Origin of the sequence: Janthinobacterium glycogeni, assembly GCF_051380725.1 — a bacterium.
Classification (GTDB): domain Bacteria; phylum Pseudomonadota; class Gammaproteobacteria; order Burkholderiales; family Burkholderiaceae_D; genus Janthinobacterium.
On record NZ_JBNYXP010000003.1, the window covers coordinates 1 to 55,472 of the forward strand.

At 65.8% G+C, this 55,472-nt stretch carries 56 protein-coding genes; 32 read left to right on the top strand and 24 right to left on the bottom strand.

Annotated elements, in window-relative coordinates; translation table 11 throughout:
* Positions 1-711: IS3 family transposase (locus ACQ4W4_RS08270; protein WP_436541552.1), on the top strand; the 711-nt coding region annotated here is incomplete at its 5' end.
* Between the two features lie 62 nt (positions 712-773).
* On the opposite strand, the gene ACQ4W4_RS08275 is transcribed toward ACQ4W4_RS08270, so the two are convergent.
* Positions 774-2,138, bottom strand: coding sequence for an amino acid permease (locus ACQ4W4_RS08275; protein ID WP_436541553.1), 1,365 nt, complete (start codon positions 2,136-2,138; stop codon positions 774-776).
* 152 nt (positions 2,139-2,290) lie between these two features.
* Complete coding sequence (locus ACQ4W4_RS08280) at positions 2,291-2,731, bottom strand: acyl-CoA thioesterase (RefSeq protein ID WP_436541554.1); 441 nt, start codon at positions 2,729-2,731, stop codon at positions 2,291-2,293.
* Between the two features lie 136 nt (positions 2,732-2,867).
* Here ACQ4W4_RS08280 and ACQ4W4_RS08285 point away from each other — a divergent pair, with 136 nt between their 5' ends.
* From ACQ4W4_RS08285 to ACQ4W4_RS08295, 3 genes are read left to right on the top strand one after another with little or no spacing between them, the layout of a single operon-like run.
* Entirely contained in the window at positions 2,868-3,596 is a 729-nt protein-coding gene (locus tag ACQ4W4_RS08285; RefSeq protein ID WP_436541555.1) for a GntR family transcriptional regulator, read from the top strand.
* On the top strand, positions 3,571-4,338 hold the full coding sequence (locus ACQ4W4_RS08290; protein WP_083293625.1) for an SDR family NAD(P)-dependent oxidoreductase: 768 nt from the start codon (positions 3,571-3,573) through the stop codon (positions 4,336-4,338). The genes ACQ4W4_RS08285 and ACQ4W4_RS08290 overlap by 26 nt, the downstream gene beginning before the upstream one ends.
* Positions 4,339-4,353: 15 nt before the next feature.
* Entirely contained in the window at positions 4,354-5,046 is a 693-nt protein-coding gene (locus ACQ4W4_RS08295; RefSeq protein WP_436541556.1) for an aspartate/glutamate racemase family protein, read from the top strand.
* Here the strand turns inward: ACQ4W4_RS08295 and ACQ4W4_RS08300 are convergent, their stop codons facing one another.
* Positions 5,047-5,529, bottom strand: a complete 483-nt coding sequence (locus ACQ4W4_RS08300; protein ID WP_436541557.1) for a heme-degrading domain-containing protein — start codon at positions 5,527-5,529, stop codon at positions 5,047-5,049.
* A gap of 83 nt (positions 5,530-5,612) precedes the next feature.
* Here ACQ4W4_RS08300 and alkB point away from each other — a divergent pair, with 83 nt between their 5' ends.
* Complete coding sequence (alkB, locus tag ACQ4W4_RS08305; RefSeq protein WP_436541558.1) at positions 5,613-6,275, top strand: DNA oxidative demethylase AlkB; 663 nt, start codon at positions 5,613-5,615, stop codon at positions 6,273-6,275.
* Here alkB and ACQ4W4_RS08310 read toward each other — a convergent pair.
* From ACQ4W4_RS08310 to ACQ4W4_RS08320, 3 genes are read right to left on the bottom strand one after another with little or no spacing between them, the layout of a single operon-like run.
* Entirely contained in the window at positions 6,247-6,678 is a 432-nt protein-coding gene (locus ACQ4W4_RS08310) for a hypothetical protein (RefSeq protein ID WP_436541559.1), read from the bottom strand. The genes alkB and ACQ4W4_RS08310 overlap by 29 nt on opposite strands.
* Before the next feature lie 37 nt (positions 6,679-6,715).
* A complete protein-coding gene (locus ACQ4W4_RS08315) occupies positions 6,716-6,973 on the bottom strand; it encodes a hypothetical protein (protein ID WP_436541560.1) in 258 nt (85 codons plus the stop codon).
* A 21-nt stretch (positions 6,974-6,994) separates the two neighbouring features.
* Positions 6,995-7,324 carry an ArsR/SmtB family transcription factor gene (locus ACQ4W4_RS08320; protein ID WP_436541561.1) on the bottom strand — a complete coding sequence of 110 codons (330 nt, stop codon included), beginning with the start codon at positions 7,322-7,324 and terminating at the stop codon, positions 6,995-6,997.
* A 122-nt stretch (positions 7,325-7,446) separates the two neighbouring features.
* Between ACQ4W4_RS08320 and folE2 the strand changes: the two genes are divergently transcribed.
* From folE2 to ACQ4W4_RS08350, 6 genes are all read left to right on the top strand, one after another.
* Positions 7,447-8,367, top strand: a complete 921-nt coding sequence (gene folE2, locus ACQ4W4_RS08325; protein WP_436541562.1) for a GTP cyclohydrolase FolE2 — start codon at positions 7,447-7,449, stop codon at positions 8,365-8,367.
* A 33-nt stretch (positions 8,368-8,400) separates the two neighbouring features.
* A complete protein-coding gene (locus ACQ4W4_RS08330) occupies positions 8,401-8,568 on the top strand; it encodes a hypothetical protein (protein ID WP_175445233.1) in 168 nt (55 codons plus the stop codon).
* Between the two features lie 86 nt (positions 8,569-8,654).
* Positions 8,655-9,473: a class D beta-lactamase gene (gene blaOXA / locus ACQ4W4_RS08335; protein ID WP_436541563.1), complete on the top strand. Its 819-nt coding sequence runs from the start codon at positions 8,655-8,657 to the stop codon at positions 9,471-9,473.
* Positions 9,470-9,865, top strand: coding sequence for a hypothetical protein (locus tag ACQ4W4_RS08340; protein WP_436541564.1), 396 nt, complete (start codon positions 9,470-9,472; stop codon positions 9,863-9,865). The genes blaOXA and ACQ4W4_RS08340 overlap by 4 nt, the downstream gene beginning before the upstream one ends.
* A 74-nt stretch (positions 9,866-9,939) precedes the next feature.
* Positions 9,940-12,390, top strand: coding sequence for a penicillin-binding protein 1A (locus tag ACQ4W4_RS08345; RefSeq protein WP_436541565.1), 2,451 nt, complete (start codon positions 9,940-9,942; stop codon positions 12,388-12,390).
* A 28-nt stretch (positions 12,391-12,418) separates the two neighbouring features.
* A complete protein-coding gene (locus ACQ4W4_RS08350; protein WP_436541566.1) occupies positions 12,419-13,960 on the top strand; it encodes a cryptochrome/photolyase family protein in 1,542 nt (513 codons plus the stop codon).
* Between the two features lie 22 nt (positions 13,961-13,982).
* Here the strand turns inward: ACQ4W4_RS08350 and ACQ4W4_RS08355 are convergent, their stop codons facing one another.
* From ACQ4W4_RS08355 to ACQ4W4_RS08370, 4 genes are all read right to left on the bottom strand, one after another.
* On the bottom strand, positions 13,983-14,717 hold the full coding sequence (locus tag ACQ4W4_RS08355; protein ID WP_436541567.1) for a hypothetical protein: 735 nt from the start codon (positions 14,715-14,717) through the stop codon (positions 13,983-13,985).
* Positions 14,714-15,286, bottom strand: coding sequence for a hypothetical protein (locus ACQ4W4_RS08360; protein WP_436541568.1), 573 nt, complete (start codon positions 15,284-15,286; stop codon positions 14,714-14,716). Before ACQ4W4_RS08360 ends, ACQ4W4_RS08355 begins: the two co-directional genes overlap by 4 nt.
* A 66-nt stretch (positions 15,287-15,352) precedes the next feature.
* Positions 15,353-15,640, bottom strand: coding sequence for a putative quinol monooxygenase (locus tag ACQ4W4_RS08365; protein ID WP_436541569.1), 288 nt, complete (start codon positions 15,638-15,640; stop codon positions 15,353-15,355).
* Between the two features lie 121 nt (positions 15,641-15,761).
* On the bottom strand, positions 15,762-16,334 hold the full coding sequence (locus ACQ4W4_RS08370) for an FMN-dependent NADH-azoreductase (protein WP_436541570.1): 573 nt from the start codon (positions 16,332-16,334) through the stop codon (positions 15,762-15,764).
* A gap of 161 nt (positions 16,335-16,495) precedes the next feature.
* Here ACQ4W4_RS08370 and ACQ4W4_RS08375 point away from each other — a divergent pair, with 161 nt between their 5' ends.
* Positions 16,496-16,891, top strand: a complete 396-nt coding sequence (locus tag ACQ4W4_RS08375; protein WP_436542010.1) for a winged helix-turn-helix transcriptional regulator — start codon at positions 16,496-16,498, stop codon at positions 16,889-16,891.
* Here the strand turns inward: ACQ4W4_RS08375 and ACQ4W4_RS08380 are convergent.
* Entirely contained in the window at positions 16,888-17,343 is a 456-nt protein-coding gene (locus ACQ4W4_RS08380) for a GNAT family N-acetyltransferase (RefSeq protein WP_436541571.1), read from the bottom strand. The two genes, ACQ4W4_RS08375 and ACQ4W4_RS08380, sit on opposite strands and share 4 nt — an antisense overlap.
* 135 nt (positions 17,344-17,478) lie before the next feature.
* Positions 17,479-18,957 carry an efflux transporter outer membrane subunit gene (locus ACQ4W4_RS08385; RefSeq protein ID WP_436541572.1) on the bottom strand — a complete coding sequence of 493 codons (1,479 nt, stop codon included), beginning with the start codon at positions 18,955-18,957 and terminating at the stop codon, positions 17,479-17,481.
* A 94-nt stretch (positions 18,958-19,051) separates the two neighbouring features.
* On the opposite strand from ACQ4W4_RS08385, the gene ACQ4W4_RS08390 reads away from it, so the two are divergent.
* The 3 genes from ACQ4W4_RS08390 to ACQ4W4_RS08400 all read left to right on the top strand — a co-directional run bounded on the left by ACQ4W4_RS08390 (position 19,052) and on the right by ACQ4W4_RS08400 (position 23,936).
* Positions 19,052-19,672, top strand: a complete 621-nt coding sequence (locus ACQ4W4_RS08390; protein ID WP_436541573.1) for a TetR/AcrR family transcriptional regulator — start codon at positions 19,052-19,054, stop codon at positions 19,670-19,672.
* Between the two features lie 83 nt (positions 19,673-19,755).
* On the top strand, positions 19,756-20,862 hold the full coding sequence (locus tag ACQ4W4_RS08395) for an efflux RND transporter periplasmic adaptor subunit (RefSeq protein ID WP_436541574.1): 1,107 nt from the start codon (positions 19,756-19,758) through the stop codon (positions 20,860-20,862).
* On the top strand, positions 20,859-23,936 hold the full coding sequence (locus tag ACQ4W4_RS08400) for an efflux RND transporter permease subunit (RefSeq protein WP_436541575.1): 3,078 nt from the start codon (positions 20,859-20,861) through the stop codon (positions 23,934-23,936). Before ACQ4W4_RS08395 ends, ACQ4W4_RS08400 begins: the two co-directional genes overlap by 4 nt.
* A 215-nt stretch (positions 23,937-24,151) precedes the next feature.
* Here the strand turns inward: ACQ4W4_RS08400 and ACQ4W4_RS08405 are convergent, their stop codons facing one another.
* A complete protein-coding gene (locus tag ACQ4W4_RS08405; RefSeq protein WP_436541576.1) occupies positions 24,152-25,189 on the bottom strand; it encodes a helix-turn-helix transcriptional regulator in 1,038 nt (345 codons plus the stop codon).
* A gap of 217 nt (positions 25,190-25,406) precedes the next feature.
* Between ACQ4W4_RS08405 and ACQ4W4_RS08410 the strand changes: the two genes are divergently transcribed.
* Positions 25,407-27,416 carry a glycoside hydrolase family 3 protein gene (locus ACQ4W4_RS08410; protein ID WP_436541577.1) on the top strand — a complete coding sequence of 670 codons (2,010 nt, stop codon included), beginning with the start codon at positions 25,407-25,409 and terminating at the stop codon, positions 27,414-27,416.
* A gap of 13 nt (positions 27,417-27,429) precedes the next feature.
* Here the strand turns inward: ACQ4W4_RS08410 and ACQ4W4_RS08415 are convergent, their stop codons facing one another.
* Complete coding sequence (locus ACQ4W4_RS08415) at positions 27,430-28,548, bottom strand: Gfo/Idh/MocA family protein (protein WP_436541578.1); 1,119 nt, start codon at positions 28,546-28,548, stop codon at positions 27,430-27,432.
* 41 nt (positions 28,549-28,589) lie between these two features.
* A complete protein-coding gene (locus ACQ4W4_RS08420; RefSeq protein ID WP_436541579.1) occupies positions 28,590-29,777 on the bottom strand; it encodes a phytanoyl-CoA dioxygenase family protein in 1,188 nt (395 codons plus the stop codon).
* Between the two features lie 104 nt (positions 29,778-29,881).
* Between ACQ4W4_RS08420 and ACQ4W4_RS08425 the strand changes: the two genes are divergently transcribed.
* The 10 genes from ACQ4W4_RS08425 to ACQ4W4_RS08470 all read left to right on the top strand — a co-directional run bounded on the left by ACQ4W4_RS08425 (position 29,882) and on the right by ACQ4W4_RS08470 (position 40,900).
* Positions 29,882-30,931 (top strand): LacI family DNA-binding transcriptional regulator, encoded by a 1,050-nt coding sequence (locus ACQ4W4_RS08425; protein WP_436541580.1) that lies wholly within the window; start codon positions 29,882-29,884, stop codon positions 30,929-30,931.
* Between the two features lie 73 nt (positions 30,932-31,004).
* A complete protein-coding gene (locus ACQ4W4_RS08430; protein WP_436541581.1) occupies positions 31,005-32,822 on the top strand; it encodes a DUF885 domain-containing protein in 1,818 nt (605 codons plus the stop codon).
* A 60-nt stretch (positions 32,823-32,882) separates the two neighbouring features.
* Positions 32,883-33,842: a DMT family transporter gene (locus ACQ4W4_RS08435; RefSeq protein ID WP_436541582.1), complete on the top strand. Its 960-nt coding sequence runs from the start codon at positions 32,883-32,885 to the stop codon at positions 33,840-33,842.
* 86 nt (positions 33,843-33,928) lie between these two features.
* Positions 33,929-34,384: a homoprotocatechuate degradation operon regulator HpaR gene (gene hpaR, locus ACQ4W4_RS08440; RefSeq protein ID WP_230492117.1), complete on the top strand. Its 456-nt coding sequence runs from the start codon at positions 33,929-33,931 to the stop codon at positions 34,382-34,384.
* Between the two features lie 325 nt (positions 34,385-34,709).
* Positions 34,710-35,876 (top strand): porin, encoded by a 1,167-nt coding sequence (locus ACQ4W4_RS08445; protein ID WP_436541583.1) that lies wholly within the window; start codon positions 34,710-34,712, stop codon positions 35,874-35,876.
* 28 nt (positions 35,877-35,904) lie between these two features.
* On the top strand, positions 35,905-36,429 hold the full coding sequence (locus tag ACQ4W4_RS08450; RefSeq protein ID WP_226939755.1) for a sorbitol dehydrogenase family protein: 525 nt from the start codon (positions 35,905-35,907) through the stop codon (positions 36,427-36,429).
* 9 nt (positions 36,430-36,438) lie between these two features.
* Positions 36,439-38,049 (top strand): GMC family oxidoreductase, encoded by a 1,611-nt coding sequence (locus ACQ4W4_RS08455; RefSeq protein ID WP_436541584.1) that lies wholly within the window; start codon positions 36,439-36,441, stop codon positions 38,047-38,049.
* On the top strand, positions 38,046-39,443 hold the full coding sequence (locus tag ACQ4W4_RS08460) for a c-type cytochrome (RefSeq protein ID WP_436541585.1): 1,398 nt from the start codon (positions 38,046-38,048) through the stop codon (positions 39,441-39,443). Before ACQ4W4_RS08455 ends, ACQ4W4_RS08460 begins: the two co-directional genes overlap by 4 nt.
* Before the next feature lie 109 nt (positions 39,444-39,552).
* Positions 39,553-40,005, top strand: coding sequence for an RrF2 family transcriptional regulator (locus tag ACQ4W4_RS08465; RefSeq protein ID WP_326458356.1), 453 nt, complete (start codon positions 39,553-39,555; stop codon positions 40,003-40,005).
* Positions 39,992-40,900, top strand: a complete 909-nt coding sequence (locus ACQ4W4_RS08470) for an NAD(P)/FAD-dependent oxidoreductase (protein ID WP_436541586.1) — start codon at positions 39,992-39,994, stop codon at positions 40,898-40,900. The genes ACQ4W4_RS08465 and ACQ4W4_RS08470 overlap by 14 nt, the downstream gene beginning before the upstream one ends.
* A 27-nt stretch (positions 40,901-40,927) precedes the next feature.
* Here ACQ4W4_RS08470 and ACQ4W4_RS08475 read toward each other — a convergent pair whose 3' ends face one another.
* Positions 40,928-41,695, bottom strand: coding sequence for an SDR family oxidoreductase (locus ACQ4W4_RS08475; protein ID WP_436541587.1), 768 nt, complete (start codon positions 41,693-41,695; stop codon positions 40,928-40,930).
* A gap of 123 nt (positions 41,696-41,818) precedes the next feature.
* Here ACQ4W4_RS08475 and ACQ4W4_RS08480 point away from each other — a divergent pair, with 123 nt between their 5' ends.
* Entirely contained in the window at positions 41,819-42,742 is a 924-nt protein-coding gene (locus tag ACQ4W4_RS08480) for a LysR family transcriptional regulator (protein ID WP_436541588.1), read from the top strand.
* Positions 42,743-42,758: 16 nt separating this feature from the next.
* A complete protein-coding gene (locus tag ACQ4W4_RS08485; RefSeq protein ID WP_436541589.1) occupies positions 42,759-43,511 on the top strand; it encodes a DUF4303 domain-containing protein in 753 nt (250 codons plus the stop codon).
* A gap of 3 nt (positions 43,512-43,514) precedes the next feature.
* On the opposite strand, the gene ACQ4W4_RS08490 is transcribed toward ACQ4W4_RS08485, so the two are convergent.
* From ACQ4W4_RS08490 to ACQ4W4_RS08520, 7 genes are all read right to left on the bottom strand, one after another.
* Positions 43,515-44,636: a metallophosphoesterase gene (locus tag ACQ4W4_RS08490; protein ID WP_436541590.1), complete on the bottom strand. Its 1,122-nt coding sequence runs from the start codon at positions 44,634-44,636 to the stop codon at positions 43,515-43,517.
* Between the two features lie 118 nt (positions 44,637-44,754).
* Complete coding sequence (locus tag ACQ4W4_RS08495) at positions 44,755-46,272, bottom strand: ATP-binding response regulator (RefSeq protein ID WP_436541591.1); 1,518 nt, start codon at positions 46,270-46,272, stop codon at positions 44,755-44,757.
* Positions 46,259-48,082: an ATP-binding protein gene (locus ACQ4W4_RS08500; protein WP_436541592.1), complete on the bottom strand. Its 1,824-nt coding sequence runs from the start codon at positions 48,080-48,082 to the stop codon at positions 46,259-46,261. The genes ACQ4W4_RS08495 and ACQ4W4_RS08500 overlap by 14 nt, the downstream gene beginning before the upstream one ends.
* Positions 48,079-49,173: an ATP-binding SpoIIE family protein phosphatase gene (locus ACQ4W4_RS08505; protein WP_436541593.1), complete on the bottom strand. Its 1,095-nt coding sequence runs from the start codon at positions 49,171-49,173 to the stop codon at positions 48,079-48,081. Before ACQ4W4_RS08505 ends, ACQ4W4_RS08500 begins: the two co-directional genes overlap by 4 nt.
* Positions 49,170-49,607 (bottom strand): ATP-binding protein, encoded by a 438-nt coding sequence (locus tag ACQ4W4_RS08510; RefSeq protein WP_436541594.1) that lies wholly within the window; start codon positions 49,605-49,607, stop codon positions 49,170-49,172. The genes ACQ4W4_RS08505 and ACQ4W4_RS08510 overlap by 4 nt, the downstream gene beginning before the upstream one ends.
* 10 nt (positions 49,608-49,617) lie before the next feature.
* Positions 49,618-49,980, bottom strand: a complete 363-nt coding sequence (locus ACQ4W4_RS08515) for an STAS domain-containing protein (protein WP_034785745.1) — start codon at positions 49,978-49,980, stop codon at positions 49,618-49,620.
* Between the two features lie 7 nt (positions 49,981-49,987).
* Positions 49,988-50,866 (bottom strand): STAS domain-containing protein, encoded by an 879-nt coding sequence (locus ACQ4W4_RS08520; protein ID WP_436541595.1) that lies wholly within the window; start codon positions 50,864-50,866, stop codon positions 49,988-49,990.
* A gap of 227 nt (positions 50,867-51,093) precedes the next feature.
* Here ACQ4W4_RS08520 and ACQ4W4_RS08525 point away from each other — a divergent pair, with 227 nt between their 5' ends.
* The 4 genes from ACQ4W4_RS08525 (at position 51,094) to ACQ4W4_RS08540 (ending at position 54,845) form a co-directional block, all read left to right on the top strand.
* Positions 51,094-51,507: a hemerythrin domain-containing protein gene (locus ACQ4W4_RS08525; RefSeq protein WP_436541596.1), complete on the top strand. Its 414-nt coding sequence runs from the start codon at positions 51,094-51,096 to the stop codon at positions 51,505-51,507.
* A 31-nt stretch (positions 51,508-51,538) separates the two neighbouring features.
* Positions 51,539-52,720 carry an NO-inducible flavohemoprotein gene (hmpA, locus tag ACQ4W4_RS08530; RefSeq protein ID WP_436541597.1) on the top strand — a complete coding sequence of 394 codons (1,182 nt, stop codon included), beginning with the start codon at positions 51,539-51,541 and terminating at the stop codon, positions 52,718-52,720.
* Between the two features lie 125 nt (positions 52,721-52,845).
* On the top strand, positions 52,846-53,154 hold the full coding sequence (locus ACQ4W4_RS08535; protein ID WP_436541598.1) for a DUF485 domain-containing protein: 309 nt from the start codon (positions 52,846-52,848) through the stop codon (positions 53,152-53,154).
* A complete protein-coding gene (locus ACQ4W4_RS08540) occupies positions 53,151-54,845 on the top strand; it encodes a cation acetate symporter (RefSeq protein ID WP_436541599.1) in 1,695 nt (564 codons plus the stop codon). The genes ACQ4W4_RS08535 and ACQ4W4_RS08540 overlap by 4 nt, the downstream gene beginning before the upstream one ends.
* 76 nt (positions 54,846-54,921) lie before the next feature.
* Here ACQ4W4_RS08540 and ACQ4W4_RS08545 read toward each other — a convergent pair whose 3' ends face one another.
* Positions 54,922-55,377 (bottom strand): RrF2 family transcriptional regulator, encoded by a 456-nt coding sequence (locus ACQ4W4_RS08545; RefSeq protein WP_099667764.1) that lies wholly within the window; start codon positions 55,375-55,377, stop codon positions 54,922-54,924.
* Positions 55,378-55,472: the final 95 nt, after the last annotated feature.

Here is a 55,472-nt window from a genome sequence, read left to right on the forward strand (position 1 = left end):
CTGCGCCAGCCACGCATCGGCACGCGCAAGCTGCACAGCATGCTCGGCGCAGCCTTTTCCGGTGCAAAAATCAAATTGGGACGCGATGGACTCTTTGACATCTTGCGCCAGGAGCGGTTGCTGGTGCAACCACAGCGGGCCTATCATAAGACCACGAATAGCCATCACCGCTTCCGACGCCATCCCAACTTGCTCAAGGAGGGGCCGGGACAAGTGCGCGCCACGCGGCCGGAGCAGGTGTGGGTAGCCGATATCACGTATCTCCCGACTGCCGGAAAATTCGTCTATCTGAGTTTGGTAACGGATGCGTATTCGCGCAAGATCGTGGGCTATCACGTGCACGCAAGCCTGCAAACCGAAGAGGTCAGCGAGGCCTTGAAGATGGCCCTGCGAGCACGACAGCGCAAGACGCCGCTGATCCATCATTCAGACAGGGGCATCCAGTACTGCTCGACTTACTATCAGGAAATTCATCGTCGTCATGGACTGACTTGCTCCATGACAGACGGTTATGACTGCTATCAGAATGCGCTGGCTGAACGCATCAACGGCATTCTGAAAGGCGAGTTCCTGTTGAATCGGCCGGCGGACCTGAAACAGGCGAGCAAAATGGTGGCGCAATCGGTGCGGATATACAACCAGGAACGACCACATACAGCCCTGAAGTACAAAACGCCCGATGCGGTGCATCGGGCGTTTGTGCAGCAATAAATACTGTCAACCTATTTTAGGACTGGACACTTGTTGCTTGGCTGGATGCGGTGTAAAACTGCCTATGCCCTGGCCTTGCTTTGCTTGATCCAGTAGCCGATGCCCAGCGCACACAGCCACACGGGAATCAGGTAGACGGAGATGCGCAGGCCCGGCGTCAGGTACATGATCACGAGGATGCCGGCCAGGAAGACCAGGCACAGGTAGTTGGTGAGCGGGTAGCCCAGGCTCTGGAACAGCGTGGTCTTGCCCTCGGCCTTCTTTTGCGCGCGGAAGCGCAAATGGATCCAGCTGATCATGGCCCAGTTGATGATCAGCGCCGAGACCACCAGTCCCATCAATACCTGGAATGCTTTGCCCGGCATAAGGTAATTGACCACCACGCAGGCGCCCGTCGCCAGGGCGGAGACGCCCAGGGCCGCCAGCGGCACGCCGCGGCGGTTCAGCTGCAGCAGCGCGCGCGGGGCGTTGCCCTGCTTGGCCAGGCCGAACAGCATGCGCGTGTTGCAGTACACGCCGCTGTTGTAGACGGAGAGTGCCGCCGTCAGTACTACCACGTTCAGTGCCGTGGCCACCAGGTTGCTGTCGAGCGCATGGAAGATCAGGACAAAAGGGCTGCCGCCGGTGACGACGTTTTGCCATGGGTACAGGGACAGCAGAATGCCCAGCGCGCCGATGTAAAAGATCAGGATGCGGTAGATGGCCTGGTTGGTGGCGCGGGGAATCGTCGTGCTCGGATCGTCCGCTTCGGCCGCCGTGATGCCCACCAGTTCCAGGCCGCCGAACGAAAACATGATGACGGCCATGGCCATCACCAGCCCCTGCCAGCCATTCGGGAAAAAGCCGCCGTGCTGCCACAGGTTGGCCACCGACGCCTGCGGTCCGGCATCGCCGGAAGCGAGCAGATACGCGCCGAAGACGATCATGCCGATGATGGCGACCACCTTGATGATGGAGAACCAGAATTCCATCTCGCCAAATGCCTTCACGTTCAGCAGGCTGATGGCGTTGATGACGCAAAAGAACACCAGCGCCGAGACCCAGGTCGGCACGCCCGGCCACCAGTACTGCACGTAGATGCCGACGGCCGTCAGTTCGACCATGCTGACGAGCACATACAGCACCCAGTAATTCCAGCCCGACAGGAAGCCGGGCAGGTGGCCGCAGTATTTGTCGGCGAAATAGCTGAAGGAGCCGGCGACGGGTTCGTCGACCACCATCTCGCCCAGCTGGCGCATGATCAAAAAGGCGATGACGCCGGCAATGCCATAGCCGAGCAGCACGGAAGGGCCGGCCATCTTGATGGTTTGCGCGATGCCCAGAAACAGGCCGGTGCCGATGGCGCCGCCCAGGGCGATGAGCTGGATGTGGCGGCTTTTCAGGCCGCGTTTGAGCTCTTGTGGTTCGGTATTCCCGACTGCCGTCATATGTTTTATCCTGTTTTTACGGGGCTGAGGTCGCTGATTCTAAAGCATGCACGGGCAAAGCAGGAGCGAAATGCATGTTGCACTGCGGAGGCGCAAGAAAAGCCCCGCATCTTCGCCGAACGGCGCGCAACACGGCGGCCCCGGCGACGCTTTCAGGCGCCGGCCGCGACGATGGCAGATTCGTACACGGCCAGGAACTCGGGCGGCAGGCGGCGCGCGCGGCCGCTGCTCAATTCGATGCAGATCAAGTCCCAGCGTCCGCGCACGACGGTGGCGCCGTCGCTGTCGCGGACCAGCTGGAAGCGCCGTTCCATGCTGGAGCGCCCATCGCTGGCGCACAGCCAGGTGGCCAGGGTCAGCGCTTCACCGGCCCGCGTCGGCAGCAGGTAGTCGTATTCGCCGCGGCGTATCGCCATGGCCCGGTCCAGGCGCCGGTAATCGTCGAGGTCCAGCCCCAGGTTGGCCGAGTGGTGCCAGGCGATGTGCTCGCACCAGCGCACGTAGACGGCGTTGTTGGTGTGCTGCAAACCGTCGATGTCGCCCGGTTCGGGCGTGACGGGCAGGGTGTGGGCGTGCGGATAATCCCAGTTCAAGAGCAATCCTTTCGAGACGGTGGCGGCTGATTGTACGTGCTGACGGCGCTTCCTGTCTGCGGCGCGCGCCTGGAAAAACACTGTTTTTCACCTTGATGTATGATGCATCATAATTTGACACCGTTGAAGAACATCCATGAACCATCCCCTGGACAGCCTGGCGCACGTCAATCTGGGCAAGTCTGTGTACGCGATGCTGCGCGAGGCGCTGGCGGCCGGGCGCTACCAGCCAAACGACCGGCTGCGCATCCGCGAGCTGGCGCTGCAGCTCGGTACCAGCGTCACGCCCGTGCGCGACGCCATGCTGCAGCTGGTGCAGGAAGAAGCGCTGGTGCTGCGCTCGCCGCGCGACTTCCGCGTGCCCGTGCTGAGCGTGGCGCGCTATCTGGAAATCCGCGCGCTGCGTCTGGAACTGGAAGGCCTGGGCGCGGCGGAGGCGGCGCAGCGCATCGACGCCGCCACCCTGGCCGACCTGGAACGCCTGCTGCAGGCGAACGAAGAGGCCATCGCGCGGCACGACCTGGCGGCGGCCCTGCAATGCAACCAGGCGTTTCACCTGGGCCTGGCGCAGGCGGCCGGCATGCCGACATTAAAACGTTTCGTCGACCACCTGTGGATGCAGACGGCGCCCCTGATCGCCGCCGGCTACGCCAGCTTTTCGCCCGACATGCGCGTCGGCCACCACCACGCCATCCTAGCCGCGCTGCGCCAGCGCGACAGTGTGGCCGCGCGGCGCGCCATCGAACAGGACATTCTCGACGGCGGCACGCAGATGCTGGCCTATGTGATGCGCCAGGAGCGCATCCATGCCGGCGCAACCCAACAAGACAAGGACGCACATGACGCAGAACACGCACAAGACTGAACAGAAAATCGAACAGAAAACGGCCATTGTCACGGGCGCCAGCCGCGGCATCGGCCACGCCGTGGCCGAGCGCTTCCGCAGCCTGGGCTGGCGGGTCATCACCGTCTCGCGCAGCCCGATACCAGGCGGCTGCCCGCGCAGCCAGGAGCACAACACGCATGTGTGCATGGATTTGTCGGACCTGAGCCAGATCGGGCAGATGGTCGACACGCTGCGCCCCATGCTAGGCGACGCGAAATTGCACGCGCTGGTCAACAATGCGGGCGTGTCGCCGAAGGGACCGGGCGGCTCGCGCGTCAATTCGCTGACGACCGACATGCAGACGTGGCAGGAAATGTACAACACGAATTTCTTCGCGCCGCTGGCCCTGACGCGCGGCTTTGCGCAGGAATTGTCGAATGCGCACGGCGCCGTCGTGAACCTGTGTTCGATCGCCGGCTACCGCGTGCATCCGTTCGCCGGCTCCGCCTACGCCAGTTCGAAGGCGGCGCTGGCGTCGCTGACGCGCGAGATGGCCAATGACATGGCGCCGCTGAACGTGCGAGTGAACGCCATCGCGCCGGGCGAGATCGACACGGCCATCCTGTCGCCCGGCACCTCGCACATCGTCGACACGCAAATCCCCCTGCGCCGGCTGGGCACGACGGCCGAAGTGGCGGATCTGGTGGAATTTTTATGCAGCGAGCGCGCCTCATACATCACGGGCGCGGAAATTCCCATCGACGGCGGCCAGCGCATTTAATCCAGGAGGAGGATCATGAGCAAACATATCGGTATCGTCGGCTGTTCGGCCGAAGGCGCGGCCCTGTGCTACCGCACGATTTGCGAAGAGGGCGCGCATGCGCTGGGGGCGTATGAACATCCGGAAGTGACGCTGCACACGCCGCCGCTGGCGCGCTATGTGGCGTGCCTAGACGCGGGCGACCTGGCCGGTGTGGCCGAACTGATGCTGGCGTCGGCGCGCAAGCTGGCCGCCGCCGGCGCCGATTTCCTGATCTGCCCCGACAACACCATCCACCAGGCATTCGAGCTGATGGCGCCCCGTTCGCCGCTGCCCTGGCTGCATATCGCCGACGTCGTGGCCGCCGAAGCGGCCGCTCGCGCTTACCAACGCGTCGGCCTGACGGGCACGCGCTGGCTGGTCGACAGCGCCGTGTACCCGGACAGGCTGGCCGCGCGCGGCATCGATTGCGTGCGCCCAGGCGAGGACGAGCGCGGCGAAATCAACCGCATCATCATGGAAGAACTGGTGCCGGGCGTGGTCAAGCCGGACAGCGTGGCGCGCTTCCAGGCCATCATCGCCGGCCTGCGCGAGCAGGGCTGCGACGCCGTCATTCTCGGCTGCACGGAAATCCCGCTGATCATCAGCGACGCCAATTCGCCGCTGCCAACGCTCGATTCCACGCGCTTGCTGGCGCGCGCCGCCTTGCGCCAGGCGCTGGCCGCCTGACTATTTACTTAGCTGCGTGTCCAATTGCGCCTGCAAGGCGGCCACCACCAGCGCGTGGTCGTCCGCCTGCGCCAGGCCGGACACGGTGACCGTGCCGACCAGTCCCACGCCGCGTATCAGCAGCGGGAAGGCGCCGCCATGGCCCGCGTATTCGACGTCATCGAGGTATTTCACGTCTTCGAAGGTGCTGCCGCGGCTTTTATACGAGATGCCCATGTAGTAGGAGCTGCGGCAAAAGCGCTGCACCGTGGCGTTCTTGCGGCGTATCCAGTCCGCCTGGTCGGCCGTGGCGCCCGTCATGGCGTGATGGAACAGGACCTGGCCGTTGCGCGTGATGTTGACGGTGACGGCTTTGCCCCGCTTGCGCACTTCCTCGACGATCCACAGGCCCACGGCCAGCGCCGCATCGTTGTCGAAGCGTTCGAATTGCAGGGATTCTTCCTGTTGCGCGAGGGTGTGCAGCAAATCGGCGTAATGATCCATCGTGGAGGCGGGTGGTGGTGGCTGGAAGCGCTACTGTAGCGCACCATGGGGGCTTTTTGTGTATTGCGGCTAAAATAGGCGACATGAACCTGACCCTGTTTGCCGATGAGGACGACGTCCCGGCCGGACCGGCGCCACTGGTGCCCGGCTCGTCCGCGTCGGTCCTGCTGCGCCGTTTTGCGCTGCCATATTTGCCCGAGCTGTTGCCGGCGCTGGACGCCATCATGCTGGCCGCGCCGCTGCGCCACATGGCCACGCCGGGCGGTTTGCGCATGTCGGTCGCCATGAGCAATTGCGGCCCCCTGGGCTGGGTCACGGATGGGCGCGGCTATCGCTATGCGCGGCTCGATCCCGCCAGCGGCTTGCCCTGGCCACCCATGCCGCCCGTGTTCCTGCGCCTGGCGCAGGAGGCGGCGCTGGCGGCCGGCTATCCGGGCTTCACGCCCGACGCCTGCCTGGTCAACCGCTATGCGCCCGGCGCGCGCATGGCCCTGCACCAGGACCGCGACGAATGCGATTTCAGCGCGCCCATCGTCTCCGTCTCGCTGGGCTTGCCCGCCATCTTCCTGTTCGGCGGCGCCGAGCGGGCCGACAAGGCGGCCCGCATCGCGCTGCTGCACGGCGACGTGGTGGTGTGGGGCGGCGCCGACCGCCTGCGCTTTCACGGCGTGGCGCCGCTGAAGGAGGGCGAACACGCGCTGCTGGGCGCGCAGCGCATCAATTTGACGTTTCGCAAGGCTGCCTGAGCTGGCGCCAGGGCGTGGCCGGCTTCAGAACATACTGCGCATGGACGTGGCGCCACGGGATGGCCAGGTAGACCAGCACGACGAGCGAACATTCAAACGCGGTGGCCGTGGTGGCGGGATCGATGCTGCCATTGAGCCATTGCGGCAGCGGCACGAGCAGCAGCCAGATGGTCTTCCACAGCGCTTCCCACAGCAGCACGGGCAGCATCTGCAGCGGATAGCGCAAGCCCAGCAAACATAGCAGCGAAAACGCGGCCAGCATGCAGTTCACCGTGCCGCGCGCCAGTTCCCACGGCGCGTGCGGCGTGACGATGCCGGGCCACAGCACGCTGCCGAGGCCCACGACAACCAGCAGATACATGGCGCGCAGCGCATACAGACGGGCGGTCGATACGGTATTCATGGTGCGGTCTCCTGGTCGTGGGTGGCTATGAAAGGGTTTACTCGACTTCTTTGAGTATCGTTTCCAGGCTGCCCAGGCGCGCCTGGATCTGCGCCACGGAGGCGCTCAATGCCGCCAGCGACGTTGCCGTTTCCATCTGCGCGGCGGCCATGGACCTGGCCAGCTCCTGGTAGGCGCCGTCCTGCGCCAGCCGGGCGCGCGCCTGCACGATGCCGGACGTATATTTGAGGGCGAAGATGATGACGGCGGCCGTGCAGGGGAAGAAGAAGGCGGCGAAAAATATATTCTCAGACATGATGACCTCTACAGTTCAGGATTAGTCGGGGTTGGGGGTGAGCGAGGACGCCGCCGCCGCGATGCTGGCCGGCGTCAGCAGCAATTCAAATGGGCTGGCTTCGAAGTAATTAAGGGCCTTGCCGTCATGCGACAGTTCCAGCTGGCTGGTGACCAGTCCGGCGTGTTCCAGCTTTTGCAGGTGCAAATGCAGCAGGGGCCGGCTGATGCCCAGGTCGCGCGCCAGCTGGCTGATGTAGTTGCGCCCGCCGCTGGCCAGCGCCGCGATGATGCGCAGCCGGTGCGGATTGTCGAGCGCCGCCAGCATGGCCAGCAAGCGGTCGCCAGTCGGTGGTGTATGTATGTCTGTCATGTGTCAACATTATCTGACATGTGTTAGCGCGTCAAGAAAAATCATAGCCAACATTTAATGCAAGACACTTGCAAATGCGGCGGTTCTTCTCCATGATATGCAACTTGTTTGCATATGGAGCCATGACCATGAAGCGCGATTCCCCCCTTTCCTCGCCCCTGCCCGACGTGGCGGCCGGCCCCCATCTGGGCCACCCCTTGCCGCTCGAGTGGGTGGGCATGCAGGGTATCGCCTTGCCGCTGTGGCTGGAAGAGGGCGGGCAGGCGCAGCAAGTGCATGCCTGGGCCGACGTGCAGGTCGACTTGCCCGATCCGGGCATCAAGGGCATCCACATGTCGCGCCTGTATCTGCTGCTCGACGCGTTTGGGGCCGCGCCGCCGCTCGATGCGGGCGCGCTGGCCGCCGTGCTGCGCCGCATGGTGGGCAGTCACGCCGATTGCGGCAGCACGCAGGCGCGCATTACGCTGGCGTTCCCCGTGCTGCGGCGCCAGCCGGCGCTGCTGACGGAGGGATTGTCTGGCTGGAAATCGTATCCCGTGCGCCTGCAGGCCAGTGTTTCGCCGCAGGGTTTTGCCCTGTCCCTGACGGTGGAGATCGGCTATTCGTCGACCTGTCCGTGTTCGGCGGCGCTGGCGCGGCAATTGCTGGCCGACGCATTTGCGGCGCAGTTCGGCAATGGCGGCATTGACGGCGCGGCCGCGCGCGACTGGCTGCGGGAACACGCGAGCCTGGCCACGCCGCACAGCCAGCGCAGCACGGCGACGGTCGCCGTGTCTTTGACGGAGCAGGCGGAGCTGGACTTGTTTCCCCTGATCGACCGGGTGGAAGCGGCGCTGGCGACGCCCTTGCAGACGGCCGTGAAACGGGCCGACGAACAGGCGTTCGCGCGCCTCAATGGTGCTAATCTGATGTATGTGGAAGACGCGGCCCGCCGTGTGCAGGCGGCGCTGGCGCCGCATTATGCGCAGGCGCGTGTTACCGTACGGCATATGGAAAGCCTGCATCCGCACGACGCCGTGGCGCAGGCGGGTCAGCTTGCCTGAGCTTTTCACTCAACCACCGTGGAGGAAGACCGCATGCCGGAGAACATCACGCAGGAGCCTGGCGAAGACAGCCTGGAAGAGGAACTGGAGCGCGAGCGGCGCGAGCATGCGCTGATCGACGAGGAAAAGCTGGGAATGGACGAGCTGGAAGAGGAGCACTTGAAGCGGGAACGCCAGCCAGGCGCGCCGGCGGGGCGCTAATGCGCATGCACTGCATCAGCGCTGGCATCGCGCCGCGCCGCCCGGTACAATTTCGCTTTGTCATTCTCCCTCAGCCCCGGAGGCCCATGAAATATCGCGCATTGTTCCAGTTTATCTTCGGCCTGACAGGCGCCGTCCTGGCCGCCTCGCAAGCCCATTCCGTCACCATCTGCACCGCCATGGCGGACGCCAAAACGGGCGCCGTCCTGCTGCAGGAGGGCAATTGCATCGACCGCGTGACGCCTGCGTCCACGTTCAAGATCGCCCTCAGCCTGATGGGCTATGACGCCGGCTTCCTCAAGGACGAGCACAAGCCCAGCCTGCCATTCCGCCAGGGCTATGTGGACTGGGGCGGCGACGCGTGGCGCCAGGATACGGACCCGGCGCGCTGGATGCAGTATTCCGTCGTCTGGTATTCGCAGCAGATCACGCAGGCGCTGGGCGTCGAGCGCTTCCAGAAATATGCCAAGGCTTTGCGCTTTGGCAATGCGGACGTGTCGGGCGACCCGGGCAAGGACAACAGCCTGGAGCGCTCGTGGATCAGCTCTTCGCTGAAAATCTCTCCGCTGGAACAGCTGGGCTTTTTGCGCAAGCTGGTCAACGATCAATTACCCGTCAGCAAACAGGCGATGGAGCAGACGCGCCGTCTGACGCGCCTGGCGGACGTGGGCGGCTGGCAAGTGCATGGCAAGACGGGCGCGGCTTTCCCGCGCAAGCCTGACGGCAGCTTCGACGAGGCGCATGGCTACGGCTGGTTCGTGGGCTGGGCCAGCAAGGGCGGGCGCAGCATCGTCTTTGCGCGCCTGGTGCAGGATGAGCAAAAGGGAGAGCAATCGGCTGGCATCCGCACGCGTGCAGCCATGCTGAAGGAATTGCCGGCCCTGCTGGAGCAGGCGCAGAAGTGACGGCCCGCATCGTTGCCGCCACCTTCCTCGCCTCCGATGGCGAGTACCTGGAAGCCGTCATCGAGGTGGGCGGTCAGCGTCTGCACGTGATGGACGAGTTCGGCGGCGGGCAACTGGCCGCCGGCACGCAAGTCCAGCTCGAACTGTGGCCCATGGCCAGCGAGCTGGACGACTGGGACGCGATGTTCACCGCCAATCCCGGCCGGGAAAAGCGCCTGGTGCGCCTCGATGGCTGGCGCTATCTGGCGCTGGGCGTCGTCACCCAGGTCGATCCCGTCGTCTGCGATTGCGGCCTGCTGCAACTGGAAAACCCGTTTACGACGCATGACGGGCGCTGCGTGGGCGCCTATGTGGGCGTTACGCTGGTGCGTATCGATGCTTGCCTGGCGTAAATTCCAGCCCGCTTTGTTGCCCGCCCTATATACTTGCTGAAACGGATTTCCCGGCATCAGACAAGGTTACAAGCATGGCATCAGGCATGGAGCAGTTTCAGGAAAAAGCAAGACAGGCATTCATACAGGCGCGCGCGCAGCTCGTTCGCGTGGCGGCTGCGGCGTGGGCAAGGGGCGTGGCGCTGTACCGGCGCGGCCACGCGCACTTGATGACCTTGCCGCCCGTGCGGCGCGCGCTGGTGCTGGCCTTATGGTCGTTCCTGGCCGTGCTGGCGCTGATGACGGTCTACATGCTGCTGCTGATTCCTTTGACGCCGAGCATTCACGACCTGCGCCAGGCGCGCGCTGCCGCACCGAGCACCATGGTCAGCGCCGACGGCAAGGAACTGGCCCGCTTCGACCAGGGCTTGCAGGAACGGGTCACGTTGAAGCAGATTTCGCCGAACGTGATCAGCGCGCTGATCTCGACGGAAGACCACCGTTTCTACGAACACCATGGCATCGACTTCACGCGCACGGCCGGCGCCATCCTGCATACGGCAGGGGGCAATCCGCAGGGCGGTTCCACCATCACGCAGCAGCTGGCGCGCAATATGTTCCCCGAGGAGATAGGCCGCTCGCGCAACCTGAACCGCAAGCTCAAGGAACTGATCACGGCCCTGAAAATCGAGGCCACCTACAGCAAGACGGAAATCCTGGAAGCCTACCTGAACACCGTGCCCTTCCTGTACAACACCTACGGCATCGAAATGGCGGCCCGCACGTATTTTGACAAGCCAGCGTCGCGCCTCGACATCCTGGAAAGCGCCACCCTGGTCGGCATGCTCAAGGGCACGAATTACTACAATCCCGTCGGCAATCCCGAACGCTCCCTGCAGCGGCGCAACGTGGTGCTGGGCCAGATGCGCAAGCACGACGTCATCGACGAGGCGCGCTACCGGCAACTGCTGAAACGCCCGCTGCGCCTGCATTTCGAGCGGCAGAGCGAGCGGGCGCAGTCGGACAGCCATTTCACGGCCTATGTGCGCAAGTGGCTGATCGACTGGGCCGACGAGAACGATTACAACCTCGAACTCGACGCGCTGGTGGTGCACACGACGCTCGACCACGATTTGCAGCAGGCGGCCGAGCGCGCCGTCGAGCGTCAGGCGAATGCCTTGCAGGCGATCGCCGACGTGGAATGGAGCCGCGCCGGCGTGCCGTCGTCCACCTCGACGGGCATGTACGCGGGCATGCAGGGCGGCAGCGTGGCCTTCGATTACTTCTGGAAGTCGCATCCGGCCCTGCTCGACGCCTTCGTGCGCGAGTCGGGCGACTACCGCAAGCTGACGGCCGCCGGCGGCACGCCCGAGGCGGCGCTGGCGCAGCTGAAGGGCGACCGCGACTTCATGGCCGCCCTGCGCAAGTCGAAGACACGGCTGGAAGCGGGCTTCGCGGCCATGGACCCGGCCACGGGCGCCGTGCGCGCCTGGGTGGGCAGCCGCGACTTTGCGCGCGAACAATTCGACCACGTCTCGCAGGCGGCGCGCCAGCCAGGTTCCACTTTTAAACCCATCGTGTATGGCGCGGCGCTGGAAAAGGGTCTCAGCCCCGACCACGTCTACCGCGACGCCGTGATGGATATCAAGGCGGCCGACGGCACCAAATGGCGCCCGACGGACATGAGCGGCACGACGGGACGCGACATGACCATGCGCGACGGTCTCGTCTATTCGAAAAACACGATCACGGCGCAAGTGATGCAGGACGTCGGCTTGCCGCCGATCATCAAGCTGGCGCGCGCGCTGGGCATCCGCGACAGCAAGCTGGAAAAAGTGCCGTCGCTGGCGCTGGGCACCAGCCCCGTCACCTTGCTGGAAATGGTCAACGCCTACGCCAGCATCGCGGCCCAGGGCGAGGCGCGTTTGCCCTTCGTCGTCACGCACATCACGGACCGCGAAGGCAAGGTCATCGCCCGTTTCGGCGAAGACAAGCCCAAGCGCGCCATGCAGGCCGAATCGGCCGCCACCCTGACGGACATGATGCGCGGCGTCATCGACCGCGGCACGGGCACGGCCATCCGCAGCCGCTTCGGCATCCGCTCCGACGTGGCCGGCAAGAGCGGCACCACGCAAAACAATGCGGACGGCTGGTTTATCCTGATGCACCCGCAACTGGTGGGCGGCGCCTGGGTCGGTTTCAATGACGCGCGCGTGACCATGCGCAGCAATTACTGGGGCCAGGGCGGCCACAACGCCGTGCTCGTGGTGGGCGACTTCTTCAAGACGGCGCTCGATACGGGCAAGCTGTCGCGCGACGCCATCTTCCCCGGCGGCAAGCCACCGCCGCCGCTGCGCCATGTGGAGCCTGTCGAGGAGCCGCAGGACGAGCCGGTGGAAGAGCCGGGCGATCTGCTGCAGGAAGGCGCGCCGCCGGCGCCGCTGGCCGTACCGGTGGAAGAGGGCGGACAGGAATCGCATGGCAAGGCGGTGCCGGAGCCGGCTCCCGCGCCTGTCCCGGCGCCGCAGCCAATGCCGCAAGGCTAGCCGCCACGATGTTATCTGATACGGGACAATGATGTCACCCAAGCCCACCTTGCGCCTGATCCTCGGTGACCAGCTCAATGCGCAGCACCGCTGGTTTACCGACGTCGACGACGCCACCCTCTACGTCTTGATGGAGGTAAGGCAGGAAACCGATTATGTGCTGCACCATGCGCAGAAAATCCTGGCGGTCTTCGCCGCCATGCGCGAGCTGGCGCGCCAGCTGCGCCAGCTGGGCCACGCCGTGCATTACATCGCCATCGACGACGTGGCAAGCACGCGCTCGATACCGGAGAATATCGAAGCGTTGATCCTCCATCATGGCGCTGGCGCGGTCGAGTACCAGGCGCCCGACGAGTGGCGCCTCGACCAGCAGCTCTACCAAGCCGGACGACGCTCGGCCATTCCGTGGCGGATGGTCGACAGCGACCATTTCTATACGGCCCGCCACGAGGCAGCCGATATTTTCGCCGGGCGCAAGCAATGGCTGATGGAGTTTTTCTACCGCCAGATGCGCAGCGCGCATCAGGTGCTGATGGAAGACGCGAAAAAGCCCGTCGGCGGCCAGTGGAACTTCGATCACGATAACCGCAAGCCCTGGCGCGGCACGCCCGCCGAGCCGCAAGACCCGCGTACCGTGCATGACCATTCGCGTCTATGGGAAAGCATCGTCGCCGCCGGCGTGAAAAGCTTCGGCGCGCCGCGTGCCGACCGGCTGGCGTGGGCGCTGAACCGGGATGAGGCGCTGCAGCAGCTCGATGCCTTCATCGAGCGGGCCTTGCCGCATTTCGGCGATTTTCAGGATGCGATGAGCAGCAAGGCCTGGCGCTTGTTCCATTCCCTGCTGTCGTTCGCGCTGAACGTCAAGATGCTGAACCCGCGCGAAGTCGTCGACAGGGCGCAGGCCGCCTACCACGCCGGCCATGCTCCCCTGGCTGCGGTCGAGGGCTTCATCCGCCAGATCCTGGGCTGGCGCGAATATGTGCGCGGCGTCTACTGGGCGCATATGCCAGGGTATGCCGAGAAGAATTTCTTCGGCCATGCGCGTCCGCTGCCAGCATGGTTCTGGGACGGCAAGACGAAGATGCATTGCCTGTCGCAGGCGATTACCCAGTCGCTGGAACAGGCGCACGCGCATCACATCCAGCGCCTGATGGTAATCGGCAATTTCGCGCTGCTGGCCGGCCTCGATCCGGCGAGGGTGCATGGCTGGTACCTGGGCGTGTATATCGATGCCTTCGAATGGGTGGAACTGCCCAACACCGTCGGCATGAGCCAGTTCGCCGACGGCGGCCTGCTGGCCACCAAGCCGTATGTCTCCAGCGCCGCGTATATCGACCGCATGGGCGATTATTGCAAGGGCTGCCATTACGACAAGAAGGCGCGCATCGGCGAGCGCGCCTGTCCCTTCAATGCCCTGTACTGGGATTTCTTCCACCGCAACGCGGACAGCCTGGAACGCAATCCCCGCATCGGCATGGCGTATCGCCAGCTGGAGAAGATGGACGCGGCGACAATCGCGGCATTCCGGCAGCAGGCGGCCACGATGCTGGACAGGCTCGATTCCCTGTAACGCCGGGCAGCCCGGGGTGCGCTTAAAGGGTATTGCGCTGCAAGAGTGCTTCCCGCACGAACACTTGCAGTGCCGGCATGGTTTGCCGGTGCAGCGTTTTCAGTTCCGCTTGCAGCGCGGGCGTGATGGACAGGCTGCCGTTCGCTTGCCGGCGCACGGGCAAGCCCAGCGCTTGCGCCATTTCAACCGGGTAGTTCGTGAAGTCGCCATACGGACGCTTGCCGTCGACGGACGGGGTGGGCCAGTAGCCCTCGGCCAGGTAATCTTCCGCGCCCATGCCCAGCATTTCCTGCGACATCCACGCCTGTTGCCGCAGCAGTATCAAATGCCTGGCGGTCAACGTGAACGGCGCCTGACCGTAGGCATAGCCGCCCGGCTTCAGGTCGGCCATCTGCACGAAGTGGGGCAGCAGTTGCGACGCTTCCATCAGGCGCTGCGCGGCCAGCGCCGCATCCTTGCTGGCGATGGCCTGCATGGCCAGTGCCAGCGTCTCGCCCTTGCCCAGCGGGTAGGCCGGATTGAGCATGGGCGCGCCGCTTTCCACGGGCGACCAGCCGATATTGAAACGCCGTATCAGCGCCAGATGGTGCACATTGAGCACCTTGGGCAATGGAGAGTCCAGGGTGGCCAGGATGCGCTGGCGCACGGCGCGCGGCAGGTCGTTGTCTGCCGCGCGCGCAAGCAAGGGCGAACACAGCAGGGCGCCGGCGAGGCGCAGCAGCTGGCGCCTCAGGGGCTGGCTCAGCCGTTGCATCATGGCGCCGTCAAGTCCTGGCGCTGGAATTCGATGCGGTTTTGCTGATAGTCCCACTTGGTGTAGGGGCCGAACACGCGCCGGTTTTCCTTGCTGTCGGCATTCGACAGCTCGCGCTTCATGCGCCGCACGAGGGCGGGGTCCGTGAGCGGCGCGGTCGTCGCGCTGAACACTTCGTGCCGCACGCTCTGTTTCGCATCGGCGCCGCGCGAAATGATGGTGAGCTTGCGCGTGGCTGGATCGAAATACACGCGCATGGCGAAGGTGTTCATGTCCTGCAGGTACAGGCCATCATCGCGCTGCTGGGCATAGAAGAAATCTCCGCAGACGGCCTTCGGCTCGCGTTTCCACTCGCAGGACAGGACGATCAGCAGGTGATGGTCATCGAGTTGCTTGACCGAGATGCGTCCCTTGGAATAGCCCCAGTTACTGGGCGGTACCGTTGTCGACGAGGCCAGATTGTATTCGCCCACCAGCTTGGTCAGGGGAAGGGGAGCCTGCGCCGAGGCGCTGATGCAGAGAGTCAAGGCGGCGGCCGCTGAGGCGCCGCGTATGCAGGAAAATGGAGTCATGATAGCCATAAAGAAAAGTTGTCATATTATAGATGGCAACTTTCCAAGATGGCCACGCGCTAGTTGCTATTTCAGCTTGCTCAATTCCGCGATGTCGATCCTGACGACCTTGTCGCCGACGGCGGCGACCAAGGTCTTGAAGTGGGGCGTTGCTTCATGCGCCGTGTGGGCTGCCTTGTCCGTCCATTCTTCCAGCATGATGAAGCGCGTGGGAATCTTGTTGTCGACATGCAGTTCGTAGCGCAGACAGGCGCTTTCGGCGCGGCTGGGGGGTACGACGGCTTCCAGCGCGGCGCGCACGGCGTCGATATGTTGGGCTTGGGCATCGATAGTGGCGACGATGATCAGGGGCATGGTGGTCCTTGTAAAGTGGCGGGGCGGATGCAGCTTAGCGCATCTTGCCCTTTCTTGTCCGCCATGCCCAGTCTGGCTGCGCCGAAACAGTTTCCGCCGCAGCCAGAAAATCAAGGTAAACCTACGCCGCTTGCAGCGCCCCGATCTGCTCGAAGGCCGCCGTCAACGCCTGCGCCCTGGCCGCGTCGCTGACCTTGACGCCTTCGGCGCGCACGATCTCGATGTGCGTGACGCCGAGGAAGCCGAAGAAGGCGCGCAGATGGCTTTCCTGGTGTTCCAGGGCGGCCATCGGCGTGTCGGCGCCGTAATAGCCGCCGCGCGTCGAGGCGATGATCACGCGCTTGGCGCCCAACAAGCCTTCCGGCCCCTTGGCGCCGTACTGGAAGGTTTTGCCGGGCACGGCCAGCGCGTCGAGCCACGATTTAAGCTGGCTGGGAATGGCGAAGTTGTACATGGGCGCGCCGATGACGATGACGTCGGCGGCCAGCACCTGCTCCAGCGCGGCAGTCAGGGCTTGCGCGTCGGCGGCGCCGGGGGCGGCCGTGAATTGCGGCAAGGGCTGGGCGGCCAGGTCGCGGTACTGGACTGTGGCGCCAGGCGCGGCCGCTTGCAGGCGGGCGGCGATGGCGGCGGACAGCTGGCGGCTGACGGAGTGCTCGCCGAGGATGCTCGAATCGATGTGCAGGATGTTCATGTGGGCCTTCGTGGGTGTATGATCGGATGGTATGTTTTTGTAACCGAGTTAAATATAGTGACTATCAAATGAACGCACAAGAAGGCACTTTTTCCACACTGGGGCACACGGATGTGACCATGGATGACGTGGCCGCCCGCGCGGTCGAGCTGGAGCGGCGCATGCGCGACCACGGCGGCCACGCGGGCGTGGCGGACTCGTGCCGCCCGATCACCGATATCCTGACCCGCGTGGGCGACAAATGGAGCGTGCTGGTGGTGATGTTGCTGGGCAATGGCACCAAGCGTTTCAACGAAATGCGCCGCCTGATCGGCGGCATTTCGCAGCGCATGCTGACCTTGACCTTGCGCGGCCTCGAGCGCGACGGGCTGGTGACACGCACCGTGTTTCCCACCGTGCCGCCGCGCGTCGATTATGCCTTGACGGACCTGGGCCGCTCGCTGTTGATCCCCATCAGCGCGCTGGGCGTATGGGCGCATGGCCACCGCGACGCCATCGATGCGGCGCGGCAGGCGTTCGATGCGAAGGCAGCGAACCAGCTACCGGCAGACGATTAAGCCAGTTCGATGACGGCCAGCATGTCATTGCCATCGGCATCCATGCCTTTTTCGACGAAACCCATGCTGGCATAGAATTGTTTGGCGTTGGCATTACCGGGCTTGTAGCAGATTTCGATGCTGCGCGCATCCGGACGGGCGCGGATTTCCGCCAGCGCCAGGGCGAGGGCGGCGCGGCCATGACCTTGCCCCTGGCGGCGGTGATCGATCATGAAGCGCCAGATCTGATAGTGGCCGGGCGGATCGTCGGCGTCGGGCGAGACGAACATCAGGAAACCGATGACTTCCTCATCGCCATACACGGCGCGCGTATGCAGGGTGGCAGGGTAAAAGCTGGCTTGGGCAATCGAATAGTCGTTGCTGGCCAGATAGTCGCGTTGCTGGGGCAACAGGGGCAGTTCGCTGATGAGGTCGAAATTGTCGGCGGTGACGGGGCGCAGGCTGATGGGCATGGTGGAAGGCAATGTAAGGCGAGGCCTGGCAGTATGGGAGGGAATTACTCAATTGGCAATACTGTTCCACCACCTGCATCAAACGGCGGTGGAACAATGAAGGCATGGCGGCTGTGGCTCGGACCGCCATCACATTTACCTGGCGGCCACTGCCTCTGTCCCGGCTTCCGGCGCGTGCCAGCCGCCGCCCAGCGCCCGGTAAGTGGCGACGGCAGCGCGCGCCGATGCCGTTTGTGCCTGCGTATGGGCATCCCTTGCGCGCAGCAGCCGGGCGCCGGCCTGTAGCACATCAATGCGGCTGGTGACGCCTTTCTCGTAGGCTGCCAGCGAGGCGGCGTGCGCGCGCTCAAGCGCTTGCACGCTTTGCGCCAGTAAAGTGGCCTGTTCCCCGTGGCGAAGCAGGGCCGAGCAGGCGTCTTCCACGTCTTCGGCAGCATGCAGCGCAGCGAGCCGGTAGGCCGCCAGCAGCTCGGCTTCCTGGCCATGGGAAGCCTCGATTTGCGCGTCGATGCGGCCGAAATCGAACAGGCGCCAGCGCATGCCCAGCACGCCGGCGGCCTGGCCGGAGCCGCTGCCGAACAGGGCGCCGCCGGCCGTGGCGCTGCCAAACAGCGCGCCCAGGCTCAGTTTCGGGTAGTACTCGGCGACGGCCGCGCCGGTGCGCGCGCTGGCGGCGGCCAGACGCCGTTCGGCGACGATCAGGTCGGGCCGGCGCCGCAGCAGTTCTCCCGGCGAGCCGCCGGCCGTGATGCGCGGCGCGCGCGCCATCACGCCGGCGGCGGCCATTTCATCGCCGTAGGTGCCCGGCGCCGCGCCCAGCATCACGTCGAGCGCATGCAGCGCTACCTCGCGCGCCGTATCCAGACCGGGGACGCTGGCGCGCGCTTGCGCCAGCGATGCTTCGGCCTGCCGCAGCGCCGGCTCGTTCGCCAATCCCTTGTCATATAACAGCGTGGTCAGTTCCAGCAGCGCCGCGTCGGTGTCGACCTGACGGCGTGCCAGGTCGAGCCGCGCCTGCAGGCCCTGGATCGACAGGTACAGGTCGGCCGTTTGCGCCGCCACGGCCAGCCGCGTTGCAGCCCATCCCGCCTCGCTGGCTGCGTAATCGGCGCGCGCCGCTTCGCGTTCGCGGCGCAGACCACCGAACAGATCGAGCTCCCACGACGCTTGCACGTTCAATTCGCGCGCGCTGCCGGCGCGATCATAGCCTGGCGTGGCGTTCAAGACCTGGCCAAGCGGCGTTTGCACCGACTGATAGGCGCGCGCCGCCTGGCCGCCAAGGCTGGCTGACGGCAGCAGCGCGGCGTCGGCCGCACCGATGGCCGCGCGCGCCTGCCTGACTTTGGCCTGCGCCTGCGCCAGGTCGAGGTTTTGCGCCAGCGCCACGGTTACCAGATGGGTCAGGCGCGGATCGCCGAAAGCCGTCCACCACTGCTGCAATTCGGCAGAGCCGGCAGCATTGGCATCCTCGCGTGCGCCGAGTGCCGCCTGGTGCAGATACTGCGCCGTTTGCGGCAGCTCGGGCCGGCGGTAATCGGTGCCGACGGTGCAGCCTGTGGCGGCCAGGCCGGCGGCGATCAGCATGAGGGGTAGGCGCAGGCGTGGCAGTGGCATGGTGGTCTTCCAGTTTTTAAAAAGAATAATGTGTGACTATAATACAAAACGGTCACTTATTGTGCATTCCGCCGCGGCGCGTTAAGCTGTCGCCATGAATTCCACCACACCCGATACCCCAAGCCCTGCGCGTGGCCCCGCCGGCCACGATGTGCGCGACCAGATCGTTGCCGCCGCCACCGACTACTTCAGCCGCTATGGCTATGAAAAGACGACTGTCTCCGACCTGGCCAGGGCGATCGGCTTTTCCAAAGCCTATATCTACAAGTTCTTCGAGTCCAAGCAGGCCATCGGCGAGCATATCTGCGCCAGCTGCCTGCATCAGATCGAAACCGAGGTGAGAAAGGCGGTCGACGAGGCCGGCCAGCCGCCAGAGCAGCTGCGGCGCATGTTCAGGGCCAGTGTACAGGCCAGCTTGCGGCTGTTTTTCCAGGACCGCAAGCTGTACGACATCGCCGCTTCGGCGGCCACCGAGCGCTGGCCGGCCGTGCAAGCCTACGAGCTGGCGATGGGGGGCTTGCTGCAGGCTATCTTGCAGCAGGGGCGCAAGACGGGCGACTTCGAACGCAAGACGCCGCTCGACGAGACTGCCAGCGCGATCTTCCTGGTGATGCGCCCCTACGTCAATCCCTTGCTGCTGCAACACAGCGTCGACAGCAGCGAGACGGCGGTGGTGCAACTGTCCAGTCTGGTGTTGCGCAGCCTGTCGCCATAACCTGCTACCCGGATTGTGACCATTGACTTAAATGGTCACTGGTATCAGAATGAGAACCCTGATCACTCGTTCATGGGATTCTTATGCGCTGGCGCCGCCTCGCTTCATCTGTTGTCATCTCCACCTTGCCTCTGGCCTTGAGTGCCTGCGCCGACAAGGCGCAGGCCGATCCGCGCACCGCCACGCCGCTGGTGCGCGCCGTCGTCGTGCAGGGCGCCGGGCCCGACGCGCGCAGCTTTACGGGGGTGGTCGCGCCGCGCGTGCAAAGCGATCTCGGTTTTCGCGTGGCCGGCAAGGTGCGCGAACGGCTTGTTGACGCCGGCCAGTCTGTGCGCCGTGGCCAGCCATTGATGCGTCTCGATGCCGACGACCTGCAACTGCTGGCACAGGCGCGGCAGGAATCGGTCATCGCCGACCGCGCCCGCGCGCGCCAGGCGGCGGACGAAGAGGCGCGCTACCGCGACTTGCGCGGCACCGGCGCCATCTCGGCATCCAACTACGATCAGGTGAGGGCGGCGGCTGACGCCGCCGGCGCCCAGCTCAAGGCATCCGAAGCCCAGGCCGGGGTGGCGCGCAATGCGCTGCATTACGCGGTACTGCTGGCCGACGCTGACGGTGTCGTGATGGACACCCTGACCGAACCGGGTCAGGTGGTCGCGGCCGGGCAGGTGGTGGTGCGCCTGGCCCACGATGGCCGGCGTGAGGCGGCGATCCAGCTGCCGGAAACGCTGCGTCCCGCCTTGGGTTCCACCGGCCAGGCCACCTTGTTCGGTAAGCCGGGCACCAGCGTGCCGGCCACATTGCGCCAGCTGTCGCAGACGGCGGACCGGCAAACGCGTACTTTCGAGGCGCGCTATGTGCTCGATGCAGCACTGTCAAGCGCACCGCTGGGCGCCACCGTCACCTTGCGCCTGACCGGCGCGCAAGCCGGCAGCGACACCGTACAGGTGCCGCTGCCGGCCCTGTACGATGCTGGCAAGGGGCAGGGCGTGTGGGTGATCGCCGGTGCTCCGGCCCAAGTGACCTGGCGGCCCGTCAAGGTGCTGGGGCTGCACGATGACGGCGCCGACGTCAGTGGCCTGAGGGCCGGCGAGCGCATCGTCGCGCTGGGCGCCCACCTGCTGCACCAGGGCGAGCGGGTCCGGGTCGAACAACAGACGCTGGCCGCCGGTGCGGGAGCGCGTCCATGAGCGCGGCGGGCTTCAACCTGTCTGCGCTGGCCGTGCGCGAGCGTTCCGTCACCCTGTTCCTGATCTGCCTCATTTCGCTGGCCGGCCTGCTGTCGTTCTTCAAGCTGGGGCGCGCGGAAGACCCGGCCTTCACGGTCAAGGTGATGACCATCGTGACCGCCTGGCCAGGCGCCAGCGCACGCGAGATGCAGGACCAGGTGGCCGACAAGATCGAGAAGCGCCTGCAGGAGCTGCGCTGGTATGATCGCGCCGAAACCTATACCACGCCCGGCCTGGCATTCACGACGCTGACCCTGCTCGACGGCACGCCGCCCGAGCAGGTGCAGGCCGAGTTTTACCAGGCGCGCAAGAAGGCCGGCGACGAGGCTGCCAATTTGCCGGCCGGCGTAATCGGCCCCATGATCAATGACGAATATGCCGACGTCACCTTTGCCCTGTATGCGCTCAAGGCCAAAGGCGAGCCGCAGCGCCGGCTGGTGCGCGAGGCGGAAACCTTGCGCCAGCGGCTGCTGCACGTGCCCGGTGTAAAAAAGGTCAATATCATCGGCGAGCAGGCCGAACGCGTCTACGTGGAGTTTTCGCAGGATCGCCTGGCCACCCTGGGTGTACGGGCGCAGGACGTGTTCGCCGCGCTGAACGGCCAGAATGCCTTGACCCCGGCCGGCTCGGTGGCAACGCGCGGGCCGCAGGTGTTCATTCGCCTCGACGGCGCGCTTGACGCGCTGCAAAAGATCCGCGATACGCCCGTGATGGCGCAGGGGCGCACGCTGATCCTGGCCGATATCGCCACCGTGCGCCGTGGCCAGGAAGATCCGGCCAGCTTCATGGTGCGCAATGGCGGTGAACCGGCGCTGCTGCTGGGCGTGGTCATGCGCGACGGCTGGAACGGGCTGGACCTGGGCAAGGCGCTGGACGGGGAAGTGACGGCCATCGGCGCCGCCATGCCGCTGGGCATGAGCCTGGCCAAGGTCACCGACCAGGCCGTCAATATCAGCGCGGCGGTCGACGAATTCATGCTCAAGTTCCTCGCCGCGCTGCTGGTGGTGATGCTGGTGTGCTTTATCAGCATGGGCTGGCGGGTCGGCATCGTGGTGGCCGCCGCCGTGCCGCTGACCCTGGCGGTGGTGTTCATGGTGATGGCGGCGACGGGCAAGAATTTCGACCGCATCACCCTCGGTTCCCTGATCCTGGGCCTGGGCCTGCTGGTGGACGACGCCATCATCGCTATCGAAATGATGGTGGTGAAAATGGAAGAGGGGTACAGCCGCATCGCCGCCTCCGCCTATGCCTGGAGCCACACGGCCGCGCCCATGCTGGCAGGCACCCTGGTCACGGCCGTCGGCTTCATGCCCAACGGCTTCGCCCGCTCCAGCGCCGGCGAATATACCAGCAATATGTTCTGGATCGTCGGCATCGCGCTGATCGCCTCATGGGTGGTGGCGGTGGTGTTTACGCCCTACCTGGGCGTGAAGCTGCTGCCCGAGCTCAAGCACGTCGCCGGCGGCCATGATGCGCTGTACGATACGCCGCGCTACCACCGCTTCCGGCAGCTGCTGGGGCGCGTGATCGCCCGCAAATGGCTGGTATTCTGCACCGTGATTGGCCTGTTCGTGCTGGCCGTGCTGGGCATGGCCATCGTCAAGAAGCAGTTTTTCCCGATCTCGGACCGTCCCGAAGTGCTGATCGAAGTGCAGCTGCCGTACGGCAGCGCGATCGGACAGACCAGCGGCGCGGCGGCCAAGGTGGAAGCGTGGCTGGCGCGCCAGCCTGAGGCGAAGATCGTCACGGCCTATGTCGGCCAGGGGGCGCCGCGTTTTTACCTGGCGATGGGGCCGGAATTGCCCGATCCTTCGTTTGCCAAGATCGTCGTGCGCACCGACAGCCAGCAGGCGCGCGACGCGCTGAAGCAGCGCTTGCGGGTGGCCGTAGCCGCCGGACTGGCGCCCGAGGCAAGGGTACGCGTGACGCAACTGGTGTTCGGCCCGTATTCGCCGTTTCCCGTCGCCTACCGGATCAGCGGCCCCGATCCGGAGGTATTGCGCGGCATCGCCGGCGAGGTGCAGCGCGTGATGCAGGCCAGTCCGTTGATGCGTACCGTCAATACCGACTGGGGCACGCGCACGCCCACCCTGCATTTCAGCCTGCAGCAGGAGCGCTTGCAGGCGCTGGGACTGACGTCTGGCGCCGTGGCGCAGCAACTGCAGTTCCTGCTCAGCGGCGTGCCCGTCACCGCCGTGCGCGAAGATATCCGCACGGTGCAGGTGGTGGCGCGTGCGGCCGGCGACGTGCGGCTGGACCCGGCGCGCATCGCCGACCTGACCCTGGCCGGCGCGAATGGTGAACGCATTGCCCTGTCGCAGGTGGGGGCCGTCGAGGTGCGCTCGGAAGAACCCGTGATGCGCCGGCGCGACCGCCAGCCGACGATTACCGTGCGCGGCGACATCGCCGACGGCATGCAGCCGCCCGACGTCTCGGGCGCTATTTCGGCCCAGCTGCGTCCCGTCATCGAGAAGCTGCCGGCCGGCTACCGCATCGAGCAGGCCGGGTCCATCGAGGAATCGGCCAAGGCAATGCAAGCCATGCTGCCGCTGTTTCCCATCATGCTGGCACTGACTTTGCTGATGATTATCCTGCAGGTGCGTTCGATCTCGGCGATGGTCATGGTGCTCCTCACCAGTCCCCTGGGCCTGATCGGCGTGGTGCCCACCTTGCTGCTGTTCCAGCAGCCGTTCGGCATCAATGCGCTGGTCGGCTTGATCGCGCTGTCGGGCATCCTGATGCGCAACACCCTGATCCTGATCGGTCAGATCCACCAGAACGAGGTGGCTGGCCTGACGCCGTCCGATGCCGTGGTCGAGGCGACCGTGCAGCGCGCGCGTCCCGTGATCCTCACGGCGCTGGCGGCCATCCTGGCCTTCATCCCGCTGACTCATTCGGTCTTCTGGGGCACCTTGGCCTATACCCTGATCGGCGGCACGTTTGCCGGCACGGTGCTGACCCTGGTGTTCCTGCCTGCCATGTATGCGATCTGGTTCCGGATACGGCCGCAGGTAAAGGTGGTGGCGCAGCCCTAAGGGTGTAGAGCTTGAAACAGCGGGCCGGAGACGCGGGCCGGAGAAAATGCCGATGGCGGCGTTGCAGCTTCCTTGCCGTACGTGCGTACTGTCTGCGTCGCTGCGCCTTGCCCTCGACATTTTTCAGGCCCGCTTGGCCCGGGGAGCCCGGGTTTTGGACGTGGGCCGTTTCGTGGTTTGCAGGTTTTCTTGTTGCTTGCCACTTGTCTCTTTCTTTAAGCCCCAGCCGCATCCTGCCGGTAGCGCGCCGGCGGCAACTCGAACTGGTTCTTGAAGAAGCGGGTGAATGCGCTTTGTGAGGAAAAGCCCAGGCGGTCGCCGATTTCCGCCACGCTCAGGCTCGTTTCGCGCAGCAGCCGGCGCGATTCGCGGCTTTTCGCGCGCAGCTCCAGCGCGCGGAACGAGGTCTGCTCCTGCTGCAGCTGGCGCTGCAAGGTCCAGCGGTTCATCGCCAGGCCGTCGCACAGGGCCGGCAGCAGCGCGGCGCCGTCGGCGTTTCCGGCGCCTTGCCTGCCCAGCAAATCGATGATGGCCTGCTCCACGCGGGCCGAAAACAGCTGCGCGCCCCGCAACTGCTGCAATTGCCCCTGCGCGTGGCGCAGCGCATGCGGCGCCAGCATGGCGTTGAACTGGGCGAAGGGCCGGTCCAGCGCCGGAGCGTCGAACGTCAAGGTGTTGCGCGCCTGGCCGAAGGCGGCCGTGGCGCCGAAGCACTCGGCAATGGCCGGCGCGAACCACGGCGCCTTGCCCTGGAAGCCGGCATGGAAGGCCGTGGGCGCGCCATCGTCGTAGGCGCGCGCCACCAGCGACAGCATGCGGAAATTGGCCAGTGCCTGCATGGCCCCGCCCGCCGGACAGAACTCGGACAGGTACTCGATCTCGATGCGCGTGCCGTTTTCACTCATCAGCATGAAGTCGAATTCGCCGATCAATCCCCGCAGGTGCAGCAGTTCATGCAGCGCGCTGCGCAGGGTGGGGCGGTTGAAGCAGACGTGGGCGATGCCCGAGTAATGCGAGAACCAGTGCGTCACGTCGAGGTCGAGCAGGCCGCGATGCTGCGGCAGCTGCTGGGCGTAGGCCGTCATGCGGCGGTGCCGCTCGGCGTTGATGCGCCCGCCCGGCTCGTCCAGCTGCGCCGGCGTGATGCCCGTGCGGCGGAAGAATTCGGCGGGGTCGTGGCCATCGGCCTGCATGGCGCGCGCGCATTGCTGCGCGATCCGGTTCGAAACCGTGCGCGTATCGGGTTTGTGCAAGGCTGTCTCCTGCTGATCCTGCTTGTTGTAGTAATTTTTCACAAATATTAGCACTTTGTAGGAGATTGTTGGTTGTTGTGCCATCTAACCAAAAATTGTTCTCGCGGGTATAAAACGCGTGCTGCGCGGTCAAGAAACTCACGCATTCTCACGCTATATTGTTTTCGGCCGGCCTTGCCGCCGCGCCTTGATACCTACAAAAACAGTCTTGGAGATAATGATGAATTGCACTTTGAAACCGATGGCCCGCGTGGTCGCCGGCTGCGTCGCCACGCTTGCCCTGGCCGCCTGCGGCAACGACACCGGCAGCGAGGGATACACGCAGCCCGTGTTCGGCGCCACCACCTACACCCAGTTGAAAGTCGACGGCTACACCTTCAAGGACATGAACCGCAACGGCAAGATCGACCCGTACGAAGACTGGCGCCTGCCGGCCGAGGCGCGCGCGGACGACCTGCTGTCGCGCATGAGCCTTGATGAAAAAGCGGGCCTGATGATGCACGGCACGGCGCCCACCGTGTCCGACCCTTCCGGCATCGGCCTGGGCGGCGCGTACGACTTGACGGCGCTGCAAGACCTGATCGTCAGGCAGTACGTCAACACCTTCATTACGCGCATGGCGGGCGACACGGCCAACATGGCGGCCCAGTACAACAAGGTGCAGGCCCTGAGCGAAACGTCGCGCCACGGCATTCCCGTCTCTATCAGCACGGACCCGCGCCACCATTTCCAGTACACGGTGGGCGCCAGCGCCGGCACCAAGGGCTTCTCGCAGTGGCCGGAAACCCTGGGCCTGGCCGCCATCGGCGACGATGCGCTGGTGCGCCGCTTCGGCGATATCGCGCGCCAGGAATACCTGGCCGTCGGCATCACGCAGGCGCTGTCGCCGCAGGCGGATCTCGCCACCGAGCCGCGCTGGTCGCGCATCAACGGCACGTTTGGCGAAGACGCGGACCTGGCCAAGCGCATGGTGCAGCAGTATATCGAGGGCTTCCAGGACGGCAATACGGGCCTGCATGACGGCAGCGTGGTGGCCGTCGTCAAGCACTGGGTGGGCTACGGCGCCACGAAGGAGGGCTTCGACGGCCACAATTACTATGGCCGCTACATGACCTACCCGGGTAACAACTTCGCCTACCACGTGAAACCGTTCGAGGGCGCCTTCACGGCCAAGGCGGCGTCCGTCATGCCGACCTACGCTTTGCCGGACGGCAATATCACGATCGACGGCATCACGCTGGAACAGGTGGGAGCCGGTTTCAGCAAGACCATGCTGACGGATCTGCTGCGCGGCAAATACGGCTTCGAGGGCGTGATCCTGTCCGACTGGGGCATCACGTCCGACTGCGACGCCAACTGCCGCAACGGCACGGCGCCTGGCGTGGCGCCTTCCTTCATCGGCTTCGGCACGCCGTGGGGCATGGAAGACGCCACCAAGGCCGAGCGTTACGTGAAGGCCGTGACGGCTGGGATGGACCAGTTCGGCGGCGTGACGGAAGCGCCGTACCTGACGCAAGCCGTGCAGCGCGGTCAGCTGACGGAGGCGCGCATCGACGCTTCGGCGCGGCGCATCCTGATCCAGAAATTCAAGCAGGGCCTGTTCGAGCATCCGTTCGTCGATGCGGCCAAGGCGGCCGCCACGGTGGGCAAGGCTGACTTCATCGAGGCGGGCCTGGACGCCCAGCGCCGCTCGCTGGTCCTGCTGGAAAACAAGGAGAAGGTCTTGCCGCTGGCCGCCACCGTCAAGAAGGTCTACCTGTACGGCATCGATGCGGCCGTGGCGCGGCAGTATGGCTACACGGTGGTCGCCACGCCGCAGGAAGCGGACGTGGCCCTGCTGCGCGTGGCCGCGCCGTATGAAACCCTGCACCCGAACTACATCTTCGGCAGCATGCAGCACGAGGGCCGCCTCGATTATGTCGATGGCAACGCCGACTACGAGGCGATCAAGAATGCTGCCAAGTATGCGCCGAAGACGGTGGTCACCGTGTACCTGGACCGCCCGGCCATCCTCGGCAACGTGCAGGACAAGGCCAGCGCCATCCTTGCCAACTTCGGCGTGAGCGACGGCGCGCTGTTCGATGTCCTGACGGGCAAGGCCAAGCCGCAAGGCAAACTGCCGTTCGAGCTGCCGTCGTCGATGGCCGAAGTGCAGGTGCAGAAATCGGACGTGCCGTACGATACGGCCCATCCGCTGTACAGGTTCGGTTACGGGCTGGCGTACTAAAACGCCGCTGTCGTCAGCGCAGCGTAATCCAGCTGCGCTCCTGCATGGAGCGCAGCGCCGCGGCTATCAGCCGGTCCACCTCGTAGCCGTCGCGGAAGGTGGGCCAGACCGGCTGGCCGCTGGCGATCGCCTGCAGAAAATCGCGCGCTTCGATGACGATCTGCTCGTTGTAGCCCGTGCCATGTCCGGCGCCCTGGGAAAACGCCAGGTAGTCGGGGTGGGCGGGCCCCATCAGCAGGCGCTGGAAACCCTGGCGCTGCGCCGGGCGGCTGGCGTCGTACAGCCACAGTGCATTCTGGTTTTCCTGATCGAAGGCGATCGCGCCTTTCGTGCCCGTGATACGGTAGGTGTAACCCATCTTGCGCCCGGCCGCCACGCGGCTGAAGGTCAAGGCGCCCAGCGCGCCGCTGGCAAAACGCAGCATCACGTTCCCCTGGTCGTCATTCTCCACCGCTTCCATGCCGTGCGGGCCTTGCCGCTGCGCGTGCACGGTGTTCATGTCGGCCACCAGCGCGTCGACGGGGCCGCCCAGGCGCAGGGCCAGGTTGAGCAGGTGCGAGCCCACGTCGGCCAGCGCGCCGGCGCGCGTTGCCGTCGCTTCCCGCGTGCGCCACGAGGCGGGGGCGCGCGGATCGTGCAGGTAGTCTTCCACGTGTTCGGCGGCGACGTGGATGATCTCGCCGATCTCTCCCGATTCGATGATGTGCCGCGCCAGCTGGCTGGCGGGCGTGCGGATGTAGTTATAGCCGACCATGTTGGCCACGCCCGCGCTTTCCGCCGCCTGCGCCAGCATCAGGGATTCGGCGGCCGTCATGCCCAGCGGCTTTTCGCAGAATACGGGTTTGCCCAGGGCCAGCGCCGCCAGCACGATGTCCTTGTGCGTGGCCGGCGGCGTGGCGACGACGATGGCGTCGATGGCCGGGTCGTTGACCAGCGTGCGCCAGTCGCCGGTGGACCTGTTCCAGCCCAGTTCCTGGGCGTTGCGCGCCGCGCTCTCTTCGCTGCTGGTGGCGATGCAGGCGCACACGGGATTGAGCGCCGTGGGAAAGATGCTGCGCACGGCCTTGTAGGCGATGGTGTGGGCCTTGCCCATGTAGCCGGCGCCGATCAGGCCGATGTGGATGTCTTGCATAGGGAGTCTCCGAGGATGTCGCGGTATGTCGCGGTATGGGATCAGGCTTGCCGGCGCCAGGCGTGGCTGTCCAGCGCGTCGAGGAGGCGCGCGGCGGGCCATTCCTGCGCCAGCGCTTCGTGCATCAGCTGCTGCTGCGTGGGCGGCGCCATGCCATTGATGGGCTGGTCGCGGTCAAGGTTGCTGGGGAAGGCATAGCCTTCGGCGCAGGCGGCAATCGCGTGGCTGATGCCGATGTCATCCAGGGCGCCTTGGGCGCGCAGCGCCTGCAGTGCCGGATACAGCGCGGCGCTCATGGCGCGGCGGTCCAGCGCTTCCATGGCGCGCCCGAACGGCGACGATACTTGCAGCAGGTTGGCCATGCGGCGGATATCGGGCGAGCGGTTATGTCCGGCCGCATGAAACAGGGCGGGGTTGAAGAACACGGCGTCGCCTGTGGACAGGGGCAGCTGCACGCAATGCCGGGCGAAATAGTCGCGAAACGGCCGCTGCTGCCAGGCGAGAAAACCGGCCCGGTAGCGCTGCGACCCGGGCAGGTAGAGGGTGGGGCCGGAGGCGAGCGGCATGTCGCAATGGGCGACGGCGCCCTGCAAGGTCAGGAGGGCCGACATCTGGTGCACGGGCGCCGGGTAGGCGGCGCAGGCGGCGGCGCTCTGGAAGCCCAGGTGATAGTCGCGGTGCGGCGCCTGGGCCGCGCCGCCCGGGTTGACGACGTTCACTTGCGCCGTCATCTGGTAGGCGGGGCCGAGCCAGGACTCGGCTATCCAGGCGAAGACGGGATTGGCGTAATAGCGCGCGAAGGCCTCGGGCGCCCGCAGACACAGTTTTTGCTGGGCATTCCAGATGCGGTCATTCGCTCCCGCCTCGGCGAAATGGTCGCCCGCCGCCTGGCCGCTGGCATGCTGTTCGGCGATCAGGGCATGAAACACGCGATTCACCTGTTCCAGCGCGTCCATGTCCGTGACGGCCCGCTGCAAGACCACCACGCCGGGGCCATCCATCAGCGCCTCGCCCCATTCGGCCTGCAGCGCGCGCAGCGATGCCGCATTGCCGGCCAGCGCGCGCACCCTGTCGCAGTCGTACACGAGGATATTTTCCCGTACCTCCGCGGCGTGGGGATAGTCGGCCAGCGCCGTGCGTTGGCTGACGGTGCGGATGAAATCATCGAGCTGGCAGTCTTGCTGCGACAGCCAGAAGGGGGCGGGCGGCGCGGCGTCCTTGGTGATCATGCGGTGTCTCCGTTGTTTAAATTGTAGAATCAGTATAGGGATGAAAATCCGCATTTTTGATCAAAAAATCCATCAAAAAACCATCATTTTTAATCGGACAGAGCATGACGCATCCTTTTCCCGTCAAGGTCGTGGCGCTGCAGGCCGGCGTCAGCGTGGCCACGGTCGACCGCGTGATCAAGCAGCGCGGGGGCGTTCACGCCAATACCGTGCGCCGCGTGATGCAGGCGCTCGATGAACTGGCGCGGCAAAGCACGCAGGTGGGCCTGTCCGGCAGAAAGTTCATGCTCGACGTGCTGATGGTGGCGCCGCGCCGCTTCACGGACGCCGTGCGCGGCGCGCTGGAGGCGGAGCTGCCGTCCTTGCATCCGGCCGTGCTGCGCTCGCGCTTTCACCTGCATGAAACGCTGGACGTGGACGGCATCGTCGAGCTGCTCGAACGCATCCGCAAGAACGGCAGCCACGGCGTGCTGCTCAAGGCGCCGGACGTGCCGCCGGTGGCCGACGCCGTTGCGCGGCTGGCGGCGGCCGGCATTCCCGTCGTGACCCTCGTGACGGACTTGCCGGCTTCCGCGCGCCGCAGCTATGTGGGCATGGATAACCGCGCGGCGGGCGAGACGGCCGCCTGCCTGATCGGCCAGTGGCTGGGCGCGGGCAGGCGGCCAAGGAAACAGCAGGTGCTGGTGACCCTGAGCAGCAACCGTTTTCACGGCGAGGAAGAGCGCGAGATCGGCTTTCGCCGCGCGCTGCGCGAGCGGCACCGCCATTTATCCATCGTCGAAGTGAGCGAGGGCCACGGCATCGACGGGGCCACGGGCGCGCTGGTGCGTCAAGCCCTGGCAGATCATCCGGCCATCGCCGCCGTGTATTCGATCGGCGGCGGCAATGCCGCCATCGTGCAGGCCTTTGCGCGGGCGGGGCGGCCCTGCCAGGTCTTCATCGGTCATGACCTGGACGCGGACAACGTGGCGCTGCTCAAGTCGGGCGCCATCCACGCCGTATTGCACCACGACCTGGGCCAGGACATGCGGCGCGCCTGCCAGGAAATCCTGCGGGCGCAGGGCGCGCTGCCGGCCCTGGCGCAGGCGCCGTCCCTGTCCGCCATCCAGATCGTCACGCCGTGGAACCTGCCCGTCTTGAACGGGGTGAATTGACAGGCCTGCGAGGCTGGCCGATACTCGCCGCTTCGCTCATCGCTCATCGCTCACCTCAGGAAGGAATCCCCCGATGTCCGTCACTCCGAAATTGCACCAGACCGTGCTTGCCGCCGCGCTTGCAGCCGCGTTGGCCATGCCCGCCATGGCCGCAGGCCCTGCCGCTCCGGCCACCGCCAGCGCGTCGTCCGCCTGGGTCGAGGCCAGCAACCGCAACGCGGCCATCGTGCTGGCGGCGCAGGCGCAGTTCTCGCCCGAAGACGCGTCCGACAGGGGCCTGGCCCAGTACGACGGTCTGGCTGCCGACCTGGGGCCGAACATCGCCGGGCGCCAGGTGGCGGCCATGCGGAAGGCGCGCGCGCAGTTGCAGCAGAAGCTGGAACTGGAACGCGACGAACGCATACGCCAGGACCTGGAAATTCTGATCGGCGCCGTCGACCAGGAAATCGCCGGCACCGAGCTGGAAGCCAGATACACCCTGCCGTGGGTCGATGTGCCGCAGATGGTCTTTGGCAGCATGCAAAGCCTGCTGCAGGAGCAGCGTCCGGCCGCGCGCCGCGCCAAGGCGCTCGAACGCCTGCAGCGCTATGTGGGCCAGTTCCCGGGCAGCACGCCGATCACGCAGCAGGCCAAGGCGCGCTTCACGGAAAAAATCGGCACGCCCGGCCTGGCGGGACCCGTGCGCCTGCAGGTGGCGCAGTCGCTGGAAAACGTGCCGACGTATATCGCCGGCATCCGCAAGCTGTTCGCCGACATGCACATCGCGGGTGCCGAACCGGCGCTGGCCGCCATGGAGCAGCAGCTGAACGAATATGCGGCGTGGGAAAAGCAGGTGGTGCTGCCCTTGTCGCGCACGGATTTCCGCATGGCGCCCGAACTGTATGCGTTTCGCCTGAAACAGGTGGGCATCGACATCGAGCCGCGCGCGCTGGTCGAGCGGGCGCAGGTGGCCTACCTGGAAACGCGCGCCGCCATGCAGGCGCTGGCGCCCGTGGTGGCGGCGAAAATGTCGCTCAAGGGCGTCGACGGCGCGGATTACCGCCAGGTGCTGCGCGCGCTGAAGGCCGATTCCATCCCGAACGCGCAGCTCGAGGCGCACTACAAGGGCGTCAATACGCAGCTGGAACAGCGCATCGCCCGGCAGCGCGTGGTCGACATCCCTGCGCGCGCCATGACGATGCGCCTGGCGTCAAGCGCCGAATCGGCGGCCCAGCCGGCGCCGCATATGCGTCCGCCTCCGCTGATCGGCAATACGGGAGAACATGGCCAGTTCGTCCTCCCCGTCAGCAATCCGGCCGCCAGCGGCAAGGGCGAAGCGTATGACGATTTCAATTTTGCGGGCGCCGCCTGGACGTTGAGCGCGCACGAAGGCCGCCCTGGCCACGAGCTGCAGTTCAGCGCCATGGTGGAGCGGGGCGTGTCGCAGGCGCGCAGCCTGTACGCGTTCAACAGCGTCAACGTGGAAGGCTGGGCGCTGTACGCGGAAGCCGAGATGATCCCGTACGAGCCGGCCGAAGGCCAGTTCATCGCGCTGCAGTTCCGCATGCTGCGCGCGGCGCGCGCCATGCTCGACCCGATGCTGAACCTGGGGCAAGTCACGCGCGAAGAGGCGGGGCGCATCCTGACGGACGAAGTGATGCTGTCGAAACCGATGGCGCGCCAGGAACTGGACCGCTATACCTTCAACATGCCGGGCCAGGCGGGCAGCTATTTTTATGGCTATACGCGCATCCTGCAGCTGCGTGCGGAAACGGAGCTGGCGCTGGGAGACAGATTCGACCGCCTGGCCTTCAACAACTTCCTGCTGGGCCAGGGCTTGCTGCCGCCGGACTTGCTGGCCAAGGCCGTGCGCGAGCACTTCATCCCCGAGCAGAGAAAAGCCGGGGGCTGACGGCGGTCTCCTGCGCATGCCATACTGTCGCCCTTGAATGACGACGTGAAAGCAGCAGGCATGTGGCGCGGGATCGTATCTGGTTTGCTGGCCGGCGCCTTCTGGGGCGCCGTTTTCATTGTGCCCGTCTTGCTGCCCGATTTTTCGCCGGTCGAGCTGATGGTGGGCCGCTACGTCTGCTATGGCGTGCTGGCGGCCGGGCTGATGCTGCCGCGCCTCTTGCCCCTGTTGCGGCGGCTGCGGCGCGGCGACTGGCTGGCCATGCTGCGCCAGGCGCTGGCCGGCAACGTCGTGTACTACCTGCTGCTGGCGTATGGCGTCAAGCTGGCCGGCGTCGCGCCCACTTCCCTGATCATCGGCTTGCTGCCGCTGAGCGTGACCCTGTTCGGCCACAAGGACCACGGCGCACCGCCCTTGCGCCGCCTGGCCTTGCCGTTGCTGGTGGTGGCTGCGGGCATCGCCTGCATCAATGTCGATATCTTCAGCCAAGCAGGCGGCGCGGGCGGCGCCAGCCTGACGCACAGGCTGGCCGGCGTGCTGTGCGCCGTCGGCGCGCTCGCCTGCTGGACCTGGTATGCGCTCGACAACGCCCGCTTCCTCAAGCGCCATGCCCATGTGAGCGCCGTGGAGTGGGCCATGCTGTATGGCCTGGCCAGCGGCGTCATCGCGCTGATCGTGGGCGCCGTGATGCTGGCGCTGCAGCCGGCGGGTGGCGTCGACGGCGGTCCGGCGCGCGACTGGCCCCGCTTCTGGCTCGTCTGCCTGCTGCTGGCGCTGGGCGCTTCCGTGATCGGCAACTACCTGTGGAACCTGGCGTCGCGCCGGGTGCCCGTCACCCTGTCGGGTCAGCTGATCCTGTCGGAGACGCTGTTCGCGCTGCTGTACGGCTTCGTCTACGCGCAGCGCATGCCGCGCCCGCTGGAGTGGGCGGCCATGCTCTTGCTGACGGCGGGCGTGCTGTGGTCCGTGCAGCGCCATGCGCACGAGGAGGGAAAAGGGCGTGGGGCAGGGCGGACGTAGCGAAAAATACATCGTTGCCGGCCTGCCGTTTGCCCTGGCCCGGCCGTATAATGACGCTCATTTGCCGGCCACCCTGGGAGTTCCGCTTGCAGCTACCGATCCGTTATCCGAACATGCCGCAACTGCTGCTGAAGGCCCGCGACAGCCTGCTCCAGCATTTCCGTCCCATCCTCAATCACTTCGGCGTGACGGAGCAGCAGTGGCGCATCATGCGCGCGCTGAACGAAAGCCCGACCCTGGAACCGCGCGAACTGTGCGAGATCTGCCAGATTTCCAGTCCCAGCATGAGCGGTATCCTGGCGCGCATGGAAGAAATCGGCTTGATCGGGCGCAGCAAGTTCGAAGGCGACCAGCGCCGCCGCAAGGTGCACCTGTCGGAAGCGGGCGCCAGCCTGCTGCTGCAGATGGGGAAACTGATCGACCTGCAATATGCCCACCTGGAAGCGGCTTACGGCAAGCAAGTGTTCGAAGACATGCGCCGCGCCCTGGAAGCATTTATTGCCCTCGAAACCCTGCCGGTGGCGCCCGCCATCCTGCGCTGAACCCACAACTTTTCCTTGCCTGAGCTTTGACCGGGCGCGCGTTTTTCGACACGCGTTGCCGCTGCTTTTCCCATGCCTGTTCCGCCCATTCCCGCAGCTTGTCCGGCGTGCGCCAGCACGCCTGCCGGTTTTGCTATAAGACTAATCTATGTTTTGCTATAAGACTACGCCTTACAGTCAATCACTTACATGTGAGTAAATAAGCGTATAATTTGTCCCACTTGATTCAAATCAAGAAGAACAGCGGCCCCCGTATCCATGGATAGGGCGGCAACGCGGCGCCACGCCCGTATTTCGCCAGATAAAACAGGAAAGTCAGGAAAAAATGAACACACCATGCATGCGCGCTGCGGCGCTGGCCGTCTCCACGCTGATTGGCGCAAACGTTTGCGCCCAAAGCAATGTCACCATTTACGGTGTGGTCGACGCGGCCACCGCCTACGCGAGCAACCAGGGCGGCAAGTCGAACACCTATATGCGCAGCGGCAGCTTGTCCGCCAGTAAGATCGGTTTCCAGGGCGTGGAAGACCTGGGCGGCGACCTGAAGGCGCTCTTCCTGCTGGAAAACGGCTTTGAAAGCGATACGGGCGCGCAAAGCTCGGCCAGCTCGCTGTTCAACCGCCAGGCCTACGTGGGCCTGCAATCGACAGCCTACGGCACCTTGACGGCCGGCCGCCAGTACACGCCGTACTACCTGCTGGTGGGCTCGCTGGCGTCGAGCAACGTCTTGACGGGCGCCACCGGCGCGCACCCGGGCGACATCGACGGCCTCGACACCACCGTGCGCATCAGCAATTCCGTCACCTACAGCATGCCGGCCTGGCGCGGCTTGCAAGCGAGCGCGCAATACGGCTTTGGCGAAGCGGCCGACGGCAATGCCGTGGGCAGCAGCTTCAGCGCCGCCGTCAAGTACAGCACCTCGCCGGCCGAATTCGCGCTCGGCTACCTGAAACTGAAAAATGGGCAGAACGGCAGCGGCTGGAGCGACAAGGGCTCGGCCAGCTTCGGCATCTCGGCCATCAACCAGGGCTACGCCTCGGCGGAAAGCATCGAATTCATCGCCGCCAGCGCGCGCTACACCATGGGCAAATGGATGGTGGGCGCCAATGCCAGCAACGTGCAATACCAGGCGGGCAGCCGCTCGGCCTTCCGCGACACGGCCATCTTCAACACGGCCGGCCTGATCGCCAGCTACCAGTGGACGCCGCAGTGGTTCCTGGCCGCCGGCTACAGCGACACCTTCGCCAGCCGCGCCAACGGCATCGCCGACCGCGCGCGCTACCGCCAACTGTCGTTCGAGCAGAATTATGCGCTGTCGAAGCGCACCGCGATCTACCTGATCGAAGCGCGCCAGCTGGCGCGCGGCCAGACCCTGGGCCAGGACGGCGGCATCGTCGGCGCCGTCGCCTCGGTCGGCGATGCGCAAAACGGCACGCCGTCGTCGAACGGCGGCCAGACGGTGGTCATGGTCGGTCTCAAGCATTCTTTCTGAACGGTTGCTGAACTCACGGGAGCTTCAATTGGACGCTATACACAATAAGGAGGGCCGCGGCCCTCTGAACCCCGGCCGCCGCATGGTGCTGGCCGGCCTGCTGTCGGCTTCGGCCGCGGCGCTGATCCCCTGGGCATTGGCCGAACCGGTCGCCAATGCGGAGCAGGGCGCCTTCCTGGGCGTGTCGGCCATGCTGGTCGGGCGGCAAGTGCTCGACCCGGCGTTGGCCAAGCGCCTGTATGACGCGCTGGTGGCGCAGGACGCCGCCTTCCCCGCCAAGGTGCGCGCGCTGCTGGCCTTGATCAATGCACAGGGCTTGCAGGCGGCCGGCCTGCAGGAAGCGCTCGACGCGCTCGACCCGGCCCAGGCGCCGCTGGCGGCCCTGCCGCGCCAGATCGCCAGCGCCTGGTACCTGGGCATCGTCGGCACGGGCGAGGCGGCAGTCTGCGTCGCCTATGAGCAGGCGCTCAACGCGGCCGTCGTGGCCGACGTCCTGAAGCCTCCCACGTATTCCTATGGCGCCTACGGCAGCTGGGCCAGAAAACCAATTTAAGGAGCCATCATGGCTGAAGAACTCTCCGCCGATTACCTCGTGATCGGCTCCGGCATCATCGGCTCGCTGGCCGCGCGCAAGCTCGCGCTGGCTGGCGCCTCGGTGCTGATCCTGGAAGCGGGCCCGCGCGTGTCGCGCGGCGAAATCGTCGCCCGTTTCCGCAACACGACGCGCCGCAGCGACTGGATGTCGCCGTATCCCTCGGTGGACACGGCGCCGCACCCGATCTACCAGCCGAAGGACAACGGCTACCTGGTGCAGGCCGGCCCGTATCCGTACCCGGCCGAATACATCCGCCAGTTTGGCGGCACCTCGTGGCACTGGGCCGCGCAGGCGTGGCGCAACGTGCCGAACGATTTCCGCATCCATACCCTGTACGGCGTGGGCGTCGACTGGCCCATCAGCTACGAAGACCTGGAGCCGTTCTACCAGGAAGCGGAAGACATCATGGGCGTGTCCGGCGCCGACAACACGGGTTCGCCGCGCAAGCAGGCGTTTCCGATGGACCCCGTGACGGAGCCGTACGCGATGCGTCGCATCCGCGAACGCCTCGACCCCACGTACAAAGTGGTGGGCAACACGGTGGCGCGCAACAGCGTCGGCTATGACGGGCGCCCGGCCTGCTGCGGCAACAACAGCTGCCAGCCGATCTGCCCCATTGACGCGCAATACCACGGCGGCATCGCCGCGCAGCAGGCGGAAGACGCGGGCGTCAAGATCGTCTGCAATGCCAACGTCTACAAGCTGGAACACGACGCGCAGGGCCGCATCACGGCCGCCCTGTACTACGATGTGGATAAAAAAAGCCACCGGGTGACGGCGAAGACTTTTATCCTCGCCGCCAACGGCATCGAAAGCCCCCGTTTGCTGCTTGTTTCCGCCTCGGATAAGTACCCGAACGGCCTGGCCAACAGCAGCGACATGGTGGGCCGCAACCTGATGGACCATCCGAGCACCTCGATCACCTTCGACGCCGATGAAGACCTGTGGCTGGGCCGGGGGCCGCAAAGCCCCAATTCCATCAACACCATGCGCGACGGCGACTTCCGCAGCCGGCATTCGCCATACCGCCTGGACTTCACGAACATCTCGCGCGTCGATGGCGCGACCAAAGAGTTGATCGGCAAGGGCGTGTTTGGCGCCGAATTCGAGCAGCAGCTTCGCTTCCGCTCGGCCCGCGAAATGAGCTTGAAAAACGTGCTGGAAGTGTTGCCGAACCCGGAAAACCGCATTGCCTTGAGCCGCGAAAAGGACGCCATGGGCATCCCCAAGCCGCAGGCCCACTATGCGATCGACGAGTACACGAAGCGGGGCCACGAGCGCTCGAAGCAGGATTTCGAGCAGATCGCCAGGCTGATGGGCGGCACCAATCTGCGCCACAGCAAGGAAGGCGTGTTCGCCAACAACCAGCACATCTGCGGCACCCTGTCGATGGGTTCCGATCCGGCCAAGGCCGTGTGCGACCAGTGGGGCCGTACCTTCGACCATGCCAACCTGTTCCTGTGCAGCACCGGCGTGCTGCCCACGTCCGGCACCTGCAATTCGACGGAAAACGGCCTGGCCGTGGCGCTGCGCACTGTCAAGCATATCCTCGACGAACAACAGGGAGGAACAGCATGATGTCGACCTTCAGAACGGCGGCCGGCGCCGCCTTGCTGGCACTGGCCTTGCCCGTGCTGGCGGCGAACGCCCCCGGCGCCGACGTGCAAGCCATCGAACGTGGCCGCTACCTGGCGACGGCGGGCGACTGCATCGCCTGCCATAGTGTCCCTGGCGGCAAGCCGATGGCGGGCGGCCTGGCCCTGGCGACGCCATTGGGCGCCGTCGTGGCCACCAACATCACGCCGTCGACAACGCACGGCATCGGCAACTACACGCTGGCGCAGTTCTCCGATGCCGTGCGGCACGGCGTGCGGGCCGATGGCGCGCACCTGTACCCGGCCATGCCCTACACAGCCTACGCCAGGGTGACGGACGACGACACGGCCGCCCTGTACGCCTACTTCATGCATGGCGTGGCGGCGGTGGACACGGCGCCGGCAACACAGACGGACTTGCCATTCCCGTTCAATCTCCGCCTGTCGATGGCGCTCTGGAATTGGCTCTTCCTCGACAAGAAACCGTTTGTCGCCGACGCGGCCAAGAGCATGGAGTGGAACCGCGGCGCCTACCTGGCGCAAGGGCTGGCCCACTGCAGCACCTGCCACACGCCGCGCAATGCGCTGATGGCCGAGCAGCTGTCGAAGGAACTGGGCGGCGCCGACCTGGGCACGTGGTACGCGCCGAACATCACGTCGGACGTCAACAGCGGCGTGGGCGGCTGGAGCCAGCAGGAACTGGCCGGCTACCTGCGCACGGGCCGCGCCGCGCACCGGGGGCAGGCAGCCGGCCCGATGGCCGAAGCCATCGACCATAGCCTGAAGCACCTGAGCGACGCCGACCTGGACGCCATCGCGCACTACGTAAAGAGCGTGCCGGCCATCCGCGACAAGGCGGACACGCAGCCGGTGACGCAATGGGGCAAGGCGGGCGACGAGCTGGCCGCCATCCGCGGCGTGCCGCTGCCGCAAAACCTGAACAGGATGTCGGGTGCGCAGCTGTACGATGCGCACTGCGCCAGCTGCCACCAGGCCAGGGGCGAGGGCAGTTTCGACGGCAGCCTGCCGCCGCTGTTCCACAACTCGGTGACGGGCCGCGGCAACAGCAACAACCTGGTGATGGCCATCCTCGATGGCGTGGAACGGCAGGATGGCAAGGGCAGTCATGCCGGCCACCTGATGCCGGCCTTCCGCCAGACCCTGTCGGACGAGCAGATCGTCACCCTCGGCAATTACGTGCAGAAGATGTACGGCAATCCCGACGTCAGGGTGACGGCGGAACAGGTGACGACCCTGCGCAACGGCGGTCCGCCGTCCAACCTGATCGGCCTGGCCCGCGCGGCCATCATCGTCGGCGTGCTGGTGCTGCTGGCATTGCTGCTGTGGTGGCGGGGACGGCGTCGCAAGGCGGCGTAAGCGTCCAACCGCAGCAAAGGCCGGGGCCAGACTGGAACGTCTGGCCCTTTTTTTGCCCATAATTGCAACTCGTTTGCATATGCGGAATTTATGTACTATCATTAGTTACATGAGACGCGACAGCAAATTATCATCGATCCTCCATGTGCTGCTGCACATGGCCCACGCGGGACGCCCGATGACGTCCGAGGAACTTTCCGGCTGCCTGGACACCAACCCCGTGCTGGTGCGGCGCGTGATGGCCGGCTTGCGCGAGCGCGGCTACGTGGCCTCGGTCAAGGGCCATGGCGGCGGCTGGCGCATCGTCTGCGACCTGCACCGCGTGACCCTGCAAGACATCTACGTGGCCGTGGGTTCGCCCACCATCTTCGCCATGGGCAACCGCGTCGACCAGCCGGGCTGCCTGGTGGAGCAGGTGGTCAACCAGTCGCTGGCCGGCGCCTTCGACGAGGCCGAGGCGCTGCTGATCCGGCGCTTCGGCGCCGTCACCCTGGCCGACCTGGCCGGCCGTTTCAGCCAACAATATGCCATCCACCGAGGAGCACCCCATGCACATCTTTGACGCCATCATCGTCGGCGGCAGCTACGCGGGCCTGTCGGCCGCCACGCAGTTGGCGCGCGCGCGCCGCCGCGTGCTGGTGATCGACGGCGGCCAGCGCCGCAACCGCTACGCCAGCCATTCCCACGGTTTCCTGACCCAGGACGGCAGCGGGACGGCCGCCATCGCCGCCGAGGGCAAGGCCCAGCTGCTGGCGTATGCCACCGTGTCCTGGCTCGATGGCGCGGCCGTGCAGGCGGCGGCCAGCCCCGATGACGATGGCTACGACGTGACCCTGGCGGACGGCACGCTCGTACGGGGCCGCCGCCTGGTGCTGGCCACCGGCGTGATCGATGAACTGCCGCCCGTCGATGGGCTGGCTGAACGCTGGGGCGGCAGCGTCTTTCACTGTCCGTACTGCCACGGCTATGAACTGGAGCAGGGCGCCATCGGCGTGCTGGCCATCGGCCCCTTGTCCATGCACCATGCGCTGATGCTGCCCGACTGGGGCACGGTCACCTTTTTTCTCAATGGCGCGTTCGAGCCCGATGCGGCGCAGCTGGCGCAACTGGCCGCGCGCGGCGTGACGGTGGTGCGCACGCCCGTGGAGCGGATCGACGGCGTGGCGGACGTGGTCATGGCCGACGGCAGCCGCCATGCGATGGCCGGCCTGTTCGTGGCGACCCGTACCCGCCTGGCCAGTCCTCTGGCCGCGGAGCTGGGCTGCGCGCTGGAAGAGGGCGCGATGGGCCCGTTCGTGCGCACCGACGCGCAAAAGGCCAGCAGCGTGCCTGGCGTCTTTTGCTGCGGCGACGCGGGCCGCATGGCTGGCAGCGTGGCGTTCGCGGTGGCCGATGGCGCCATGGCTGGCGTGGCGGCGCACCGCTCGCTGATGTTCGGACTGGCCCCGGCGGCGTAATGGCGGGGCCGTCGTGCATGCCGGCGCTCAGGCGGCAAAACCGCCATCGATCTTCAGCCCGGCGCCCGTGACGAAGGCCGCTTCCGGGCTGGCCAGGTAAGCCACCATGCCGGCGATTTCATCGGCCGTGCCGTGGCGTGGCAGGGCCATCAGGCCGTGCATCAGGTCGGCGAAGTCGCCCGTCGGCGGGTTCATGTCCGTGGCGACGGGGCCCGGTTCCACGTTGTTGATGGTGATGCCGCGCGGGCCAAGGTCGCGCGACAGGCCTTGCGTCAGGCCGCTCAGCGCCGATTTGCTCATAGCGTAGGCGGCCGCGCCGCCGAACGGCATGCGGTGCGCATTCGTGCTGCCGATATTGATGATGCGCCCGCCCGTCTGCATGTGCGCCACGGCCGCCTTGATGGCCACGAACACGGCGCGCACGTTGACGGCCACGGTCTTGTCGAAGTCCGCCAGCGAAAAATCGTCGATGGCGCCGGGCAGGAACACGCCCGCGTTGTTGACGAGGATATCGACGCGGCCAAACTGCGCCGCCACCTTGTCGATGGCCGCCGTCAGGGCGGTGGCGTCGGCCGCATCGGCCTGCACGCCCAGGGCCTTGCCGCCGCTTGCCTCCACCGTGTCGGCCAGCGCCTGCGCTTCGGCGGCCGAGCTTTGATACGTGAAGACGACATTGGCGCCCTGGCTGGCCAGGCGGCGCACGATGGCCGCGCCGATGCCGCGCGAGCCGCCCGTCACGAAGGCGATCTTGTCATGCAGTGGGAAAGAGGTGCTGGTGGTGGCTTGGGTTTGCATGATGTGCTTTCTAAAGGAAGAGTCGAGGAATTCAGTATCTGCCTTTCATTGCCTGCGCGCTAGCCATGAATCATTACAATCACTTTCAACTCTAAGTATCAGCTGAGCGGGTAGAATAGGCGCATGGATGCTCTCAATCACTTGCAATCGTTTGTGCTCTCCGCCGAGCTGGGCAGCTTTTCGGCGGCCGCGCGCCGCCTGGGGCTGACGCCGGCGGCCGTCAGCAAGAATGTGGCGCGGCTGGAAGCGAGCCTGGGACTGCGGTTGTTCCAGCGCAGCACGCGCCGCCTGACCCTGACGGAAGGGGGCGAGCGCTTCCTGCAGCAGATAGGCGGCGCCCTGTCCACCCTGCGCGAGGCGATCGCCGGCGTGGCGGAAGAGGGCGGCCAGCCGGCCGGCATCCTGAAAATCAGCATGGCGCCCTCGTTCGGACGCAGCTACGTGGTGCCGCTGCTGGGCGACTTCATCGCGCGCTACCCTGGCGTCGTCCCCGACTGCCATTTCGACAACGGGCAAGTGGACTTGATCGGCGAAGGATTCGATGTCGCCATCGGCGGCGGCATCGAGCTGACGCCGGGCGTGGTGGCGCGCGAACTGGGCCACGCCTACGTCGTCGCGACGGCGTCGCCCGCCTTCATGCGCGGCAAAGCCATGCCCGTCCATCCTTCGGACCTGGCGCAGTTCGACGGCGTGGCGCGCCGCTCGGCCGGCAGCGGCCGATTGCGCAGCTGGATATTGCGCGACGGTTCGGGCGGCGAAGGCGTGGCCGAATGCCGGCCGCGCGCCATCTTCGACGATCCGGAAGCGATGGCGCAGGCGGCCATCCTGGGCGTCGGCGTGGCGCTGCTGCCCATGCCGCACGCGCTGGCCCATTTGCGCAGCGGCGCCCTGATCCGCTTGCTGCCCGGCTGGCATGCCGATTCCGGTCCCCTGTCCGTGTACTATCCCAGCAAGAAGCTGCTGCCGGCGAAGACGCGCGTCTTCGTCGATTTTTTGCTGGAGCAGTTCCGCCAGCGCGATTTCGCCGCGCAGATACGGCCCGATTAACCAATCAACATTTTCCATGCATAGCAACTACAGCCTGTTTTACACCTTCGACGGCGATCAACCCTTGCATTTCCGCGAAGCGCGCGTCTTCGGCGCCACCCTCTGGACGGCCGCCGGCGCGGCCATGACCTGGGGCGAAGAGACGCGCAACGATTACGCCAGCGAAGCTGAAGCGCACGCCGCCTACGTGGCGCATGGCCGGGCCGCGCTGGCCGACGGCTACGTGCTGGCGCGCGAAAGCGTCATCGATCCGGCCGTCTTCGACTTCGCGCTGCTGCAAACCCTGGTGGCGCACGCCGCGCGCCGGGCTTTTGACTGCGTGCGGCGTGCGCATCCCGGGCAGCACATCGACGCTTTCGCGCTGGTGAGCGACGACAGCGCCATGACGATCGGCGCCATGGCCAACAGTCGCGAAGCGCTGGCCGCCTCGGAATACGGCGAAGAGATGCGGTGGAATCCGGCCGAATGGCCGTTTGACGACGGCGGGGCCTACTTCGACAGCGCCTACCGCCTGTTGCTGCAGGTGCATCGCGCGCTGCCGTTCGACGTCGATTTCGCCACCTTCCGCGCCGGCGCGTTCGACGCCTGTATCGCGGCGCTGGCGCAGCTCGACGCCGAAGGCTGTTTTGGGGCGGGTGCGCAGCGCGAGGAAGCCGTGCTGCTGTTCGAGGTCAGCGACAGCGAGCCGGTGGACGGCGCGCTGGCGCGTTTGAATCCTCCGGCGGTGGTGGCGCGTTACGCGGCGTGGATGGCCAGCTGGGCCGACTAGGTGCTACGCCGCCACCAGCCGCAAGCGGGTAATCTCGGCCGGCGCGCCGATGCGTTTCGGCGGCCCCCAGTAACCGGTGCCGCGGCTCACATAAATCCACAGGCGGCCGCGCCGGTGCAGGCCCGCCACGTACGGTTGTTGCAGCGGCACGAACAGATTCCATGGCCAGAATTGGCCGCCGTGCGTGTGGCCCGACAGTTGCAGGTCGTAGCCGGCCGCTTCCGCCTCGGGCGCGCTGCGCGGCTGGTGCGCCAGCAGGATGCGCGGGATGTCGGCGGGCGCGCCGGCGATGGCCGCTTGCGGGTCGCTTTTCTGCGCCGGATCGAAGGCGCCGGCATTGAAATCGGTGACGCCGGCCAGCGCCAGACGCGCGCCGTCGTGCTCGAGCACCGCGTGCTCGTTCATCAGCACGCGCAAGCCCAGGCGGCGAAATTCTGCCACCCACGGCGCGGCGCCCGAATAGTATTCGTGGTTGCCCGTGACGAGGAAGACGCCATGGCGCGCGCGCAGCTCGCCCAGCGGCGCCGTATGGCTGCCCAGTTGCGCCACCGTGCCGTCGACCACGTCGCCCGTGATGGCGATGACGTCCGCCTGCAGGCCGTTGGCGCGCGCTACGATGGCGTCCACATAGGCGCGCTTGATGGTGGCGCCCACGTGGATGTCGCTCAGCTGCACGATGCTGTAACCCTGCAGGGCGGCCGGCAAGCCGGTAATCGGCACCGTCACTTCGCGCACGCGCGCCACACGGCGGGCGTTGATGAAGCCGACGACGGTGGCCAGCAGCGCCAGGGCTAGCGCCGCCACGGCCGAGGCCTGGGCGTGCGGGCGGGTGGCGGGAACCAGCATCAGCAGTTCGCGCAGCATGGTGAGCACGAACAGCGAGGAAAAAAAGCCCATGCACAGCGAACCGGCCCAGCTCAAACGGTCGGCCAGGCGCGCATCGTTGGTGACGGCGCGGGCGAAGATGGTCATCGGCATCAGCATGGTCGAGGCCAGCAAGACGGCGCCGCCCAGCAGCCAGCCGGCCAGGCCGACGGGCAGCGCAGGCAGCAGCAGCCAGCCCAGCAGGGCATGCAGGGCGCCCAGTATCATGGTGATGCGCAGCAGCGGCGTGCGGGTTTTCATGTGATCGTTCCAATGGTGGGGGACCCGGCGCGGCGGATGCGATGCGGCGCCATCGCCGGCCGCCGATTATAGCCGACGCCTCGGCAACCGGCAGCCGGCTATCCCGCTCATGGTGCGTTCATGGTGTTATATGCAGCCCCAGCATGGCCAGCTTGCCGAAATCGACCGGCTTGGCGAAGTGCTCGTTGAACCCGGCCTGCAGGGCCGCCTGGCGGTCGTGTTCCTGGCCATAGCCGGTCAGCGCCACGAGCTGGAATTGCTGCGGTATCGGCAACTGGCGCAGTTTGCCGGCCACGTCGTAGCCGCTCATGTCGGGCAGGCCGATGTCGAGAAAGACGATGTCGGGCTTGAATTCCAGCGTGCGCTCGGTCGCCTGCGCGCCCGTGTAGGCCGTGCGCACCGTGTGGCCGTACATTTCCAGCAGTTCGGCCAGGGTGTCGGCCGCATCGCAGTTGTCGTCGACGACGAGGATGCGCTGGCTGCCGCCGCTGGCCGCCTCGGGCGCCGGCGCGGCGGCGGGTGCTGGCACGTTGGCGTCGAGGGGCAGGATCACTTCGAAGGTGCTGCCCAGCCCCACGCCGGGACTATGCACGCTGACCTGGCCGCCGTGCAAGGTCACCAGGTTGCGCACCAGCGACAGGCCGATGCCCAGGCCGTCCTGCACCCGGTCGGGCGAATGGCCGCTCTGCTCGAACAGGCCGAAGATGCTGTCGATGCTGGCGGCGGCGATGCCGATGCCGTTGTCGCAGAGGCGGATGCGCACGTTGTCGCCTTCGCGCGCGGCGGAAATGGCGATGCGTCCGCCCGGCGCCGTGAACTTGGCCGCGTTGAGCAGCAGGTTGGCGACGATCTGCGACAGGCGCACGGCGTCGCCGCAGACCCACAGTTCTTCCTGGGGCAGGTTGACGTCGAGCGCGTGGCCGCGCGCTTCGATGCTGTGCGAACTCGTTTCCAGCGCGCTGCGGATGACGCTGGCCAGGCGCACGCTTTCCCATTGCAGCGAGATTTTGCCCTGCGAAATGCGCGACACGTCGAGCAGATCGTCCACCAGCCGCACCAGGTGGTCCGTGTGGCGGCCGATGGTGCGGCGCGCATTGTCCTGCACGGCCGGCACGACGGGGTCGAGCTTGCACAGCAGGGCCAGCGCCGTGCGGATGGGGCCCAGCGGGTTGCGCAGTTCGTGCGCCAGCGTGGCGAGGAATTCGTCCTTGCGGCGGTCCACGTCTCGCAGCGCGCGCTCGACCCGGCCCAGGCGCAGCAGCGCCTTGACGTTGGCGATCAGTTCATCGGCCTCGATCGGCTCGACCAAGTAATTGTCGGCGCCGCCGTCCAGGGCGCGGATCTTGTCGGCCGTGCCGATGCAGGATGCCGACGTCTGCAGCACCAGGATGGTGTTCGTTTCGGCGCCGCCCTTCAATTGGCGGCACACTTCCAGGCCGTTGATGTCGGGCAGCTTGACGTCGAGGAGGATCAGGTTGGGGCGGTCCTGGCGGGCGCGCAGCAGCGCGTCGCCGCCGTTCGACGCTTCGATGACCTTGAAGCCGGCGCGTTGGAGGATGCGCGACTTGGCGTAGCGGGCGCCGTCGCTGTCATCGACGTTGAGGATCAGAGCATCGCTGTTGTTATCCGGTAGCATGCGCATTGTCCCAGGTGGTTGTGCCTTGCGGCGGAACCGGCTCTTGCCGGTGGTGTTGGTTGCCGATCAGCGCGCGCAGGGTTGCCAGCAATTGCTGGCGCGGCAGCGGCTTGACGTAATAGGCGTCGGCGCCCAGGGCCAGGCCCTTGCGGACGTCGTCGATCTCGGTGGCGACGATGACGGGAACCTGGCGCCGCAGCGGGTCGTTTTTCAGCTCGGCCAGCCAGTGCCAGGCCGTTTCGCCGTGCAGCAGGATGTCGAGGATGACGGCGGCGGGGCGCTGCTGTTCCCAGCGTTCCTGCGCCTCGCGCACGCTGCGCGCGGGAACGACGCGAAACTCGCTGCCGGCCAGGAATTTTTCATACAGCAGGCGCACGGGCGGATTGTCTTCCACCACCAGCACGGGTATGCGCTGGTCGTTGCCATTGTCGTTGGCCGGCGCGCTCGGCGGCAGGCTGCCCTCGGGCGCATGGTAGCTGGCGGGCAGGACGACGGAAAACAGCGAGCCGTGGCCCGGCGTGCTTTCCACGCTCACCGTGCCATTGAGCAGGGTGGCCAGGTTGCGGCACAGGGGCAGCCCCAGGCCCGTGCCCTTGACCTTGCGCTGCATGTGGTTTTCCACCTGGCTGAATTCCTCGAAGATCAGCTGCACGTCCTCGGCGGCGATGCCCAGGCCCGTGTCGGAGACGGAAAAGCGGATGGCATCCTGCTCCGGCAAGGGCGTGGCGCTGACAATGATGGCGCCGGCCTCCGTGAATTTGAGCGCGTTGGCGATGAAGTTGCGCAGGATTTGCGACAGCTTGCCTTCATCCGTGTGGATGTGCAGCGCAGGGTCGGGGGCGATGAAGGTCAAGGTCAGCGACTCGGACACCAGCAGCGGGCGCAGCATGCCGCGCAGGGCGCTGAACAGGTCGGCCACCTGGAAGCTGTTGGCGTGCACGTCGACCTTGCCCGCTTCGATCTTGGCCAGGTCCAGCAAGTCGTTCACCAGGTCGCTCAGGCTGACGGCGCTTTGCAGGATGAACAGCACCTGCTTTTCCTGTTCCTCCGACAGTTCGCCGTCGATGCGGTCGAGCAGCAGCTTGGACAGGGCGCGGATGGAGCTGAGCGGCGTGCGGAATTCATGGCTCATATTCGACAGGAAGCGCGATTTCATCTGGTCGGCGCGGCGCAGGTGGTCGGCTTTTTCATCGAGTTCGGCGAACAGCGCCACCACGCCCCGGTTGGTGTCTTCGAGTTCGCGCGTCAGCTGCAGCAAATCGTCCTGGCGCGTCTTCAGTTCGGCCAGGGTGCTCAGCAGTTCGCGGTTCTGCTGCTGCACTTCGGAGAGCGTGATATCCGACGGCAGCGCCTGCAGGCTGCCGGACAGGGTGCCGATGCTTTGCCCGTCGAGCAGGGGCGCGTCGCGCGGGAACAGCTTGTGCAGCGTGATCTGCGTACCGTCGCCGGGCGCGCTGTGGATATGGCAGCGGTCCATCAGGCGCTGCGCGCCCCGGATGCCCAGGCCCATGCCCGTGGGCGAGCGGTAGGTGCCGGCCAGTATCCGGTCGAGCTGCGCGATGCCGGGGCCCTGGTCCTCGATGCGGATGCTGAGCACATGCGGCGCCGTCTGGCCATCGATGGCGAAATGCACCTTGCCGCTGCCCGCGTAGTTGTAGACGTTGCGCGCCAGTTCCGACACGGCCGTGGCGATGCGCACCTGGTCCTGCACGCCGAAACCGCACAGGGCGGCGATCTGCCGCGCGCGCTGGCGTGCGCCCACCACGTCGAGTTCACTGCCGATATGGGCGGTCAATATGCGTTGTGTCATGCCCCACCTGTCCTTTCTGCTGTTTCTGCCGTTACAGCCTGATATTCCTCATGCTCGCGCAGCACCACCACCGTGACGTCGTCGCGCCCGCGCGTAAAATCGCGGTACAGCACGGCGGCGATCAGGCTGGGATGGCATTGCGCCAGGCCCGGATACTGTTCCAGGTCCCAGCGCGTGTGCAAGCCGTCCGAGTGCATGATCAAGGTCGCGCCCAGCTGCCACGGATAGCAGAATTCCTGCACCTTGCGCAGATTGCTGCCGACGATGCCGTTATGCGACAGCAAATGCCGGCGCTGCTGCGCGTCGAAGGCGCAGGCGGCGATGTTGCCCACGCCGGCATAGCGCAATTCGCGGCGCGCGCTGTCGATGTGCGCCACCGCCATGGCCGCGCCGCGCGTGGTGCGCAGCGCGCCGTGGGCCAGTTCGATGAAGGGGGCGGGCAGGGGCGGCAGGCCTGGCGTGTCGTGTTCCAGCAGCGCGCTGGCGCGCTCCGACGCGCGCGCCGCCAGCGGGCCGTGACCCAGGCCATCGGCCACCATCAGGCTCAGTTCATGGCCTTCGCACACGACGTTCCAGGCGTCGCCGCACACTTGTTCCGAGGCCAGCGGCAGGCACACGGCGCCGATGCGCCAGTTCGGATGGGCGGGAATGGCGCTGCTGGCGTTGGGGCCCCAGACCACCACCATCAGCACCGTGCCCTTGCCGGGCGCCGTGTACAGGTCGAATTCCTGGCCCAGGCGGCGTATCGCGCCCAGTCCCACGCCGTAGGTGCCCGTGGTGGAATGGCCATCCTGCATGTGCTGGCGCACATTGGCCATGCCGGGGCCGTTGTCGATGGCCAGCATTTCGATGCCGCTGGTGCCGCCGCGCAGCACCTTGCGCAGCAGGATTTCGCCGCGCTGCGCGTGCTTGACGATATTGGTCGCCGCTTCGCTGATGATGATGGCCAGCTGGCCCGTGCGCACGTCGTCGAAGCCGATGCGGCGCGCCAGTTCGTTGCCGGCGCGGCGGGCCGCGGCGATCTCGCTCGGTTCGCCGATGGGAAAACTTCTTTGCCTGAGAATGTCAGGCTGTGGTTCCTGGTGGTTCAAAACAGCTTCCATTTCGCGATGGTGACGGTGGTGCCCGCGCCGGGCGCCGTGTCGATGTGAAATGCGTCGGCCAGGCGCTTGGCGCCGCCCAGCCCCAGTCCCAGCCCGCCGCCGCTGGTATAGCCATCGGTCAGCGCCAGGGGAATATCGTCGATGCCCGGTCCCGCGTCGACAAAGCGCAGTTCCAGTCCCTGGCGCGCGCCATCGCAGACGCGCGCGATGCGCGCTTCGCCGCCGCCGCCGTAGCGCAGGGTGTTGCGCGCCAGTTCGCTGGCCGCCGTGATGATCTTGGTCTGTTCGATCAGGCCAAACCCCATGGCGACCATGCTGTCGCGCACCTGCTTGCGCAGGCGCACGACGTCTTCGTCGCTGTGCAGGGGCAGCACTTGCGGCGCCCCGGCCTGCGCCCGCTGCGGAGTCTGCGCGCCTAGCACGGCGCCCCCGTCATGCGCATGCGCCGCCCCGTTCCAGCAGCTTGATGCCCAGCTCCACGTTGAGCGCCGTGCTCACGCCTTCCAGGGTCAGTCCCAGTTCCACCAGGGTGATGGCGACGGCCGGCTGCATGCCGACGACGACGGTGCGTGCGTCGAGGATTTTCGCCATCGCCGCCGTGTTGCTGATCATGCGGCCGATGAAGGAGTCGACGATGTCGAGCGCGGAAATGTCGATCAGCACGCCCGTGGCGCGGTCCGTCACGATGCGGGTGGTCAGGTCGTCCTGCAGGGTCATCGCCAGGCGGTCATGCATGTCCACCTGGATCGTCACCAGCAGCAGCCGGCCCATGCGTAAAATGGGGATTCTTTCCATAGGCGCCTCAGTGTTGTTGCTGCTGGTAGGTGATGCTGGAACCCGTGCGTTTCAGGGCCACGACGAAGGCGTCGGCCAGGGTGGCCTTGGTCATCACGTCTTCCAGGTTGACGCCCAGGTGCACGATGGTTTGCGCGATCTGCGGGCGGATGCCGCTGATGATGCAGTCGGCGCCCATCAGGCGCGCCGCGGCGATCGTCTTCAGCAGATGCTGCGCCACCAGGGTGTCGACGGTGGGCACGCCCGTGATGTCGATGATGGCGATCAGGGCGCCCGTGTCGACGATCTTTTGCAGCAGGCTTTCCATCACCACCTGCGTGCGGGCGCTGTCGAGGGTGCCGATCAGGGGCAGGGCCAGCACGTTTTGCCACAGCTGCACCACGGGCGTGGACAGCTCCAGCAATTCCTGCTGCTGGCGCAGGATCACCTGTTCGCGCGCCTTCTGGTAGATGGCGATGGTCAGCAGGCCCAGCTCATCGAACAGCTTGCTGGTGCTGACGATGGCGTCGCCCAGCTGCTCCGGCTGCGCCGTGATTTGCTGGCGCAGATAGGCGAACAGCGGCTCCTTCAACGCGAACATGAAGCTGGCCGTGTCGATCGGCGAATAGCCCTGGCGCACGCGCGACTGCGATATTTCCGCCAGCAGCTGGCGCGTATCGTCCCAGGCGCCGCCTTCGATGTCGAACGAGTCGCCGCTTGCCAGCGCGCCCGCCAGCAGCGGCAGGAATTGCGACGCCTGCTGGCGCAGCTCGTTTTCGGCGATCTTGTCGCGCCGCACCAGGCGGGCGATCAGGCCGGCCATCCAGCCGTCCAGCAGTTCCGTGTGGTGTTCGTTGATGATGCCGGCCAGTTGCTGCGCCTGGCCCATGCCCGCTTTGTTTTTCATGCTGATCCTTGGCTGAAGTGGAGGGTGCGGCGCGGCCGTGAATGGATGCGCGCTGTGATGAATAAATTATAGGCAAGCACGATTGTGGCTTGTGTTCTGTGCCGCACATAGTGGCGCATGTCGATGTACATTCCTGTGGGAAACATTGGTGCTTTTAAAGATGCATGTAATTTGCATGTTTAAGCGAATTCCGCTACACTGGGAACACTCAACAAGAGAAACACACCATGAATATCGACAAATTCAAACAGCAGCACTTGGCCATCCTGGCCGCCATCGACGACTTGCGCCGGCTGGCGCGCGGCGGTGTCGCCGCCCAGGCGCAGGCCATCGCCGAACAGATCGTCGCCATGAGCGGCTTGATCAAGCTGCACCTGGCCGTCGAGCAGCGCTACCTGTATCCGGCCGCGCAGGCGTCCGGCGTGGCCACGGTGGCCCAGCTGGGGCGCCAGTATGAAAACGAGATGCACGGCATCGCCGGCGCTTATCTCGATTTCGCCGGCCGCTGGAATACACCGGTGCGCCTGGCAGCCGAACCGGAAGCCTTCCGCAGCGAAGCCAATACCGTGCTGCACGCGCTGTTCCAGCGCATGCGGCGCGAAGACCACGAGTTATACCCGGCCGTTGAAACGCTGGCCTGAGACCGCTTACCAATAGATACAGGAGTTTGACATGCTGACCCAAGAACAACGCGCCATCATCACGGCCACCGTCCCCATCCTCGAGCAGGGCGGCGAAGCGCTGACGCGCCATTTTTACAAGAACCTGTTCCGCGACCATCCTGAAGTGTTGCCGTACTTTAACCAGGCGCACCAGCACAGCGGCGACCAGCAGCGCGCGCTGGCCAATGGCGTGCTGATGTATGCCAAACATATCGATCAGCTTGCCGCGCTGGGCGACCTGGTGGCCACCATCGTCAACAAGCACGTGGCCCTGCAGATCCGCGCCGAGCACTATCCGCTGGTGGGCGCCAGCCTGCTGCAAGCCATCCGCGAAGTGCTGGGCGAAGAGGTGGCCAGCGACGCCGTCATCGACGCCTGGGGCGCGGCCTACGGCCAGCTGGCCGACATCCTGGCCGGCGAGGAAGGGCGCATCTACAAGGCGCAGGCGGCCGCGCCGGGCGGCTGGAGCGGCGCGCGCGACTTTACCGTGCGCAGCAAGACGGTGGAAAGCGCGGAGATCACGTCCTTCCTGCTGGCGCCCGCCGATGGCCAGCCCGTGCTCGACTTTGCGCCGGGCCAGTACATCGGCGTGCTGGCCACGGTCGATGGCGTGCCCATGCGCCGCCAGTACTCGTTGTCGGCCGCCAGCAACGGCCAGACCTACCGCATCAGCGTCAAGCGCGAAGCGGGCGGCAAGGTGTCGAATTTCTTCCACGACCACGTGCAGGCGGGCGACACCGTGCAGCTGACGCCGCCATCGGGCGACTTCGTGCTGACGGAGAGCGACAAGCCGCTGGTGCTGATCAGCGGCGGCGTCGGCATCACGCCGACCCTGGCCATGCTGACGGCGGCCCTGCGCGGCACGCGTCCCGTGCATTTCATCCACGCGGCGCGCAACCAGGGCGTGCATGCGTTCCGCGCGCAGATCGACGAACTGGCCGCGCAGCACCCGCAGCTGCAGCGCTATTACTGCTACGCGGAACATGGCGGCGAACAAGATGCGCCGGACGCCGTCGGCTTGCTGAACAAGGAGCAGTTGCATCACTGGCTGCCGGCCTCGCGCGACGTCGACGCCTACTTCCTGGGACCGCAGCCGTTCATGCGGGCCGTCAAGCAATACCTGCGCGAGCTGGGCGTGCCGGAACAGCAGACGCACCATGAATTTTTCGGACCGGCGGCCGCCTTGAACTGATTTTTTCTGTTGTGTTGTCCCGGCGAGAAAAAACGCCGCCGTAAGGGGCGGGTAAGCCTCGCGCTGTACTGTGAATCCAAGCTCGACAACAAAAGAGCAGCGTTTACATAACAGGAGGCAACACAATGCATGACGATCTCGTTCAAAAAATCAAGGGCGACCCCAGCTACCATCAGTTGGTCAAGGTGCGTTCCCGCTTCGGCTGGGCGCTGACGGGCCTGATGATGCTGGTGTACTACGGCTACATCCTGCTGATCGCCTTCGACAAGGAATTCCTGGCCACTAAAACGGGCGCCGGTGTCATGACCTGGGGCATGCCGATCGGCCTGTTCGTCATCGTGTTTACCGTGGTGATCACCGGCATCTACGTGCGCCGCGCCAACAAGCAATTCGACGACCTGACCAGCGCCATCCAGGCACGGGTGCAGGCATGAGCGCCGCGAAGCTCGCCTCGCGCGGCGCATCCTGCCTGAGTACCTGCCTGAGCGCACTGGCGCTGCTGGGCGCCAGCAATGCCGTGTTCGCGGCCGGCGCCGACCTGGGTCAGGCGGTCAAGCAGCCGACCAACTGGACGGCGATCATCATGTTCGCCGGCTTCGTCATCTTTACCCTGTTCGTCACCAAGTGGGCGGCCAAGAAGACCAAGTCGGCTTCCGACTTCTACACGGCCGGCGGCGGCATCACGGGCTTCCAGAACGGCCTGGCCATCGCGGGCGACTATATGTCGGCCGCCTCGTTCCTCGGCATTTCCGCTGCCGTCTTTTTGAACGGCTACGATGGCCTGATCTACGCCATCGGCTTTCTTGTCGGCTGGCCCGTCATCACCTTTTTGATGGCCGAACGCCTGCGCAACCTGGGCCGCTACACCTTTGCCGACGTGGCCGCCTACCGCTTCAAGCAGGCGCCGATCCGCATCTTTTCGGCTTCCGGCACGCTGGTCGTCGTGGCCTTTTACCTGATCGCGCAGATGGTGGGCGCGGGCCAGCTGATCAAGCTGCTGTTCGGCCTCGAATACTGGATCGCCGTCGTCCTGGTCGGTACCTTGATGATGATCTACGTGCTGTTTGGCGGCATGACGGCCACTACCTGGGTGCAGATCATCAAGGCCGTGATGCTGCTGGGCGGCGCCACCTTCATGGCCGTGGCCGTGCTGGCGCAATTCAACTTCAGCCCGGAAGCGCTGTTCGCCAAGTCGGTCGACGTGCACGTCACCAAGGAAGCCATCATGGGCCCCGGTTCTTTCATCAAGGACCCGATCTCGGCCATCTCGTTCGGTATGGCGCTGATGTTCGGCACGGCCGGCCTGCCGCACATCCTGATGCGTTTCTTCACGGTGCCGAGCGCCAAGGAAGCGCGCAAGTCCGTGTTCTGGGCCACCACCTGGATCGCCTATTTCTACATTTTGACCTTCATCATCGGCTTTGGCGCGATCGTGCTGGTGAGCACCAATCCCGAGTTCAAGGATGCGGCAGGCAAGCTGCTGGGTGGTAACAACATGGCGGCCGTGCACCTGGCCAAGGCCGTGGGCGGCAACGTCTTCCTCGGCTTCATGTCGGCGGTCGCGTTTGCCACCATCCTGGCCGTCGTGGCCGGCTTGACCCTGTCGGGCGCGTCGGCCGTGTCGCACGATCTGTATGCCACCGTCATCAAGAAGGGCAAGGCCACGGGCGCCAATGAATTGAAAGTGTCGCGCGTGACGACGATCGTGCTGGGCATTATCGCCGTGGTGCTGGGCATCGCCTTTGAAAAGCAGAACATCGCTTTCATGGTCTCGCTGGCCTTCGCCATCGCCGCCTCGGCCAACTTCCCCGTGCTGTTCATGTCGGTGCTGTGGAAGGATTGCACCACGCGGGGCGCCACCATCGGCGGCTTCCTGGGCTTGATCACGGCCGTGGCGCTGACGGTGGTGTCGAAGTCCGTATGGGTCGACGTGCTCGGCCATGGTGAAGCGCTGTTCCCGTACGCCTCGCCGGCGTTGTTCTCGATGACGGCCGGTTTTGTTGGCATCTGGCTGTTCTCGGTGCTCGACAAGAGCCCCCGCGCGCGCATCGACCGCGCCGGCTACGAAGCGCAGCAAATGCGTTCGGAGACGGGCATCGGCGCGGCAGGCGCCAGCGCGCATTGATGTTGTAGATCGTTCTGCAGGAAACAATGCCCGGCTTGCCGGGCATTGTTGTTTGTGGCACGCGCTTAGCTTACCCTTACTTGGCCACGCGCAGGGGAATCACGCCCGCCGCCAGCGCCGGCGCGCCCGGCGTCGCGTCGAGTATCGATGCGAGGGTCACGGTGTCGAGCACGGCGAGGAAGGCGGCCGTGGCCTGGCCCAGCTTGGCCTTCAGCAGGCAATCGGGCGTCAGCGGGCAGGTATTGTTTTCTTTGTTAAAACACTCCGCCATGAAGAAATCATTCTCCGTTTCGCGCACCACGGTGCCGATATTGATCTCGGCCGGGTCGCGCGCCAGGCGCAGGCCGCCATTCCTTCCGCGCACGGTTTCCACGATGCCGGACAAGCCCAGCTGGTGCACCACCTTCATCAGGTGATTCTTCGAGATGGCATGCAGGTCGGCGATGTCCTGGATGGTCACGAGGCGGTCGCGGTGCACGCCCAGATACATCAGGGTGCGCAGGGTGTAGTCAGTGTAGGCAGTCAGTCGCATGGGCATCGTTCATAAGATGTGGATTACATCTTTGTTTCATCCGCAGCATACAGGAGAGCGCCTGCCATGTGTGTTGTGCCGTCACTTTTCCGCCT

Bases quoted from the DNA above. Each gene is read 5' to 3' on its own strand.
- ACQ4W4_RS08475 (WP_436541587.1), bottom strand. From the start codon at position 41,695: ATGCAAACCCAAGCCACCACCAGCACCTCTTTCCCACTGCATGACAAG.
- ACQ4W4_RS08430 (WP_436541581.1), top strand. From the start codon at position 31,005: ATGTCCGTCACTCCGAAATTGCACCAGACCGTGCTTGCCGCCGCGCTT.
- ACQ4W4_RS08285 (WP_436541555.1), top strand. From the start codon at position 2,868: ATGAACCATCCCCTGGACAGCCTGGCGCACGTCAATCTGGGCAAGTCT.
- ACQ4W4_RS08350 (WP_436541566.1), top strand. From the start codon at position 12,419: ATGATGTCACCCAAGCCCACCTTGCGCCTGATCCTCGGTGACCAGCTC.
- ACQ4W4_RS08485 (WP_436541589.1), top strand. From the start codon at position 42,759: ATGCATAGCAACTACAGCCTGTTTTACACCTTCGACGGCGATCAACCC.
- ACQ4W4_RS08380 (WP_436541571.1), bottom strand. From the start codon at position 17,343: ATGCCCATCAGCCTGCGCCCCGTCACCGCCGACAATTTCGACCTCATC.
- ACQ4W4_RS08535 (WP_436541598.1), top strand. From the start codon at position 52,846: ATGCATGACGATCTCGTTCAAAAAATCAAGGGCGACCCCAGCTACCAT.
- ACQ4W4_RS08545 (WP_099667764.1), bottom strand. From the start codon at position 55,377: ATGCGACTGACTGCCTACACTGACTACACCCTGCGCACCCTGATGTAT.
- folE2 (WP_436541562.1), top strand. From the start codon at position 7,447: ATGACCATGAAGCGCGATTCCCCCCTTTCCTCGCCCCTGCCCGACGTG.
- ACQ4W4_RS08410 (WP_436541577.1), top strand. From the start codon at position 25,407: ATGATGAATTGCACTTTGAAACCGATGGCCCGCGTGGTCGCCGGCTGC.
- ACQ4W4_RS08370 (WP_436541570.1), bottom strand. From the start codon at position 16,334: ATGAACATCCTGCACATCGATTCGAGCATCCTCGGCGAGCACTCCGTC.
- ACQ4W4_RS08320 (WP_436541561.1), bottom strand. From the start codon at position 7,324: ATGACAGACATACATACACCACCGACTGGCGACCGCTTGCTGGCCATG.
- ACQ4W4_RS08460 (WP_436541585.1), top strand. From the start codon at position 38,046: ATGATGTCGACCTTCAGAACGGCGGCCGGCGCCGCCTTGCTGGCACTG.
- ACQ4W4_RS08290 (WP_083293625.1), top strand. From the start codon at position 3,571: ATGACGCAGAACACGCACAAGACTGAACAGAAAATCGAACAGAAAACG.
- ACQ4W4_RS08400 (WP_436541575.1), top strand. From the start codon at position 20,859: ATGAGCGCGGCGGGCTTCAACCTGTCTGCGCTGGCCGTGCGCGAGCGT.
- ACQ4W4_RS08435 (WP_436541582.1), top strand. From the start codon at position 32,883: ATGTGGCGCGGGATCGTATCTGGTTTGCTGGCCGGCGCCTTCTGGGGC.
- ACQ4W4_RS08495 (WP_436541591.1), bottom strand. From the start codon at position 46,272: ATGCTACCGGATAACAACAGCGATGCTCTGATCCTCAACGTCGATGAC.
- ACQ4W4_RS08520 (WP_436541595.1), bottom strand. From the start codon at position 50,866: ATGAAAAACAAAGCGGGCATGGGCCAGGCGCAGCAACTGGCCGGCATC.
- ACQ4W4_RS08420 (WP_436541579.1), bottom strand. From the start codon at position 29,777: ATGATCACCAAGGACGCCGCGCCGCCCGCCCCCTTCTGGCTGTCGCAG.
- ACQ4W4_RS08310 (WP_436541559.1), bottom strand. From the start codon at position 6,678: ATGAATACCGTATCGACCGCCCGTCTGTATGCGCTGCGCGCCATGTAT.
- ACQ4W4_RS08365 (WP_436541569.1), bottom strand. From the start codon at position 15,640: ATGCCCCTGATCATCGTCGCCACTATCGATGCCCAAGCCCAACATATC.
- ACQ4W4_RS08525 (WP_436541596.1), top strand. From the start codon at position 51,094: ATGAATATCGACAAATTCAAACAGCAGCACTTGGCCATCCTGGCCGCC.
- ACQ4W4_RS08455 (WP_436541584.1), top strand. From the start codon at position 36,439: ATGGCTGAAGAACTCTCCGCCGATTACCTCGTGATCGGCTCCGGCATC.
- ACQ4W4_RS08385 (WP_436541572.1), bottom strand. From the start codon at position 18,957: ATGCCACTGCCACGCCTGCGCCTACCCCTCATGCTGATCGCCGCCGGC.
- ACQ4W4_RS08490 (WP_436541590.1), bottom strand. From the start codon at position 44,636: ATGAAAACCCGCACGCCGCTGCTGCGCATCACCATGATACTGGGCGCC.
- ACQ4W4_RS08375 (WP_436542010.1), top strand. From the start codon at position 16,496: ATGCGCGACCACGGCGGCCACGCGGGCGTGGCGGACTCGTGCCGCCCG.
- ACQ4W4_RS08445 (WP_436541583.1), top strand. From the start codon at position 34,710: ATGAACACACCATGCATGCGCGCTGCGGCGCTGGCCGTCTCCACGCTG.
- ACQ4W4_RS08390 (WP_436541573.1), top strand. From the start codon at position 19,052: ATGAATTCCACCACACCCGATACCCCAAGCCCTGCGCGTGGCCCCGCC.
- ACQ4W4_RS08275 (WP_436541553.1), bottom strand. From the start codon at position 2,138: ATGACGGCAGTCGGGAATACCGAACCACAAGAGCTCAAACGCGGCCTG.
- hmpA (WP_436541597.1), top strand. From the start codon at position 51,539: ATGCTGACCCAAGAACAACGCGCCATCATCACGGCCACCGTCCCCATC.
- alkB (WP_436541558.1), top strand. From the start codon at position 5,613: ATGAACCTGACCCTGTTTGCCGATGAGGACGACGTCCCGGCCGGACCG.
- ACQ4W4_RS08470 (WP_436541586.1), top strand. From the start codon at position 39,992: ATGCACATCTTTGACGCCATCATCGTCGGCGGCAGCTACGCGGGCCTG.
- ACQ4W4_RS08425 (WP_436541580.1), top strand. From the start codon at position 29,882: ATGACGCATCCTTTTCCCGTCAAGGTCGTGGCGCTGCAGGCCGGCGTC.
- ACQ4W4_RS08395 (WP_436541574.1), top strand. From the start codon at position 19,756: ATGCGCTGGCGCCGCCTCGCTTCATCTGTTGTCATCTCCACCTTGCCT.
- ACQ4W4_RS08480 (WP_436541588.1), top strand. From the start codon at position 41,819: ATGGATGCTCTCAATCACTTGCAATCGTTTGTGCTCTCCGCCGAGCTG.
- ACQ4W4_RS08415 (WP_436541578.1), bottom strand. From the start codon at position 28,548: ATGCAAGACATCCACATCGGCCTGATCGGCGCCGGCTACATGGGCAAG.
- ACQ4W4_RS08355 (WP_436541567.1), bottom strand. From the start codon at position 14,717: ATGATGCAACGGCTGAGCCAGCCCCTGAGGCGCCAGCTGCTGCGCCTC.
- ACQ4W4_RS08500 (WP_436541592.1), bottom strand. From the start codon at position 48,082: ATGACACAACGCATATTGACCGCCCATATCGGCAGTGAACTCGACGTG.
- ACQ4W4_RS08515 (WP_034785745.1), bottom strand. From the start codon at position 49,980: ATGGAAAGAATCCCCATTTTACGCATGGGCCGGCTGCTGCTGGTGACG.
- ACQ4W4_RS08540 (WP_436541599.1), top strand. From the start codon at position 53,151: ATGAGCGCCGCGAAGCTCGCCTCGCGCGGCGCATCCTGCCTGAGTACC.
- blaOXA (WP_436541563.1), top strand. From the start codon at position 8,655: ATGAAATATCGCGCATTGTTCCAGTTTATCTTCGGCCTGACAGGCGCC.
- ACQ4W4_RS08295 (WP_436541556.1), top strand. From the start codon at position 4,354: ATGAGCAAACATATCGGTATCGTCGGCTGTTCGGCCGAAGGCGCGGCC.
- ACQ4W4_RS08315 (WP_436541560.1), bottom strand. From the start codon at position 6,973: ATGTCTGAGAATATATTTTTCGCCGCCTTCTTCTTCCCCTGCACGGCC.
- ACQ4W4_RS08360 (WP_436541568.1), bottom strand. From the start codon at position 15,286: ATGACTCCATTTTCCTGCATACGCGGCGCCTCAGCGGCCGCCGCCTTG.
- ACQ4W4_RS08300 (WP_436541557.1), bottom strand. From the start codon at position 5,529: ATGGATCATTACGCCGATTTGCTGCACACCCTCGCGCAACAGGAAGAA.
- ACQ4W4_RS08330 (WP_175445233.1), top strand. From the start codon at position 8,401: ATGCCGGAGAACATCACGCAGGAGCCTGGCGAAGACAGCCTGGAAGAG.
- ACQ4W4_RS08465 (WP_326458356.1), top strand. From the start codon at position 39,553: ATGAGACGCGACAGCAAATTATCATCGATCCTCCATGTGCTGCTGCAC.
- ACQ4W4_RS08345 (WP_436541565.1), top strand. From the start codon at position 9,940: ATGGCATCAGGCATGGAGCAGTTTCAGGAAAAAGCAAGACAGGCATTC.